At 51.0% G+C, this 57,133-nt stretch carries 57 protein-coding genes (2 of these 57 running past the window's edge); 29 read left to right on the top strand and 28 right to left on the bottom strand.

The genetic code is table 11. The features are described from left to right. Positions 1–320: the 5' portion of a guanylate kinase gene (gmk, locus tag OGX96_RS06680; protein ID WP_003024042.1), read on the bottom strand. The gene continues 304 nt to the left of window position 1, outside the view; 320 of the gene's 624 nt are visible here — the first part of the coding sequence; its start codon is at positions 318–320; the stop codon falls past the left edge of the window. Between the two features lie 261 nt (positions 321–581). Between gmk and ligB the strand changes: the two genes are divergently transcribed. After that, complete coding sequence (ligB, locus tag OGX96_RS06675) at positions 582–2,261, top strand: NAD-dependent DNA ligase LigB (RefSeq protein ID WP_198803013.1); 1,680 nt, start codon at positions 582–584, stop codon at positions 2,259–2,261. On the opposite strand, the gene OGX96_RS06670 is transcribed toward ligB, so the two are convergent. After that, positions 2,258–2,875: a trimeric intracellular cation channel family protein gene (locus OGX96_RS06670; RefSeq protein ID WP_003024049.1), complete on the bottom strand. Its 618-nt coding sequence runs from the start codon at positions 2,873–2,875 to the stop codon at positions 2,258–2,260. The two genes, ligB and OGX96_RS06670, sit on opposite strands and share 4 nt — an antisense overlap. Before the next feature lie 258 nt (positions 2,876–3,133). Then, positions 3,134–3,997: a YicC/YloC family endoribonuclease gene (locus tag OGX96_RS06665; protein WP_003024052.1), complete on the bottom strand. Its 864-nt coding sequence runs from the start codon at positions 3,995–3,997 to the stop codon at positions 3,134–3,136. Between the two features lie 125 nt (positions 3,998–4,122). On the opposite strand from OGX96_RS06665, the gene rph reads away from it, so the two are divergent. Both rph and pyrE read left to right on the top strand, forming a co-directional pair. Next, entirely contained in the window at positions 4,123–4,839 is a 717-nt protein-coding gene (gene rph, locus OGX96_RS06660) for a ribonuclease PH (protein ID WP_003024054.1), read from the top strand. Positions 4,840–4,904: 65 nt separating this feature from the next. Further along, the gene (gene pyrE / locus OGX96_RS06655; RefSeq protein ID WP_071444574.1) at positions 4,905–5,546 is read left to right on the top strand and encodes an orotate phosphoribosyltransferase; all 642 of its coding nucleotides are present in this window, start codon (positions 4,905–4,907) and stop codon (positions 5,544–5,546) included. A 66-nt stretch (positions 5,547–5,612) separates the two neighbouring features. Here the strand turns inward: pyrE and slmA are convergent, their stop codons facing one another. The 3 genes from slmA to coaBC all read right to left on the bottom strand — a co-directional run bounded on the left by slmA (position 5,613) and on the right by coaBC (position 7,982). Beyond that, positions 5,613–6,209: a nucleoid occlusion factor SlmA gene (gene slmA, locus OGX96_RS06650; RefSeq protein WP_003827257.1), complete on the bottom strand. Its 597-nt coding sequence runs from the start codon at positions 6,207–6,209 to the stop codon at positions 5,613–5,615. Between the two features lie 116 nt (positions 6,210–6,325). Further along, entirely contained in the window at positions 6,326–6,784 is a 459-nt protein-coding gene (gene dut / locus OGX96_RS06645) for a dUTP diphosphatase (RefSeq protein WP_003827259.1), read from the bottom strand. Next, positions 6,762–7,982 (bottom strand): bifunctional phosphopantothenoylcysteine decarboxylase/phosphopantothenate--cysteine ligase CoaBC, encoded by a 1,221-nt coding sequence (gene coaBC / locus OGX96_RS06640; RefSeq protein WP_108912454.1) that lies wholly within the window; start codon positions 7,980–7,982, stop codon positions 6,762–6,764. Before coaBC ends, dut begins: the two co-directional genes overlap by 23 nt. Positions 7,983–8,153: 171 nt before the next feature. On the opposite strand from coaBC, the gene radC reads away from it, so the two are divergent. The 4 genes from radC (at position 8,154) to mutM (ending at position 10,428) form a co-directional block, all read left to right on the top strand. Further along, positions 8,154–8,819 carry a RadC family protein gene (gene radC / locus OGX96_RS06635; RefSeq protein WP_032945377.1) on the top strand — a complete coding sequence of 222 codons (666 nt, stop codon included), beginning with the start codon at positions 8,154–8,156 and terminating at the stop codon, positions 8,817–8,819. Between the two features lie 276 nt (positions 8,820–9,095). Further along, a complete protein-coding gene (rpmB, locus tag OGX96_RS06630) occupies positions 9,096–9,332 on the top strand; it encodes a 50S ribosomal protein L28 (protein WP_003024071.1) in 237 nt (78 codons plus the stop codon). Between the two features lie 20 nt (positions 9,333–9,352). Then, positions 9,353–9,520: a 50S ribosomal protein L33 gene (gene rpmG, locus OGX96_RS06625; protein ID WP_003024094.1), complete on the top strand. Its 168-nt coding sequence runs from the start codon at positions 9,353–9,355 to the stop codon at positions 9,518–9,520. A gap of 98 nt (positions 9,521–9,618) precedes the next feature. Beyond that, positions 9,619–10,428 carry a bifunctional DNA-formamidopyrimidine glycosylase/DNA-(apurinic or apyrimidinic site) lyase gene (gene mutM / locus OGX96_RS06620; RefSeq protein WP_198803015.1) on the top strand — a complete coding sequence of 270 codons (810 nt, stop codon included), beginning with the start codon at positions 9,619–9,621 and terminating at the stop codon, positions 10,426–10,428. A 38-nt stretch (positions 10,429–10,466) separates the two neighbouring features. Here the strand turns inward: mutM and coaD are convergent, their stop codons facing one another. Both coaD and waaA read right to left on the bottom strand, forming a co-directional pair. Next, complete coding sequence (coaD, locus tag OGX96_RS06615; RefSeq protein ID WP_003024099.1) at positions 10,467–10,946, bottom strand: pantetheine-phosphate adenylyltransferase; 480 nt, start codon at positions 10,944–10,946, stop codon at positions 10,467–10,469. Positions 10,947–10,954: 8 nt separating this feature from the next. Next, positions 10,955–12,232 (bottom strand): lipid IV(A) 3-deoxy-D-manno-octulosonic acid transferase, encoded by a 1,278-nt coding sequence (gene waaA, locus OGX96_RS06610; RefSeq protein ID WP_048237015.1) that lies wholly within the window; start codon positions 12,230–12,232, stop codon positions 10,955–10,957. Between the two features lie 425 nt (positions 12,233–12,657). On the opposite strand from waaA, the gene OGX96_RS06605 reads away from it, so the two are divergent. Genes OGX96_RS06605 through OGX96_RS06590 form a run of 4 tightly spaced genes read left to right on the top strand, consistent with a single transcriptional unit; the run spans position 12,658 to position 16,678 of the window. Next, a complete protein-coding gene (locus OGX96_RS06605) occupies positions 12,658–13,782 on the top strand; it encodes a glycosyltransferase family 4 protein (RefSeq protein WP_198803017.1) in 1,125 nt (374 codons plus the stop codon). After that, on the top strand, positions 13,775–14,572 hold the full coding sequence (rfaP, locus tag OGX96_RS06600; RefSeq protein ID WP_048215298.1) for a lipopolysaccharide core heptose(I) kinase RfaP: 798 nt from the start codon (positions 13,775–13,777) through the stop codon (positions 14,570–14,572). The genes OGX96_RS06605 and rfaP overlap by 8 nt, the downstream gene beginning before the upstream one ends. Positions 14,573–14,602: 30 nt before the next feature. Continuing rightward, positions 14,603–15,622 (top strand): glycosyltransferase family 8 protein, encoded by a 1,020-nt coding sequence (locus OGX96_RS06595; protein WP_079934348.1) that lies wholly within the window; start codon positions 14,603–14,605, stop codon positions 15,620–15,622. A 48-nt stretch (positions 15,623–15,670) separates the two neighbouring features. After that, complete coding sequence (locus tag OGX96_RS06590; protein WP_136391361.1) at positions 15,671–16,678, top strand: glycosyltransferase family 8 protein; 1,008 nt, start codon at positions 15,671–15,673, stop codon at positions 16,676–16,678. A 28-nt stretch (positions 16,679–16,706) separates the two neighbouring features. On the opposite strand, the gene OGX96_RS06585 is transcribed toward OGX96_RS06590, so the two are convergent. From OGX96_RS06585 to rfaD, 7 genes are all read right to left on the bottom strand, one after another. Beyond that, positions 16,707–17,651, bottom strand: coding sequence for a glycosyltransferase family 8 protein (locus OGX96_RS06585; protein ID WP_079934346.1), 945 nt, complete (start codon positions 17,649–17,651; stop codon positions 16,707–16,709). Beyond that, positions 17,652–18,707 carry a lipopolysaccharide core heptosyltransferase RfaQ gene (rfaQ, locus tag OGX96_RS06580; protein ID WP_286582495.1) on the bottom strand — a complete coding sequence of 352 codons (1,056 nt, stop codon included), beginning with the start codon at positions 18,705–18,707 and terminating at the stop codon, positions 17,652–17,654. A gap of 1 nt (position 18,708) precedes the next feature. Next, complete coding sequence (locus tag OGX96_RS06575) at positions 18,709–19,722, bottom strand: glycosyltransferase family 2 protein (protein ID WP_149607892.1); 1,014 nt, start codon at positions 19,720–19,722, stop codon at positions 18,709–18,711. After that, positions 19,715–20,998, bottom strand: a complete 1,284-nt coding sequence (locus tag OGX96_RS06570) for an O-antigen ligase family protein (protein ID WP_198803021.1) — start codon at positions 20,996–20,998, stop codon at positions 19,715–19,717. The genes OGX96_RS06575 and OGX96_RS06570 overlap by 8 nt, the downstream gene beginning before the upstream one ends. A 16-nt stretch (positions 20,999–21,014) precedes the next feature. Continuing rightward, positions 21,015–21,983: a lipopolysaccharide heptosyltransferase RfaC gene (gene rfaC / locus OGX96_RS06565; protein WP_286582491.1), complete on the bottom strand. Its 969-nt coding sequence runs from the start codon at positions 21,981–21,983 to the stop codon at positions 21,015–21,017. Positions 21,984–21,986: 3 nt separating this feature from the next. Next, the gene (rfaF, locus tag OGX96_RS06560; protein WP_286582489.1) at positions 21,987–23,033 is read right to left on the bottom strand and encodes an ADP-heptose--LPS heptosyltransferase RfaF; all 1,047 of its coding nucleotides are present in this window, start codon (positions 23,031–23,033) and stop codon (positions 21,987–21,989) included. 79 nt (positions 23,034–23,112) lie between these two features. Continuing rightward, positions 23,113–24,093 carry an ADP-glyceromanno-heptose 6-epimerase gene (gene rfaD / locus OGX96_RS06555; RefSeq protein ID WP_048227317.1) on the bottom strand — a complete coding sequence of 327 codons (981 nt, stop codon included), beginning with the start codon at positions 24,091–24,093 and terminating at the stop codon, positions 23,113–23,115. A gap of 214 nt (positions 24,094–24,307) precedes the next feature. On the opposite strand from rfaD, the gene kbl reads away from it, so the two are divergent. The 3 genes from kbl (at position 24,308) to OGX96_RS06540 (ending at position 27,759) form a co-directional block, all read left to right on the top strand. Next, positions 24,308–25,504, top strand: a complete 1,197-nt coding sequence (gene kbl / locus OGX96_RS06550; RefSeq protein ID WP_003827313.1) for a glycine C-acetyltransferase — start codon at positions 24,308–24,310, stop codon at positions 25,502–25,504. A 9-nt stretch (positions 25,505–25,513) separates the two neighbouring features. Further along, entirely contained in the window at positions 25,514–26,539 is a 1,026-nt protein-coding gene (gene tdh, locus OGX96_RS06545; RefSeq protein ID WP_003024132.1) for an L-threonine 3-dehydrogenase, read from the top strand. Between the two features lie 182 nt (positions 26,540–26,721). Next, positions 26,722–27,759 carry a glycosyltransferase gene (locus OGX96_RS06540; RefSeq protein ID WP_048215306.1) on the top strand — a complete coding sequence of 346 codons (1,038 nt, stop codon included), beginning with the start codon at positions 26,722–26,724 and terminating at the stop codon, positions 27,757–27,759. Here OGX96_RS06540 and OGX96_RS06535 read toward each other — a convergent pair whose 3' ends face one another. From OGX96_RS06535 to gpmM, 3 genes are read right to left on the bottom strand one after another with little or no spacing between them, the layout of a single operon-like run. Continuing rightward, complete coding sequence (locus OGX96_RS06535; RefSeq protein WP_003024138.1) at positions 27,760–28,695, bottom strand: divergent polysaccharide deacetylase family protein; 936 nt, start codon at positions 28,693–28,695, stop codon at positions 27,760–27,762. Positions 28,696–28,698: 3 nt separating this feature from the next. Continuing rightward, complete coding sequence (gene envC / locus OGX96_RS06530; protein WP_231587333.1) at positions 28,699–29,958, bottom strand: murein hydrolase activator EnvC; 1,260 nt, start codon at positions 29,956–29,958, stop codon at positions 28,699–28,701. Between the two features lie 33 nt (positions 29,959–29,991). Beyond that, complete coding sequence (gene gpmM, locus OGX96_RS06525; protein ID WP_003827325.1) at positions 29,992–31,536, bottom strand: 2,3-bisphosphoglycerate-independent phosphoglycerate mutase; 1,545 nt, start codon at positions 31,534–31,536, stop codon at positions 29,992–29,994. A gap of 249 nt (positions 31,537–31,785) precedes the next feature. Here gpmM and OGX96_RS06520 point away from each other — a divergent pair, with 249 nt between their 5' ends. From OGX96_RS06520 to cysE, 5 genes are all read left to right on the top strand, one after another. After that, complete coding sequence (locus OGX96_RS06520) at positions 31,786–32,217, top strand: rhodanese-like domain-containing protein (protein ID WP_003024148.1); 432 nt, start codon at positions 31,786–31,788, stop codon at positions 32,215–32,217. A 52-nt stretch (positions 32,218–32,269) separates the two neighbouring features. Beyond that, the gene (gene grxC, locus OGX96_RS06515) at positions 32,270–32,521 is read left to right on the top strand and encodes a glutaredoxin 3 (RefSeq protein ID WP_003024152.1); all 252 of its coding nucleotides are present in this window, start codon (positions 32,270–32,272) and stop codon (positions 32,519–32,521) included. Between the two features lie 46 nt (positions 32,522–32,567). Then, positions 32,568–33,035, top strand: a complete 468-nt coding sequence (gene secB / locus OGX96_RS06510; RefSeq protein WP_003024155.1) for a protein-export chaperone SecB — start codon at positions 32,568–32,570, stop codon at positions 33,033–33,035. Beyond that, positions 33,035–34,054 (top strand): NAD(P)H-dependent glycerol-3-phosphate dehydrogenase, encoded by a 1,020-nt coding sequence (gpsA, locus tag OGX96_RS06505; RefSeq protein WP_008786462.1) that lies wholly within the window; start codon positions 33,035–33,037, stop codon positions 34,052–34,054. Before secB ends, gpsA begins: the two co-directional genes overlap by 1 nt. A gap of 77 nt (positions 34,055–34,131) precedes the next feature. Continuing rightward, positions 34,132–34,953 carry a serine O-acetyltransferase gene (gene cysE, locus OGX96_RS06500; protein WP_003024160.1) on the top strand — a complete coding sequence of 274 codons (822 nt, stop codon included), beginning with the start codon at positions 34,132–34,134 and terminating at the stop codon, positions 34,951–34,953. Between the two features lie 181 nt (positions 34,954–35,134). Here the strand turns inward: cysE and trmL are convergent, their stop codons facing one another. From trmL to OGX96_RS06470, 6 genes are all read right to left on the bottom strand, one after another. Further along, a complete protein-coding gene (gene trmL, locus OGX96_RS06495) occupies positions 35,135–35,608 on the bottom strand; it encodes a tRNA (uridine(34)/cytosine(34)/5-carboxymethylaminomethyluridine(34)-2'-O)-methyltransferase TrmL (protein ID WP_003827329.1) in 474 nt (157 codons plus the stop codon). A gap of 46 nt (positions 35,609–35,654) precedes the next feature. Beyond that, complete coding sequence (locus OGX96_RS06490) at positions 35,655–36,995, bottom strand: MFS transporter (RefSeq protein WP_032945353.1); 1,341 nt, start codon at positions 36,993–36,995, stop codon at positions 35,655–35,657. Positions 36,996–37,192: 197 nt separating this feature from the next. Continuing rightward, entirely contained in the window at positions 37,193–38,383 is a 1,191-nt protein-coding gene (gene lldD / locus OGX96_RS06485) for an FMN-dependent L-lactate dehydrogenase LldD (RefSeq protein ID WP_032945351.1), read from the bottom strand. Beyond that, positions 38,380–39,156 (bottom strand): transcriptional regulator LldR, encoded by a 777-nt coding sequence (gene lldR, locus OGX96_RS06480; protein ID WP_003024170.1) that lies wholly within the window; start codon positions 39,154–39,156, stop codon positions 38,380–38,382. Before lldR ends, lldD begins: the two co-directional genes overlap by 4 nt. Next, a complete protein-coding gene (gene lldP, locus OGX96_RS06475; protein ID WP_003827332.1) occupies positions 39,153–40,808 on the bottom strand; it encodes an L-lactate permease in 1,656 nt (551 codons plus the stop codon). Before lldP ends, lldR begins: the two co-directional genes overlap by 4 nt. 262 nt (positions 40,809–41,070) lie before the next feature. Continuing rightward, positions 41,071–41,433, bottom strand: coding sequence for a YibL family ribosome-associated protein (locus OGX96_RS06470; RefSeq protein ID WP_008786458.1), 363 nt, complete (start codon positions 41,431–41,433; stop codon positions 41,071–41,073). A gap of 292 nt (positions 41,434–41,725) precedes the next feature. On the opposite strand from OGX96_RS06470, the gene OGX96_RS06465 reads away from it, so the two are divergent. Next, complete coding sequence (locus tag OGX96_RS06465) at positions 41,726–41,932, top strand: hypothetical protein (RefSeq protein ID WP_032945348.1); 207 nt, start codon at positions 41,726–41,728, stop codon at positions 41,930–41,932. 12 nt (positions 41,933–41,944) lie between these two features. On the opposite strand, the gene mtlR is transcribed toward OGX96_RS06465, so the two are convergent. From mtlR to mtlA, 3 genes are all read right to left on the bottom strand, one after another. Beyond that, positions 41,945–42,532 (bottom strand): mannitol operon repressor MtlR, encoded by a 588-nt coding sequence (gene mtlR / locus OGX96_RS06460; protein ID WP_003024179.1) that lies wholly within the window; start codon positions 42,530–42,532, stop codon positions 41,945–41,947. Beyond that, positions 42,532–43,680, bottom strand: a complete 1,149-nt coding sequence (mtlD, locus tag OGX96_RS06455; protein ID WP_020996057.1) for a mannitol-1-phosphate 5-dehydrogenase — start codon at positions 43,678–43,680, stop codon at positions 42,532–42,534. The genes mtlR and mtlD overlap by 1 nt, the downstream gene beginning before the upstream one ends. 128 nt (positions 43,681–43,808) lie before the next feature. Further along, positions 43,809–45,722, bottom strand: coding sequence for a PTS mannitol transporter subunit IICBA (gene mtlA, locus OGX96_RS06450; protein WP_008786455.1), 1,914 nt, complete (start codon positions 45,720–45,722; stop codon positions 43,809–43,811). Between the two features lie 531 nt (positions 45,723–46,253). Here mtlA and OGX96_RS06445 point away from each other — a divergent pair. The 9 genes from OGX96_RS06445 (at position 46,254) to OGX96_RS06405 (ending at position 56,479) form a co-directional block, all read left to right on the top strand. Beyond that, on the top strand, positions 46,254–46,616 hold the full coding sequence (locus tag OGX96_RS06445; RefSeq protein ID WP_003827338.1) for a DUF3302 domain-containing protein: 363 nt from the start codon (positions 46,254–46,256) through the stop codon (positions 46,614–46,616). A 2-nt stretch (positions 46,617–46,618) separates the two neighbouring features. Continuing rightward, a complete protein-coding gene (locus tag OGX96_RS06440) occupies positions 46,619–47,755 on the top strand; it encodes an HlyD family secretion protein (protein ID WP_003827339.1) in 1,137 nt (378 codons plus the stop codon). A 97-nt stretch (positions 47,756–47,852) separates the two neighbouring features. Continuing rightward, on the top strand, positions 47,853–48,461 hold the full coding sequence (locus OGX96_RS06435) for a glutathione S-transferase (protein ID WP_008786453.1): 609 nt from the start codon (positions 47,853–47,855) through the stop codon (positions 48,459–48,461). A 98-nt stretch (positions 48,462–48,559) separates the two neighbouring features. Then, complete coding sequence (selA, locus tag OGX96_RS06430; RefSeq protein WP_008786452.1) at positions 48,560–49,951, top strand: L-seryl-tRNA(Sec) selenium transferase; 1,392 nt, start codon at positions 48,560–48,562, stop codon at positions 49,949–49,951. Further along, a complete protein-coding gene (gene selB, locus OGX96_RS06425) occupies positions 49,948–51,792 on the top strand; it encodes a selenocysteine-specific translation elongation factor (RefSeq protein WP_286582481.1) in 1,845 nt (614 codons plus the stop codon). Before selA ends, selB begins: the two co-directional genes overlap by 4 nt. Before the next feature lie 188 nt (positions 51,793–51,980). Then, positions 51,981–53,132 carry an L-threonine dehydrogenase gene (yiaY, locus tag OGX96_RS06420; RefSeq protein WP_235126189.1) on the top strand — a complete coding sequence of 384 codons (1,152 nt, stop codon included), beginning with the start codon at positions 51,981–51,983 and terminating at the stop codon, positions 53,130–53,132. Between the two features lie 92 nt (positions 53,133–53,224). Then, positions 53,225–54,763, top strand: a complete 1,539-nt coding sequence (aldB, locus tag OGX96_RS06415; RefSeq protein ID WP_008786449.1) for an aldehyde dehydrogenase AldB — start codon at positions 53,225–53,227, stop codon at positions 54,761–54,763. A gap of 250 nt (positions 54,764–55,013) precedes the next feature. Further along, a complete protein-coding gene (locus tag OGX96_RS06410) occupies positions 55,014–55,337 on the top strand; it encodes a DUF3302 domain-containing protein (RefSeq protein ID WP_003024200.1) in 324 nt (107 codons plus the stop codon). Between the two features lie 5 nt (positions 55,338–55,342). Then, the gene (locus OGX96_RS06405; RefSeq protein WP_003827345.1) at positions 55,343–56,479 is read left to right on the top strand and encodes an HlyD family secretion protein; all 1,137 of its coding nucleotides are present in this window, start codon (positions 55,343–55,345) and stop codon (positions 56,477–56,479) included. Positions 56,480–56,494: 15 nt separating this feature from the next. On the opposite strand, the gene OGX96_RS06400 is transcribed toward OGX96_RS06405, so the two are convergent. Then, positions 56,495–57,133: the 3' portion of a LysR family transcriptional regulator gene (locus OGX96_RS06400; RefSeq protein WP_020996058.1), read on the bottom strand. 312 nt of this gene lie beyond the right edge of the window; only the last 639 of its 951 coding nucleotides appear in the window; its start codon lies beyond the right edge, outside the window; the stop codon is at positions 56,495–56,497.

Below are 57,133 nucleotides of genomic sequence, written 5' to 3'. Positions count from 1 at the left end.
CCTTGCCAGTCGATATCTAAAAAGACGTCTACGCCGGATGCTAATACTTGCTCAATGGTTTCACGCGAGGTGCCGTAGTAATTACCGAAAACCTCCGCGTGTTCCAGGAACGCGTCTCTGCCAATCATGGTTCTGAATTCATCATGGTTCACAAAGAAATAGTGTTCACCGTGCACTTCCCCCGGGCGCGGTGCGCGAGTGGTGTGCGAAACAGAAACCTGGGTGTCATACAACGGTTGGGTCTTTAATAAAGCCTGAATCAGGCTGGATTTACCCGCGCCACTGGGGGCAGAAACAATATAAAGCGTGCCTTGAGCCATGAGTATCTTAATGTATGTGATTGTCGAAAGAGAGCCTACATACGGGCTTATTATACACGTAGCCGCTATGTGACGTAGCCCTTGTCACACTTTTTGCGCATGTTTATTGCGTTTTGCGTACCAGTTTCCTGTTTTATCGGTGATTTGCAGCAATACATGCAAATGTCCGGAAAGCTGTTCACAGGATGAATTTTTGCCGCTCTGTTTCTATTTCACTTCGCGCTATACCTGCCGGGAAACGTATCGTTCAGCGGAGATAGCATGGGATTATGGAAATGCATAGGGCTGGTTTTACTGGTGTGGCATTTACCTGCGTGGGCGGTATGCCCCGTCTGGTCGCCTGCCAGGGCAAACGAGGAAATTTCACGACTACAGCAGCAGATTACACAGTGGAATGACAGTTACTGGAAACAAGGGGAAAGTGCCGTAGACGACGGCGTTTATGACCAGCTCAATGCGCAACTAATTCAATGGCAGCGCTGTTTTGGCGATGAAGTCCCACCAGATCTGTCTGTGCCCCCAATAAGTGGCACCGTCTCGCATCCAGTTCCCCACACGGGCGTTCGAAAACTTGCTGATAAGCAAGCGCTACAGCAATGGATGCTCGCTCGCAGCGATCTCTGGGTGCAACCGAAGGTGGATGGCGTGGCGGTGACGTTAGTCTATCGCAATGGCAATCTGGTACGGGCGATTAGCCGTGGTAATGGCCTGAAAGGCGAAGACTGGACGCAAAAGGTTCTGCAGATCCCTTCCGTACCACATTCCACCAAGGGGAAACTCGCTAACAGTACGTTGCAGGGTGAGATATTTTTGCAGCAAGAGGGGCATATTCAGAAGCAGAGAGGGGGAATGAACGCCCGCTCGAAGGTTGCTGGATTAATGATGCGCCAGGGCAATCCGGAAATGTTACGCTCGCTGGCAATTTTTATCTGGGCCTGGCCTGATGGTCCGGCGGTCATGCCTGAAAGACTGGAGCAGCTCACGGCTGCCGGGTTCAGTTACACGCAACGTTATACTCACGCCGTGAAGAATGCGGATGACGTCGAAAAGTTGCGCGCCAGGTGGTGGAGTTCAGCATTACCTTTTGTGACAGATGGTGTCGTGGTGCGAACGGCAAAAGAGCCACGGGCAAAGTATTGGCTACCCGGGCAGGGTGACTGGCTGGCGGCGTGGAAATATCCTCCCGTGACGAGGGTATCTGAGGTTACGGGTATTCAGTTCTCCGTTGGTAAAAGCGGGAAAATTGCGGTGGTTGCATTGCTGACTCCCGTCATGTTGGATGATAAACGCGTACAGCGCGTCAATATTGGCTCCGTCCGACGCTGGAATGAATGGGATATCGCGCCTGGCGATCAGATTCTGGTGAGCCTGGCCGGACAAGGGATACCCCGTATAGACGAGGTGGTCTGGCGCAGCACTCAGCGTACTAAGCCAATACCCCCCGAGGGGCGCTTCAATTCATTAACCTGTTTTTATGCTACAGCGGAGTGCCAGGAACAGTTTGTTGCCAGACTGGTCTGGCTGGGCGGCAAAGAGGTGCTGGGGCTGGAGGGGATCGGCGAGGCGGGATGGCGAGAGCTCAACCAGGTGTATCGCTTTGAACATATCTTTTCCTGGCTTGGGTTAACTCAGGAACAGTTAGAGTCTGCACTTGGTGTAATCAAAGGGGAGAAGCTGTGGCATCAGTTCAACCTGTCGCGCGATCTCCCGTTCACGCGCTGGGTGATTGCCATGGGAATACCGCTAACACAGGCAACGCTAAATGCCAGCCGGGATGGTTCGTGGCAGCAATTAAAAGAACGCGATGAACAAAGCTGGTGGCAGCTTCCTTTCATGGGTGAGCTGCGGGCACGGCAGGTTATTCAATGGCTGGAGGATCGAGAGGTCACTGCGCTGAGCAACTGGTTAGCTGCTCAGCGGATCGCGGGCTTTATGCCTTAATGGCCTTCGTGGCGATAGTAAAATACCGGCAGACCTAACTTCAGGCGCAGCGCCAGTAATCGGGCGGTAAAGCCGAAGAGCAGAGTAGAGATAACCACTACATCATGACTGGAGACATAATGCTGTAGCACGATGTACAACACAGCAGCGGCGAATGATACGCCAGCATACAGCTCTTTCTGGAACACTAACGGGATGCGTTTGCAGAACATGTCGCGTAATACGCCGCCGAAGACGCCGGTCGTGACCGCGGCGACCACGGCGATAATCGGTCCATGACCCATATCCAGTGCCACCTGAGCACCGATAATAGAAAAGACCACCAGGCCCAGCGCATCAAGTACGAGGAATATTTTGCGCAGATAGGGCATGACGGGAGCAATAATGGTGGTGAGTACTGCAGCGGTCGCCACGATAATGACGTATTCAGGGTGCTTTACCCAGCCAAGAGGATAGTGGCCGAGAAGAATATCGCGTACCGATCCGCCGCCAATGGCCGTTGCGGTGGCAATGATAATGACGCCAAATGTATCCATACGACGACGCCCAGCAGCAAGCGCACCGGTCATGGCTTCGGCAGTAATACCAATTAAATATAAAACGTGTAACAGCATGTATTCCCCCTGATTTGCTGGGGGCTAAGGTTAACGATTTGTGCGCCTTGTCACGATTGAGATTTTCTAAGGTGAAGTGATTTTAATAACTACAGCTAATGCGAATTCGCCGAGAATGCGTGGTGATATGCGCTTTGTGTTATGAGCTTCAATAAAGAATGATGAGAAAATATAATTCGAATTGAACAAGGGAGTACCAAAGAGTCGGGAATAATACGTAGCCTCGCCATTTATTGGCGGGCTACGTAGAATGGTTGCTTACTCGATATTCTGAATCTGCTCGCGCATTTGCTCGATCAGTACCTTCAGTTCAATCGCGGAATTCGTCACTTCGGCATTGATAGACTTCGATGCCAGAGTGTTCGACTCACGGTTGAATTCCTGCATCATGAAGTCCAGACGACGGCCAACCGCCTCTTTTTTCTTCAGAATGTTGTAGGTTTCTTTGACGTGGGCTTCCAGGCGATCTAATTCTTCCGCCACATCGATACGTTGCGCCATCAGCACCAGCTCTTGCTCAAGGCGGTTATTTTCCAACTGCACCTGGGCGTCTTCCAGTTTGGCTACCAGACGCTCGCGCTGCCATTGCAGGATTTCCGGCATATGAGCACGCACTTTTGTGACTTCAGCACTGACGCCTTCCAGACGCTGCTCGATCAGCGCCTTCAGCGCCTGACCTTCGGTTTCACGCGCAACGATGAAGTCATCCAGCGTACCGTCAAGCGCGGCGAGGATTTCGGCGGCAATGGCGTCCAGATCCTGCTCCTGGGCAGCCATTACGCCTGGCCAGCGCAGGATATCAACCGGGTTGATTTCACCTTCATCGCTCTGCATTTTGACCCAGTTAGCAGCGCTAACGAGCTGTTTAGCGAGTTTTTCATTCAGAATCAGCTCGCCTTGCGCGCTGGCATCAGGCTCAAAACGCAGCGTACATTCGACTTTACCGCGCGTCAGACGAGTGCGAATACGTTCGCGAACAACGGGTTCGAGACTACGGAACTGCTCCGGCAGGCGAAAATAAGTTTCCAGATAACGCTGGTTTACCGAGCGCATTTCCCAGGTGGCGCTACCCCATTCACCCTTGATTTCACGCCGGGCGTAGGCGGTCATGCTGCGGATCATAGACGTTCCTGTTTTTAAAGATGAGATGGGAGGATTATAGCCATCCGCGTCTTGTCAGGATAGGAATAACAGTCGGAAGTCCGTATAATGCGCAGCTACATTCGTTTCAAGCCGGAGATTTTATCATGCGTCCAGCAGGTCGTAGTGCCAATCAGGTGCGTCCCGTCACCCTGACCCGTAATTATACAAAACACGCTGAAGGCTCCGTGCTGGTCGAATTTGGTGATACCAAAGTGCTGTGTACCGCCTCTATTGATGAAGGCGTACCGCGTTTTCTGAAAGGTCAGGGCCAGGGCTGGATCACCGCAGAATATGGCATGCTGCCACGCGCTACGCACACCCGTAACGCCCGTGAAGCGGCAAAAGGTAAGCAGGGCGGTCGTACCATGGAAATCCAGCGTCTGATCGCCCGCGCGCTGCGCGCAGCTGTTGACCTGAAAACGCTCGGCGAATTCACAATTACGCTGGACTGCGATGTTATTCAGGCCGATGGCGGTACGCGCACCGCATCAATTACCGGCGCATGCGTTGCGTTGGCTGATGCGCTGAACAAGCTGGTGGCGAGCGGTAAGCTGAAAACTAACCCGATGAAAGGGATGGTCGCCGCGGTTTCCGTGGGCATTGTGAACGGTGAAGCACTCTGTGACCTTGAGTACGTTGAAGACTCTGCTGCTGAAACCGACATGAACGTAGTGATGACTGAGGACGGTCGCATTATAGAGGTTCAGGGTACGGCGGAAGGCGAACCGTTCAGCCATGAAGAACTTCTCACCCTACTGGCATTGGCCCGAGGGGGAATCGAATCCATTGTAGCGACGCAGAAGGCGGCGTTAGAAAATTGATTTTAAAGGCGACTGATGAGTCGCCTTTTTTTTGTCTGTAATAAAGTGAGATGAGGAGCGAATCCATGAAACCGTATCAGCGCCAGTTTATTGAGTTTGCGCTTAGCAAGCAGGTACTAAAGTTTGGCGAATTTACGCTGAAATCCGGGCGCAAAAGCCCCTATTTCTTCAACGCCGGGCTGTTTAATACCGGGCGCGACCTGGCACTGTTAGGCCGTTTTTATGCCGAAGCGCTGGTGGATTCCGGTATTGAGTTCGATTTGCTGTTTGGCCCTGCCTACAAAGGTATTCCGATTGCGACCACAACGGCCGTTGCGCTGGCGGAACACCACGATAAAGATTTGCCGTACTGCTTTAACCGTAAAGAGGCGAAGACCCACGGTGAAGGCGGGAATCTGGTCGGTAGCGCACTAGAGGGACGCGTGATGCTGGTGGATGATGTTATCACCGCAGGTACGGCGATTCGTGAGTCGATGGAAATTATCCAGGCGAATGGCGCCACTCTGGCGGGGGTACTGATTTCTCTCGATCGTCAGGAACGCGGTCGCGGCGAGGTTTCCGCGATTCAGGAAGTGGAACGCGATTATGGCTGCAAGGTGATTTCTATCATTACCCTGAAAGATCTGATTGCGTATCTGGAAGAGAAACCAGAGATGGCGGAGCATCTGGTGGCAGTACGGGCCTATCGCGAAGCGTACGGAGTTTAAGAACTGCCGGATGGCGCTGCGCTTGTCCGGCCTACGTAACCCCGTAGGCCGGACAAGACGAAATCGCTACTGCAATTGAGCGGCAACCAACGGCCAGCGGGTGTCAAAATCATCCGTTGGGCGGTATTTAAATTCGCTACGCACAAACCGGGACAGCATACCTTCGCAGAAAGCCAGTAACTGGCTGGCCAGCAGCGTTTCATCCACGGTGTAGCCTTCACCTTCACGCATTCTTTTTTCTCGCAGAACCTGGCGCAACTGCGCTTCAATGCGCTCAAAAAGTTGGTTAATGCGACCTTGCAGACGGTCTTGCTCGAACATCAACGCGTGTCCGGTCAGAATTCGTGTCAGGCCTGGATTACGCTCACCAAACCCTAAAATCAGCAGAACGATCAGACGCAGACGCGCGTTGGTGTCTTTTTCATCTTTCAAAATCAGATTGATACGCGTAATCAGACTATCTTCGATAAACTCAATCAGGCTATCGAACATACGGGTCTTGCTGGGGAAATGGCGATACAATGCCGCTTCGGATACGCCAACTGAGGCTGCCAGCTTTGCTGTGGTGATGCGTTGGCTACCATCGCTGGACTCAAGCATCAGTGCCAGAGACTGAAGTATTTCTTCGCGACGATTCCTTTTCGCAGTTTGCTTTTCTACCATGTTACAAAATACCCCTGAAAATAAGCTCTTGCCAGGCAGGCATCCACACAGCGACCGCAAACTGTTGTTTGCGGTGTGTTATTGCGTTATTACGCTATGGGATGCTTTTCTGCGGGTTACTTGCGCCCGGAATGGCCGAAGCCACCTTCGCCACGATCGGTGGCTTCAAACTCTTCCACCAGATTAAATTCAGCCTGCACGACCGGTACAAATACCATCTGCGCGATACGTTCGCCCGGCTCAATAGTGAAGCTGTCCTGACCACGGTTCCAGACGGACACCATCAGTTGGCCCTGGTAGTCGGAATCAATCAAACCAACCAGATTGCCCAGCACGATACCGTGCTTATGGCCCAGCCCGGAGCGAGGGAGCATTACCGCTGCCAGAGAAGGATCGGCAATGTGGATAGCTAACCCGGTTGGCACCAGCGTTGTTGCGCCCGGCGCCAGCTCTACGGCGTCATCAAGACAAGCACGCAGGTCAAGTCCGGCAGAACCAGAAGTGGCGTACGTCGGGAGCGGAAATTGTTGCCCTACGCGCGGGTCCAGAATCTTAACGTCGATTTTTTTCATCATAACGGGTCACGATCTCGTCGAGTAATAATTGGCCCAGGAGTTCTTTACGCTCAAGCGGTAAGACTTTGTCTCCATCCTGCCAAAAAAGGTGTAATGCGTTGCTATCGCTGTTAAACCCTTGAGTTGACAGCGAAACGTCGTTCGCACAGATCACATCAAGGTTTTTGCGGATGCGTTTTTGCCGGGCATATTCTTCCACATTATTTGTTTCGGCGGCAAACCCAACGACAAAAGGACGGTTAACATCCAGTGCGGCAACACCGGCGATAATGTCCGGATTTTTGACCATTTTTACTGTTAATTCATCGCCCTGCGTCGCTTGTTTTTTTATTTTTTCGTGGGCGACAGTTTCAGCGCGATAATCAGCGACTGCAGCGCAGCCGATAAAAATATGCTGTTGTTGCACCGTAGACTGCACAGCGGCTTCCATTTCCAGCGCGGTCATCACATCAACCCGTTGAACAAATGGTGGTGTGGATAACGAAACCGGACCCGATACCAGTGTGACGTTTGCCCCGCGCTTTGCGGCAGCGGCCGCGATCGCAAACCCCATCTTCCCGGAACTGTGGTTGGAAATATAACGCACGGGATCAAGCGGTTCACGCGTCGGACCCGCCGTAATCATGATGTTGAGATGTTGCAGATCGTTGACAGGTGAAAAATGTTCTGCCGCCATATCCACAATCGTTAACGGATCCAGCATACGTCCAGGGCCGATATCACCACATGCCTGACTACCGCTGTCAGGACCCCAAATGAGCAAACCGCGTGAGGCAAGAATACCCAGATTGTGCTGGGTCGCGGCAGCGCGGTACATCTGCTGGTTCATGGCTGGCAGTACAGCAACAGGAGCAGGCGTTGCCAGACAAATCGTTGACACCAGGTCGTTGGCCATACCTGCGGCGACACGAGCAATCAGGTCTGCTGTAGCGGGTGCCAGGATGACCAAATCGGCCCATTTTCCCAGCTCAATGTGGCCCATCGCGGCTTCGGCTGCGGGGTCAAGCAGGCTGTCGGAAACGGGATAACCTGAAACCGCCTGTAAACTCAGGGGAGTAATAAATGCTTTTGCCGCTTCGGTCATCGCCACGCGGACGTCAGCGCCGCGTTCCCGTAAACGACGCACCAACTCAGGGGTCTTGTACGCAGCAATACCGCCACTGACGCCAAGTACGATTTTTTTACCGGCCAGGCTCATCATGATCTTTCCTGTTGGGTTTCACCAGAAGGCGGATATTTTATCACAATCCGCAATTTGTCGTGCTTTTGACCGTGCTCCACTTTGCGAGGCGCTACGAAGAAGTGAAAACAACGCGTCGAATCACCGTCGGTGTTATGCCACTATGCGGACGCGAGAGGAGGGAGAAGCATGGAAAATACAGGAAGTATGATGCCCCGGGAAAAGCTATTGGCGCAGGGGGCCAGTTCTCTGACCGATGTTGAGCTTTTGGCTCTTTTTTTACGTACCGGCATGCAGGGTAAAGATGTGCTTACGCTGGCGAAAGAGATGCTTCAGCATTTTGAGTCGCTGTATGGCCTGTTGTCTGCTGATTACATGGATTTTAGCTATGTTCAGGGAATCGGTATCGCGAAGTACGCGCAGTTGAAGGGGATTGCGGAGCTGGCAAGACGCTACTACAACGTGCGAGTGATAGAGGAGCGTGCTCTACTTAGTCCGGAAATGGCGCGTGAATTTCTGCAAAGTCAGCTTTCGCAAGAGGAACGCGAGATCTTTCTGGTGATCTTTATGGATTCTCAACATCGCGTGATTAAACACAGCAAACTTTTTTCCGGTACGCTTAGCCATGTCGAGGTGCATCCGAGAGAAATTGTCCGTGAAGCGATAAAAATGAATGCTTCTGCGGTGATCCTTGCGCATAATCACCCTTCGGGGTGTGCAGAGCCGAGTAAAGCAGATAAACTCATCACCGAGCGTGTTGTGAAATGCTGTCAGTTCATGGATATCCGGGTGCTTGATCATCTGGTCATTGGGCGCGGAGAGTACGTTTCTTTTGCGGAACGCGGTTGGATTTAACGCACTTTACGCGATCCATCGGGATCTTTGTCTGTTCGGGACTTGAGCACATCGCTGACTCAGCGTATACTACGCCACCTTTGAGAATCTCGGGTTTGGCATTTGGGCCTGGCAATCGAGAGTTCGCAAATACGCAAAATCATTCTTGTTGCGTCCAATGACGAGGCAACATTGAAAGATTAAGTGTATTGAACTGCGATAACCGGGCTGAGAAGCCTGACGAGGCGCCAATACCCCATACGAAGCTCGAGCTAATTTGATTTTTGGAGAATAGACATGTCCCGAGTCTGCCAAGTTACTGGCAAGCGTCCGGTGACCGGTAACAACCGTTCCCACGCACTGAACGCGACTAAACGCCGTTTCCTGCCTAACCTGCACTCTCACCGTTTTTGGGTTGAGAGCGAGAAGCGTTTTGTCACCCTGCGTGTATCTGCTAAAGGTATGCGTGTTATTGATAAGAAAGGCATCGAAACAGTTCTGTCTGAACTGCGTGCCCGTGGCGAAAAGTACTAAGTACTAAGAGGAAATAAATCATGGCTAAAGGTATTCGTGAGAAAATCAAGCTGGTTTCTTCTGCTGGTACTGGTCACTTCTATACCACTACGAAGAACAAACGTACTAAGCCGGAAAAACTGGAACTGAAAAAGTTCGATCCAGTTGTTCGTCAGCACGTTTTATACAAAGAAGCGAAAATCAAATAATTTTCGTTTTGATGTAAAGAAAAACCCTGCCTCGGCGGGGTTTTTTGTTTTCTGGCCGTCCCCATATTAATGAGACCTGACATACCGCCGGAGATACTATGCCTGAATTACCTGAAGTCGAAACCAGCCGCCGTGGTATTGAGCCGCATCTGGTGGGGGCAACGATTATGCACGCGACGGTGCGTAACGGTCGTTTGCGTTGGCCAGTATCTGAGGAAATCTATCGTCTGAGTGATCAACCTGTCCTCAGCGTACAGCGGCGCGCGAAATACCTGCTGCTAGAACTGGCGGATGGCTGGATAATCATTCATCTGGGGATGTCGGGTAGCTTGCGTATCCTTCCTGAAGAGCTTCCGGCAGACAAGCACGACCACGTTGACTTAGTGATGAGCAACGGCAAAGTTCTGCGTTATACCGATCCCCGCCGCTTTGGCGCTTGGCTGTGGACTAAAGAACTGGATGGACATAATGTCCTCGCTCATCTTGGCCCTGAGCCGCTGAGCGATGATTTCAACGCCAATTATCTACAGCAGAAATGTGCGAAGAAGAAAACGGCGATTAAACCCTGGCTGATGGATAACAAACTGGTGGTGGGTGTGGGTAATATCTACGCCAGCGAGTCGCTATTTGCGGCTGGGATTCATCCTGACCGTCTTGCGTCATCACTGTCGAAAGATGAGTGTGAATTGCTGGTACGCGTTATCAAGGCGGTGTTGCTGCGTTCTATCGAGCAGGGTGGGACGACGCTGAAGGACTTTCTGCAAAGTGACGGTAAGCCTGGCTATTTTGCCCAGGAGCTGCAGGTCTATGGGAGAGAAGGTGAACCGTGTCGTGCATGCGGCGCACCGATTGTTGCGAAAAAACACGCCCAGCGTACAACGTTCTATTGCCGTCGCTGTCAGAAATAGTGTCATTGCTGGCCGGATGCTGCATCCGGCCTGGTGCATTACTTCAGTTTACTCATTAACGCCTGATGGACGTTTTCCGGCAAAAAGTGCGTCACGTCACCCTGGTGGCGGGCAACTTCTTTCACCAGTGACGATGAGATAAATGACCACTCTTTAGATGGCATCAGAAAAACGCTTTCCAGCTGTGGCATGAGGTGGCGGTTCATATGAGCCAGCTGCATTTCATACTCAAAATCGGCTACCGCGCGCAGGCCACGGATCAGAATGTTCGCCTGATTATCACGGGCAAAGTTTGCCATCAGATCGCTGAATCCCAGCACTTCCACATTGCCAAGATGCGCCGTTGCCTGTTGTGCCAGCTCAACGCGCTCTTCCAGAGTAAACATCGGCTTTTTACTGGGGCTTGCGGCAATCGCCAGAATCACGTGATCAAACATGCTTGTCGCACGCGTCACGATATCGAGGTGGCCGTTAGTAATAGGATCAAAGGTTCCTGGATAAATCGCCCGTTTTTGCATGACTTGCCTCAATGCGTTTTGGGTGGCAGGTAAGGTTCCAGCAGTTGCAGCAGACGCTGTAGCGCGCCCTGATTTTGATACAGAACTTCAACTGCGTGACGGCCATAAAAATTACGATAATCTGCATCGGTCAGTAAGGAAGAGACCTCTTTCACCAGCGTAGTTGCGTCGGTGACGGTGATCAATCCGCTTGCCTGTTCGAGACGGGCGCAAATATCTTTAAAATTAAACGTATGTGGTCCCATCAACACCGGAATAGCATGCGCTGCCGCTTCCAGCGGGTTGTGTCCACCACGTTCAACCAGTGAACCGCCGACAAAAGCAAGGTCGGCAATGCCATACAGCAACATCAGCTCACCCATGGTATCGCCGATCACAACCTGAGTACCTGATGACGGAACTTCACCCGAAGAACGAGTGGTATAGCTTAGTCCAGCCTGGCGTACGAGGTTAATGGCATCCGGGAACCGTTCTGGATGTCTGGGAACCAGAATCAATAAAAGATTCGGGAACTGATTTAATAACGCCTGATGAGCGGCAATGATGATGCTTTCTTCACCGTCGTGGGTGCTGGTTGCAATCCATACCGGGCGGTGAGGCGCCCATTGACGACGTAATGTCACCGCTTTTGCGGCCAGTTGCGGTGTGACGGATATATCAAACTTCAGGCTGCCAGTAACGGTGACTTGATTGCTTCTGGCGCCAAGCGTAATAAAACGTGCGCCATCTTCTTCGTTTTGTGCGGCAATCAACGTAATTCGACGCAGTAGTCTGCCAACAAATTTACCTAATTTCGCATAACCAGCGGCTGAACGAGCAGAAAGACGTGCGTTGGCAATGACCAGAGGAATGTGGCGCTTATGGAGTGCCGCGATCAGATTTGGCCACAGCTCGGTTTCCATAATTAACACCAGTTTGGGGTCAACTTTATTCAGAAAACGGTTCAGGGCATCCGGTAAATCGTATGGTAAATAAATGTGCTGAACGTCAGTGCCAAAAGCAGATTGTACGCGCTCGGAACCGGTTGGCGTCATGGTGGTTACCGTGATCGGCAAGTCGGGATAACGATGTCGCAGAGCGCGAACTAATGGGATTGCAGCCAGCGTTTCGCCCACAGAAACCGAATGAAGCATGATGCCGCCAGGTTTTAGCGGGCGGCGATAAAAGCCGTAGCGTTCGCCCCAGCGTTTACGGTAGGCCGGAGCCTTACGTCCGCGCACCCAAAGCCGTATCCAGATCAAAGGCTGAATAAGGTAGAAAAGGGCGGTGTAAAGCAATTCGAGCATAATGGTAGCTGACTTATGAATGTGCTGGGGATTCTATGTATTTAACTATGGCTTTACCATCATTTTTATCCAGGTTGTATCAAAACGATGGAATTGATGAGGGACCGATTTCGCTGATGGCTATTTCAAAAATGCACATGGCCGCATTTATATGTCTTAACCTCTTGTGCGGTGTACGTTTTCTGATGAACTGGTTTCTTTTTTTATCTATATGTTTTTCATGGCTTATTTTGTATTTTGTTCAAAAAATATTCATTTCGGAATGCGTGATAATAAATGATATACTACTGCGCAATTTCAGGTAGCTAGCGGGCAGAAACGTTTCGAAAGCTCAGAAAGTCATCTTTGGATGCTTTAGGCAAGGATTACACGATTCTGATGCTTCAAACCTGACATGCCTGGCGACGCGATGCGGATATTAATGCATGAATATTGCTTTTTGTTTGTACAAGTATTTTCCCTATGGTGGGTTACAACGTGATTTCTTGCGGGTAGCGCTGACGGTTGCTTCTCGTGGCCATCATGTTCAGGTATTTACCCAGTCATGGCAGGGCGAGCGTCCGAAAGGGCTGGAGATTATACTCGTCCCCGTCACATCCAGAACGAATCATGGGAAAAACGAGCAATATTATCAGTGGGTTCAGAATTATTTAACTCAACATCCCGTCGATCGTGTCGTTGGTTTTAATAAAATGCCTGGGTTGGATGTGTATTACGCTGCGGACGTTTGCTATGCAGAAAAGGTCGCCCGCGAGAAAGGCTTTTTCTACAAATTGACTCGCAGGTACCGACACTATTCTGCATTTGAAAAAGCCGTATTTCAGCAGGGTGCCGGCACTACGCTTTTGATGTTAACCGATAAGCAAATTGGTGACTTCAAACATCATTACCAAACTGAGAGCCAGCATTTTTGTATCCTGCCACCAGGAATTTATCCTGACCGAAAGTACAGCCAACAACCTGAAAACAGCCGGCAGGTTGTCAGAGAAAAAAACGGTATTGGTCTCGATCAGTACTTACTCTTACAGGTAGGTTCCGATTTCAAACGCAAAGGTGTGCCAAGAACATTACAGGCGTTGGCTTCTTTGCCTGATGTCATCCGCCACCGCACGCGATTGATGGTTGTTGGTCAGGATAAGGCCGATCGCTATCGCGCTCAGGCTCGTCAATTGGGGGTTGAAGAACAAGTGCAGTTCTTCTCGGGGCGAGACGATGTCGCAGAATTGATGTCTGCTGCTGATTTATTACTTCACCCCGCTGTACAGGAAGCTGCCGGTATTGTCTTACTAGAAGCTGTAGTTGCCGGGCTACCGGTATTAACTACCGAAGTTTGCGGCTATGCGGGTTATATCAACGCCGCACAATGTGGGGTGGTGATTCCTGAACCTTTTGAGCAGGAAAATCTGAATACAGCACTTTTCGATGCGCTGCAAAATAATGAGCAGAGAAGTCGTTGGGCCGGGAACGCGCGGCATTTTGCTGATACAGAAGATCTCTACAGCCTGGCAGATAAAGCTGCAGATATCATTTTAGGTCCTAAGAATGATTGAATTAAAAGAACCATTTGCCACGCAGTGGCAAGGAAAAGACCCGTTTACTGAAGTCACTAAGCTGGATGGTGAGGTTTTTCGCGCTCTGGAAACACGGCGTACCCTACGTTTTGAGATGATGGGAAAGGGTTATTTTCTTAAATATCATCATGGAACCACGCTTAAAGAAGTGGTGAAGAACCTTATATCTCTGCGTATGCCTGTACTGGGTGCCGACCGTGAGTGGCTGGCGATTCACCGCTTAAAAGAACTGAATGTTGATACTATGACAGGGGTTGCATTTGGTCAAAAAGGTCTGAATCCGTTAGAGCGAACCTCGTTTATCATCACTGAGGACCTTTCTCCCGCCATCAGCCTTGAAGATTTTTGTGCCGGGTGGGGAGTTGAGCGTCCTGATTTTGTATTAAAACGGACCATTATTACCCGTGTGGCAGAAATGGTGGGTAAAATGCATCGGGGTGGAGTAAATCATCGGGATTGCTATATTTGCCATTTTTTACTCCAACAACCGATGCCAGAAAATATTGCGGATATCAAACTTTCCGTAATCGATCTGCATCGTGCACAAATTCGTCAACATGTACCGCGCCGCTGGCGAGACAAGGACTTGATCGGACTCTATTTCTCTTCACTTGAGATCGGTCTGACGTCCAGAGATATCTACCGTTTTTTACGTGTCTATTTTTCGATGCCACTACGTGAAATCTTTCGTCAGGAAGTCAGGTTGTTTGAACAGGCTGTCACAAAAGCGCAAAAAATAAGACGAAGAACAATAAGAAAAGCGCTATAAATCACATATAAAGTTTGAGGCCATTTTATTATGAACATTGATTTCCAGAAGCTAGTTATTCAAAAACACGTCATAGACAGCTCTACGCATGAGAAGAGTAAAAAACTAAGTGTTGCGTATGGTGTCGACCGTAATTTTTTATTTGGTTCTGGCATTTCAATGACCTCAGTATTAGTGAATAACCCTGATATTGATATTCACTTTTATATAGCAACAGACTATATAGATGACGATTATCTGGAGAGTGTAAAACGCCTGACCCAAATGTATAGTACGACTGTGACGGTTCTTGTGTTCGATAACGCGGTATTTCGTGAACTACCGAGTACGAAATCATGGACTTATGCGATGTACTATCGTTATCTTGCATTTGAATATTTAAGTACGGAGCTAAGCTCTGTACTGTATCTTGATGCCGATGTTATCTGTAAAGGTTCATTGCAAGAGCTTACGGAGATTAATTTCTGTGGGGAATATGCGGCTGTCATCAATGATATCGATGATGTGCGTATTAAATCCGGCAACAGGCTCGGCATTCCTGAACTGAGTAACGGTTACTTTAACTCTGGCGTGGTATTTGCCAATCTCGAAGTGTGGCGTGAACAGCAGTTGTTGACTAAAGCATTTTCCATTTTAGACAAACGTCAAAAAGAGCTTCTTTATTTTGATCAGGATGTGCTGAACATCTTGTTTGTCGGTAATGTTATTTTCCTGAGAAGAGATTTTAACTGTATTTATGGTGTTGATCAGGAATTGAAAAATAAGAATGATAAACTATATCAGAATTTCATCACCGATAATACGGTATTAATACACTATGTCGGTGTTACTAAGCCATGGCATTCATGGGCCAAATACCCGGTAGCCAAGTTTTTTATAGATGCCTATAAAAAATCAGCATGGGCGGAAAAATCTTTATTAAATGCAAATACGGCAAAACTATATAAACGCAAGTCACGGCATGAAAGGGCACAACGTAAATATATCCGTTCGGTGCTTAGTCATGTAATGTATATAAAAAATAAACTACATAACGTACGGTCACACTAGTTAGTTGTGCATATAATTGTCAGATAGCATATTGAAAAGGTGTAGTACATGAATTTTGATTGTCATCAGTCTATCAAGGATACCATTGAGTTCTTTGGTGCTCCAAAAGAACAAAAACCACAGCTCAATATCGCCTGGGGGGTTGATCAGAACTTTATGTTTGGCGCGGCGGTTTCGATGTCGTCCGTTTTACTACATAATCAAGATATCAATATTCATTTTCATCTTTTTACTGATTATATTGACTCAGACTATCAGCAAAAATTAGAAATATTAGCAAAGCAGTATTCAACGAATATAACTGTTTATGTGATGAATGCTGAAGGATTAAAGGTTTTGCCATGCGGGAATGCGTGGTCTTATGCGACCTATTTTAGGTTTATTGCATTTGAGTATCTTAGTGAAAAAATTGATAATTTATTATATATAGATGCCGATGTGGTATGTAAAGGGTCGTTGATTGAATTAACAAAAATTCAGTTTGAGCATCATGTGGCTGCAGTTATTCAAGATATTGATGACAGTCGTTCATATGCTGCCACTCGACTTAACGTTCCGGAATTTGTTGAGCAATATTTTAATGCTGGTGTTATTTTTGCTAATTTAAAGAAGTGGAAGGAACAACAGTTTTTCGCTAAAGCATTTTCTATTCTGTTGGACAAAACCAAGAAATTTGCGTTTCTTGATCAGGATGTTTTGAATATTATGTTTTTAGGGAAAACCATTTTTCTACCTAGAATCTACGATGCAATATATGGCATTAAACAAGAGTTAAAGAGTAAAGACACTTCTCGATATAAAGAATACATCACCAATGACACTATTCTTATTCATTATGTTGGTGTAACTAAACCCTGGAATTCATGGGCTAACTATCCTTCAGCACAGTACTTTGTTGAAGCCTGGAAGGCTTCTCCGTGGGCGACAGTTCCACTGCTACCTGCCAGAACGCCAAAACAGTACAAAAAGAAGTCACGCCATGAAAGGTTACAAGGGAAGTATTTCGCCTCAGTAATCAGTTATATTGGTTATTTGCGTGAAAAATTAAAAAAATAATAAAAAACTCCCGTAAGGGAGTTTTTTATTAACGTAATTTAGTCTTAAGGTATTTCATATACCATTTGAGAGAGGCATAGTAATTTCCCTTTTGGGCTTCCTGACGTGAGTAAACACGATAATCAGTAGGCCTCATACGTGGAGCATAAGACCGTAGTTCAGTATTTCGCCATGGCGTGAAATGATGGTAGAAAAGATAAAGTTGCTGTGAAAGCCCAGTGTGTTCTTTATACCAGGGTTTCCTTCCACCGGTGAAATGGATAATACGTGGTAGAGTATCTTTTTGAAAAAAGAAGGTCTCTTTCTGTTGTTCAGTAAACCAGTTAAATAAAAAATTCCATTTGTTATCAATAAATTTAACATTGCCATTAATAGCAATGTTCAGAGCATCTTGATCCGGATAAGGGAGATTTTTGACCCGATCGAACAATATTTGGTTGGCTTTTATTTCAATATTATGTTCAGTCCATTTTTTGATATTAATATACATAAATCCGGAGTTGAAATAAAAATCTGTCGTTAAATTTAATCGTTTCGCATTTTTGTTGCTACTATTATCAAGCGAATCATGACTGACGGCACAAATAACTTCACTAATGTCGATGTTATTAATTTCATGAATGCTGTCGAAGCACAGTGTGTCTGCATCTAAATAGATAAAAGACTCTACCTTATCCCTAAGCAGTCGTGGGACCGCTAATCGCATATAGATTGAACGGTTCAGGTGTTTGATTGCAAAGTCATTGTTATACTTTTCAATCTCTTCCTTATCGATATTGATAACCTGAATTTTATCACTGGTAGAACGCAGTTTATTGATTTCTTCATCTGTAACGTCATAGACAAAGACGAAGAATGACAGATCTTGCCCCGGGTTGTTCATTATGACAGACATAATGGACACTGCTACATATTCCAGATAATTGGCATCTGTACAGTAAGCAATGTTAATAACGTTTTTTTTGCTGTCCATTTATGCTTTCTCATTACCTTTTATATTGTCACTATCATGAAGTACCTTATCGATAGCGTCAATCACAGCTTGCTCCGGTATCCATGTTAGATATTTTTTAGATCTGTCGAGTTTATCTCGAGAAGGCATTGGATGATAATCGCCAGCCCAAATCAATAAAGCTTTATCTGACCATGGCTTCCACTGTTGATAATTGGTGGCGCCAAACAGGCAGACCTGCGGTGTCTTTAGCGCCGCTGCCATATGCATAGGAGCAGAATCGACGCCAATGTACAGAACTGCATGATCGATCAATGCAGCCAACTGCAAAAAGGTGGTTTTACCTGCCAGCGTCAGATCAGGGGTGGATTGACACAGTTCAGCAATGCGCTGAACCTGCTGCTGCTCACTTAGCGCTGGCCCACAGGTAAGATAAACATGCAGACCACACCGATGAAGGTGGTCTATAACATGCGCGAATTTTTCATCGTCCCAGCATTTAAACTCTTGTCTGGCAGTGGGTTGAATAACGACATATTTTTGTGAAGGCAATTCCGGGAGTAGGGTAACTAAATGTTGATAGTCGTCAGGGCGATAACAAAGAGACATCTCTTTCTTCAGTTCTGTTTCGCTAAACCCGATACCTTTTAGAATAGATAAATTTTGTTCAACAATATGTTTTCCAATGGATGGCGTTACTCGCGTAAAAAGTCGGTTCCACTGATCTTTTTCGCGCTCAAAAGCAATTGAAGGGCAACGCAAAGACGCTATAAGAGCGCCGATCGGCCATTGTTCGGTGAGGTTAACGATCAGGTCGTAGTGATTTTTCTTCAGTTGTTTACGTACTGAAAGGTAATTTTTCACTGTTGACAGCAGGCCTTGCTTTTTCTCAATCAGATAAAAATTATTGATATCTTTATGGGCAGCTAAGATTGCTTTGGTATCTTTATAGAGCAACAGATCGATCTTAGCTTGTGGATAACGTGCCCGAATGCTGGCAATGACAGGCGTAGTTAGCAGAACATCCCCATAAAACTTGAGCTTGCAAATAAGAATCCGGTCAACTTTTTCAAACATGTTAAAATCCCTTTCGCAAGAATAAGCTTTTGCAAGCAGATATTATCTTATATCTTGTTTCAGAAATAGAACGATCGATATGGGGATATTTCATCTTCAGAATTATTTTCTTCTTAACGATTTTCGTATCGCAGCATGCAAGTGCATTCTGAATGTCATTTAGCATACTCTCGCTATAGCGATAATAGCCTTTTTTCTTGCGTAAAAGTTTACGTCCTTCGAGAAAGCAATTGATAATCATAAATGTCGCAACAGTACGCTTGGACCTATTTTCATTAATATAGTTATACATTTTTCGCATAGCAAAGAAGATGCTGTCAGCGTCACTATCAATAATGTTCTCGGTAATACTTTTATCGTTTACTCGGTAGTAATATAACTTATTCTCGATTTTTAGAATCTTATGGCATTTAAAATACTGGAATGGGCAAAAAATCATGTCTTCGTAGCGGCGATGTTCCTCGAACTTATCGCTACCAATGATATTGCGGTGAAAGATTTTTGTCATCAGATGCCATTGCCCTGCCTTGAATGTTGGTAATAGAGGGGCGTAATTGTCATCTGATAAGATTATTTCGCGCTGGGTAATGTTGTTTTCCATTTTCGGCGCGTTCTTATACAAATTGTTTATATCTCGAGTTAAGTTAAATTCGATGATGTCATATTTTTCGTCTCTTAACTTAGGCAAGAGAATTGTAAAATAATTCTGGCAGACAATATCATCACTGTCTACAAAACCAATATACTTCCCTGTCGCATGAGCAAGACCAACATTACGGGTGATTGCAACACCCTGATTTTTTTGACTTATATATTTAACATTATGACAATCTTTTTCACGGTAAAACGCATTTATACGCTCTTCGGTTAAATCCGTAGAGCCATCATTAACAATTATTATCTCCACATCATCAGTGATGCTCTGATGTATAGACGCCAACGTCGCTGTGATGAGTTCAGCGTTGTTGTATGTAGGTATAATAATGCTCAGTAAATAACCGGAAGCGTTAACCATGGCATCGTTCTCTTGTTGGACTCGAGCTCAGTACTGCTGCTACACATAACGCCAGCACGCTGCTCAGGGCTTCACCTTTGGCATATAATAATAAATCACTCAAGCCATAGACTGCGATAGCGCCTGAGACGACGAACAACAGAGGACTACGTTGCCAGTAAGCTATTAAAAACATGGCAGTATAGAGCAAGAGTAGCACAACAACACCAGGGATGCCTTTTAGTGAGAAGGTATCAACTATTTCGTTATGCAGGTGGACGTTAATGAACTCAAGTGCCCCTTGCAGCGAGGTGTCCTGCACCGCAAGTCGCTGAATTTCTGCTCCGCGTTGTTCGAGTGACTGTCCCCAGTGGTGCACTTTCCCGGCTTCAATACCTGCCCGTTGCATCGCCAGTCTCGCGCCGATAGAAGTATTACTATTGTTTTGATTATAAGAGTGCAGATCAACCAGGAAGTTCTGATAGCGGCTTTCAATGATTGGTTTTAAGGGGATTGCAGCAGCCCCCACCAGTATTACAAAACCCAGCAGTGCCCTTAATAGCATAGTGCGGTTGTGACGATAGTACATCAGGAATAGGCCGACACTCAGGATCGGGTATACCAAAATAGCAGCTCGAGTTTGCGTTGTGATGATGACTGCCAGCGATATCAAAAAATGTAACAGATAGAGTGCAACGGTGTGTTTTAGACGCAGATTAATAATGGCCTGAGAGGCTAATAATGCAATTAGCGTCAGAGCGTAGGCTGTGCCGGTTTGGTGTTCAAAGCCCAGCGCAACACGGTAGGTCATAATATCTGGTGCCCCGGCGACCTCGTAGCCTGCGAAAAGATACAGGCCTATTGCTGTAAGAATCGTCCAGATACTGGTGATGCGAGTTTTGTTGGCACATGGCTCTCGCGATGCCAAAGCGGTCATAACCAGTGCGGCAAAAATCATCACTTTGCCACCGTTCTGGTATGACCTATAGGCTCCGGTAAAAGCAGATCCTGGCTGTTTAAATATTTCTACCCAAATAATCTGGAGTAAACCGAAGAGCAACAACATAACAGGTAAAACCAGGTTTTGTTTGTTACTGCACACATGTTTTATATTTTTTCCTATAAGCGGTAGAGATAGCGCCGTGGAGAAAATAAATACCTTCATCGCTTCATCTGGATTGACCAACACCATCGCAAGCGTTGCCAGGATCCCAGCGTAAAATAAGAAGTATATAAAATCGAATGGATTATTTTTTATACTATAAATAAAGCGAGAAAACATGTGTTGGCGAAGCATGGTTCATCTCTTAAAGTTAGAGCAAATTATTATCAACTAGCGATATGTTGACTAAGTTAGCATCCAGATCCTGCAATTTTCCGGAATGGCTTTGCTGTGTGTATTGATTCTTCCCATATCCCCCAATCAGTCCGGGATCCGTTGGGCCATACAACGTAATATTAGGGCGATCCAACGCGGCGGTTAAATGGCTCAATCCTGTATCAACCGACACCACAAACTTTGCCCCTGCCAGAATGCGAGCCACATCTTCCAGACTCATTCGCGGCAGGACATCAACGTAGGGAAACCCTTCTGCCAGCCTTTTGGCGCGCTCTTCTTCATGAGGAGCACCCCAGGGCAGTTTAATACGGATGCCCGTATTATTTAACAGGCCAATCAGCCCCCGCCAGTTGGCTTCTGGCCAGTGCTTATCATCACGTGTCGTGGCGTGCAGAAATACAGCATACTGGCCTGCATCAGCCTTATGTTCATTCATAAAATGCTGCGCAATCGCGTAATCACCCTGCAACTGCGGTTTAGCATACCCCAGACTTTTGGCGAACAATTCACGCGTACGTTCTACCGCGTGCTGCTGTTTGGCTATGTGATGTTTGCGATTATAAAACAGACTCGCCAGAGGTTCGCGGGCTGTGCTCCAGTCCATACCATGCTTGATGCCACGTGCCAGACGTGTCACCAACGCCGCGCTTTTAACCAAACCCTGCGCATCAATTATCGCGTCATACTTCTGTAAACGCACCGCATCACGAAACGCTTTACGCTCGGCTTTAATCGGCGCTGAAAACCAGGCTTTACGCCAGCGACGGATCGCCACTGGAATAACCCGGTCAACGGCTGAATGCCAGGAGGGGATTTGAGCGAACCCTTCTTCCACCACCCAATCAAATTGAATACCCGGAATAGCCTGCTGCGCATCGGTTAATGCGGGCAACGTATGCAGTACATCGCCCATAGACGACGTTTTAACGATCAGAACCCGCATCCGTCAGGCTTCCTCTTGTAACAACAGGTCGTTGAGTTCTTCCAGCACGCGCTGGGGTGTGATGTCAATCAGGCTCTGGTGATAGCCTTCTGCCGCATCGCCCTTACGCACTTTGTGATACCCCGTAATCAGGCGAATGACACGTGCCTTGTGGGAAAGCGGGGGCGTAAAATCCGGGCTGCTTGGACCATACAATGCGACCAGTGGACGGCTCAGTGCTGCGGCCACGTGCATTAATCCAGAATCGTTGGTGACGACCGCTTTGCAGGCGGCGAGCAGAATGACGGCCTGTTCCAACTGTGTTTCGCCCGCCAGATTACGGCACCAGGCTTGCTGTTCAGTGCTCAGCGTTGCCAGGATCTCATTGCCAGCTTCATGGTCTTTTGCTGAGCCAAACAGCACAATCTGATGGCCTTCATCGATCAACTGCTTCGCCAACTCTGCGTAGTGATAATGTGGCCAGCGTTTCGCTGGACCAAATTCCGCACCAGGGCAAAAACCGATGATGGGGCGTTCGGCTGAAAGGGAGAACTGGCTACAGGTTAGCGATTTTTCACCCTCGCTGACCTGCAACTGTGGCCATAGCAGAGGCTGCGGCAAATCTTTGGCCGTCAGCATCACACCTTTATCATAAGCCAGAGCCACATAGCGCTCGACCATCAGTGGCCATGCGTCTTTATCCAGTACGCGCGCATCGTTCAGCAGACCGTAGCGCATCTCGCCACGCCAACCGGTACGATGGGGAATACCCGCAAAGAATGGCACCAGAGCGGATTTAAACGAGTTAGGCAGCACATAAGCGCGGTCATAGCGCTTCTCACGCAGACTGTGGCCGAGTTTACGGCGCTCGCCGATCTCCAGCGCGCCGTGCCCCAACGGCATGGCGATAGCTTCGTTGACTTCTGGCATGCGCGACAATAACGGACGGCACCATGCAGGTGCCATCACGTCGATTATCGCCTGGGGATAGCGCGCCTTGAGCGTGCGATAGAGACTTTGCGACATCATCATGTCGCCCACCCAAGACGGGCCAACCACCAAAATCTTCATTCACTTCATCCTTCAAGCTGTCTCTGTGTTGGCTGCCTGCGTTCACTACGGTCACTTACTTTTGTAAGCTCCCGGAGGTTCACTTAGTTGCCGCCTTGATACCGCTCGAATGATTTTGTGAATTTGTAGCGTTGTCGCGGTTCAGCCAGGCCATATATTCCGTGACGCCTTCGGCGACGGTTTTAAACGGCTTGTCATAGCCCGCTGCGCGCAGGTTCGTCAGATCTGCCTGGGTAAATGCCTGGTAGCGGCCTTTCAGTTTTTCCGGGAATGGAATGTACTCAATGCTGCCTTTTTTGTGGTACGCCAGCGTAGCATCGGCAACGGCCTGGAAAGATTCCGCACGACCTGTACCGAGGTTAAAGATGCCGGAAACTCCGTTTTCCAGGAACCACAGGTTTACCGCAGCCACGTCGCCTACGTAAACGAAATCACGTTTGAAGTTTTCGCTGCCTTCGAACAGTTTTGGTGTTTCGCCATTGTTAAGCTGGGTGTTGAGGTGGAAAGCAACGCTTGCCATGCTGCCTTTGTGGCCTTCACGCGGTCCGTAGACGTTGAAATAGCGGAAGCCAACAATCTGTGAATTGGCTTCTGGCAGGATCTGACGCACGTACTCGTCGAACAGGAATTTTGAGTAGCCGTAGACGTTCAGCGGTTTCTCATATTCACGGGATTCGATGAAATCAGAAGTGCGACCGCCGTAGGTGGCGGCAGAGGACGCGTACAGGAACGGGATTTCACGCTCCAGGCAGTAGTGCAGTAGCTCTTTGGAGTATTGATAGTTGTTATCCATCATATACTTGCCGTCCCACTCGGTGGTGGAAGAGCATGCGCCTTCGTGGAAAATCGCTTCGATATCGCCGAAATCTTCCCCGGCCATAATCTGGATCAGGAAGTCTTCCTTGTCCATGTAGTCAGCAATATTCAGATCCACCAGGTTAACAAACTTGGTGCCGTCTTTCAGGTTGTCCACCACCAGGATGTCGGTGATGCCTTTATCATTCAGGGACTTAACGATATTGCTGCCGATAAAGCCCGCGCCGCCGGTAACGATGATCATAAATGTAACCTTCGAATTATGGAGTCAGAGACAATCTCAGACACGAATACTTCTATCATATCACTACATGGCTTAGGCTTCAGCCATTCACCGATAAGCCGTGCGGGTACACGTGATTTATGCTTCATTTTGAAGAAGTGATGATGCGTCATCTCGTATCAACGTATAGCTTTGGGTAATATGTGCTGAAATTTGCCCAGTCTGGAGAATTGAAATGCGTGGGGATTTTTACAAACAGTTAACGAACGATCTCGAAACCGCACGTGCGGAAGGATTGTTTAAAGAAGAACGCATTATTACATCTGCCCAGCAGGCGGATATTACCGTGGCGGATGGAAGCCACGTTATTAACTTTTGTGCGAACAACTATCTGGGACTGGCTAACCATCCGGAACTGATTGCAGCGGCAAAAGCGGGTATGGATTCTCACGGATTTGGTATGGCTTCGGTTCGCTTTATTTGCGGTACCCAGGACAGCCATAAACAACTGGAGCAAAAACTGGCGGCATTCCTCGGTATGGAAGATGCCATCCTTTACTCTTCCTGCTTCGACGCCAACGGCGGCCTGTTTGAAACGCTGTTGGGCGCAGAAGACGCAATTATTTCCGATGCCCTGAACCACGCTTCTATCATTGATGGTGTGCGTCTGTGTAAAGCAAAACGTTTCCGTTACGCCAACAACGATATGGTGGAACTGGAAGCTCGCCTGAAAGAAGCGCGTGAAGCGGGCGCTCGTCATATCCTGATCGCCACTGATGGCGTGTTCTCTATGGATGGGGTAATCGCTAACCTGAAAGGCGTTTGCGATCTGGCGGATAAATACGACGCGCTGGTCATGGTTGATGATTCCCATGCCGTCGGTTTTGTCGGCGAAAATGGTCGTGGCTCCCATGAATACTGTGACGTGATGGGTCGCGTGGACATCATCACCGGTACGCTGGGTAAAGCACTCGGCGGCGCATCCGGTGGTTACACCGCAGCGCGCAAAGAAGTTGTTGAGTGGCTGCGTCAGCGTTCCCGCCCTTATTTGTTCTCCAACTCACTGGCACCGGCGATTGTTGCGGCTTCCATTAAAGTGCTGGAAATGGTTGAAGCTGGCAGCGACCTGCGCGATCGCCTGTGGGCGAATGCACGTCAGTTCCGCGAGCAAATGTCTGCCGCAGGCTTTACGTTAGCCGGTGCGGATCACGCGATCATCCCGGTTATGCTGGGTGATGCAGTAGTGGCGCAGGCATTCGCCCGCGAGCTGCAAAAAGAGGGGATTTACGTTACCGGATTCTTCTATCCGGTGGTTCCAAAAGGCCAGGCGCGTATCCGTACCCAGATGTCTGCGGCGCATACCCCTGAGCAGATTACGCGTGCTGTTGAGGCGTTCACACGCATTGGTAAACAACTGGGCGTTATTGCCTGAGGATGTGAAATGAAAGCGTTATCCAAACTGAAAGCGGAAGAGGGCATTTGGATGACCGACGTTCCTGAACCGGAAGTCGGTCATAACGATTTGCTGATTAAAATCCGTAAAACAGCCATCTGCGGGACTGACGTTCACATTTATAACTGGGATGAATGGTCGCAAAAAACCATCCCGGTACCGATGGTCGTTGGGCATGAATATGTCGGCGAAGTTGTTGGCATCGGTCAGGAAGTTAAAGGCTTTAAAATCGGCGATCGCGTTTCAGGCGAAGGTCATATCACCTGCGGGCATTGCCGTAACTGCCGTGGTGGACGTACTCACCTGTGCCGCAATACGACCGGTGTCGGTGTAAACCGCCCTGGCTGCTTTGCGGAGTACCTGGTGATCCCGGCATTTAACGCATTTAAAATCCCGGACAATATCTCCGACGACCTGGCGTCTATCTTCGATCCGTTCGGTAATGCAGTGCACACGGCGCTGTCGTTCGATCTGGTTGGGGAAGATGTGCTGGTTTCCGGTGCGGGTCCAATCGGTATTATGGCGGCAGCGGTCGCGAAGCACGTTGGCGCACGCCACGTGGTGATCACCGACGTTAATGAGTATCGCCTTGAGCTGGCGCGCAAAATGGGTATCACCCGCGCGGTCAACGTGTCGAAAGAGAATCTGACCGACGTGATGGCTGAACTGGGTATGACCGAAGGGTTTGATGTGGGCCTGGAGATGTCCGGGGCGCCGCCAGCGTTTCGCGCCATGTTGGACACCATGAACCACGGTGGCCGTATTGCTATGCTGGGTATTCCGCCATCTGATATGTCAATCGACTGGACCAAAGTTATCTTTAAGGGGCTGTTTATTAAAGGTATCTACGGTCGTGAGATGTTTGAAACCTGGTACAAAATGGCTGCACTGATCCAGTCTGGTCTGGATTTGTCGCCGATCATCACCCATCGATTCTCTATCGATGAATTCCAGCAGGGCTTTGACGCGATGCGTTCAGGCCAGTCAGGGAAAGTGATCCTGAGCTGGGATTAACCGTATCCACCCTGTGGATTCTGTGTGTTGTCCCCGGATGTTGATTATCATTACCGTCCGGGGCTTTTTTGCTTCCTCCTGCCCGGCGCATTTTCCGCTAAAGAATTAATATTTTTTTCTGAAAATCTACCGCTTAATATGCTAAAAAGTGCCGATAACTCTACTGTTTGGCAGGATTTGATATGACCTATACCCCTGGTCTCCTGAGCGTCATTATGCCGCTTTACAACACGGGTGAGCCGTTCATTGCGTGTATGGATTCACTGATTGCGCAAACCTGGAAGAACCTGGAGATCATTATTGTTAATGATGGCTCTACGGATAACTCTGCGGAGCTTGCTCAGTCTTATGCGGATCGTTATCCGCACGTTCATCTGCTGCACCAGCGCAATGGGGGCGTTTCTGCGGCGCGCAATACCGGTATGAAAGTTGCCAGGGGGGAGTACATCGCGTACGTAGACGGCGATGATATTGCCTATCCGGAAATGTATGAAACGCTGATGAATATGGCGCTGAAAGACAACCTGGATGTTGCGCAGTGCAACGCTGACTGGTGTATTGCCGAGACGGGCCACACCTGGGCATCCATTCCTACCGATCGTATTCGTTCTACCGGCGTGATGACCGGGCCAGACTGGTTACGCAAAGCGTTAGCCAGCCGCCGTTGGCGGCACGTTGTCTGGATGGGCGTTTATCGTCATCAGACTATCCGCGACGCGGGGCTGACCTTCCTGTCTGGCCTGCACCACCAGGATATTATCTGGACAACGGAGTTTATGTTTAATGCGAAGCGCGCGCGTTACACGGAAGTCCCGCTGTACAAATACTTCCTGCACGGCGCATCTGTTAGCCGTCTGCCGCGCACCGGGCTGAAAAACCTCGCTTACCAGCGCCACTACATCAAAATTACCCGTCTGCTGGATAAGATGAATCACGACTACGCCGGACGCATTCCAATTTACCCGGAATTCAAACAGCAGGTGATTTACGAAGCGCTACGCGTTTGTCATTGCATACGTAAAGAGCCGGACGAGAAAATCCGCCAGCGCATGATTGCTGAAGTATTTGTATCGGGTATGTTCAAGCGTATGGTGAGTAATATCTGCAGCGTTAAGCTGGGTTATCAGGTGCTGTTGTGGGCTATCCGTTTTAGCCAGTGGCGCGATAAATCATTGACGCCGCGCCGCCTGGCCCATTTAACGCTGGATAGTAAAGACTGATTATTGCCAGCCCTGCCACTGCAGGCGCATATACTGCACCAGCGTGCTTTGGGTGATGCTTTCGCCGAGCACGCTGAAGAAGCGGCTGGCGTACACCGGCTCTAACGGCTGTTTCGGTTTGCATAATTTCACCCCGCGGAAAGGATTACGCGGCGCATCAGGCGTACCGTTCTTCGGTGGTGTGAGGTTTGGTCTGGAGGTATCCACCTGTGGTTCATTGAGCAAACTGCTTGGGCGAACCAGCGTGATGTCGGCTGGCAGGCTATACAGCATCTGCTGCAGGACGCGAACCGTAGACGGGTGAGGGTGGCCAATGGCGATTGCGGAACCGTTGCGGCGCGCAAGCTCGACGGCACGATTAAACTGACGGCGAATATCGGCTTCGTTTTGCGTGTCATCCAGGAAGACTTTGCGTTTGATGACCTTCACACCGGTTCCTGACGCTGCGCGCATTGCCTGGCTGTTACCAATGGTCATGCTGTCCAGGAAGTAGAGGTCGTAGCGTTCCAGCGCCTGCATCACCTTCTGCATGCCGAACAGGCTGGAGGTCATCGCGCTGCCCATATGGTTGTTCAGACCGACCGCATTCGGTACTTTGCTTACCGCGTCGCGAATAATCCGCTCAATCTCTTCGCTGCTCATTTCAGGGCGTAACGTGTCTTTCTCTAACGGCTGCTTGCTCAGCGGCGCCATTGGCAGATGGATTAAGACTTCATGCCCGCTGTTATGCGCTTTGATTGCCATTTCACGCGCATGTGGGGCGTTAGGCAGAACGGCAACGGAGATGGTAGAAGGCATCGCCAGTACCTGGTTTTCAGTGTGTGGGCGATAGCCGAAATCATCAATGACGATGGCGAGTTTGCCAGCAAATACAGGTGTTGCGAAGGCCAGCAGACTGGCGAGAGAGAGTAGTAGACGACGAAATTGTTGTGGCAAAACTTATCTTCCCAACCACGGCTGTGGATTGACCGCCTGACCCTGGCGACGAATTTCGAAATAGAGTGCCGGCCTGCCCTGACCGCCGCTGCTACCCACAAGTGCTATAGGCTGCCCGGCGCGAACCTGCGTACCGACGCTGACCAGTGCGCTCTGGTTATAACCGTACAGGCTCATATCGCCTTTACCGTGTTCAACGACGACCACCAGGCCATAGCCCTGCAGCCAGTCCGCCAGAATGACGCGACCATCGGCAATGGCTTTAACTTCGGTGCCCTCGGATGCACCAATAACCATACCCTTCCAACGTAGCTCACCCTGCAGCTGTTCGCCATAACGATGTAACGTTGGACCACGAACGGGCCAGAATGCCTGACCGCGTGGCGAACCTAAACCGCCGGTACGCGACATCAGTGATTTTTCACTTTCGGTCGGTTTATAGGTTGAGCCTTTTCGTGACGCATCCTTCTGCTTATCACGTACGGCCTGCGCCTCGCGCGCTTCACGTTCCGCGCGCGCTTTGGCCGCGGCTTCGGCGCGAGCAATGCTGTTGCGCAGACGGGATTCGTTGGCGCGCATTTCGCCCAGTTGCTGTTGACCCTGTTGAATCGATGATTCCAGACTCGAAAGTGTTTTCTGGCGTTCGTTACGTGCCTGTTCCAGCTTAGCCTGCTGAGCGCGCTGTTCGTACAGTAGCGTCTGCTGTTCGCTCTGCTTATCTTCCAGCTCGGCTTTTTGCGAGTCGACCTCTTCGCGGGTTTGTTTCAGCTGCGCGATGGTTTCCTGTCGCGCCTGGTTCAGATAGCCGAAATAGGCCTGCAGGCGTTGCCCACGCTGGCTTTCTTCACCGCTAAGAATGAGCTGAATGCCGGTGTGTTCGCCCTGGCGAAAAGCTGCGTCGAGTTGGGCTGCCAGGCTGCGTTCTTGCGCGGCCCGCTGTTTTTCCAGCTTCGCGAGTGCTGCGTTCATCTCTGCGATTTGCGCATTCAGCTGCGCCAGTGAGTTTTGCGTTTCGCGCAACTGCCTTGCGGCAACGGCGATGGCCTGTTCCTGCGCTTTAAGCTGAGCGAGGAGGGTGGCGCGTTGTTGTTGCTGTTGGCGTACCGCGCGTTCTTTTGCCGCGATATCAGCCTGAATAGATTTGAGCTGGTCGCGTTCGTCCGCGTGGGCGGAAAAGGCGCACAGCAATACGCCAGCGCTAAGCGCGCTGGCGTAGAACAAGGGCCTGACTGAAAACTTACGCGGTTTCACGGCCCGAGTGATGGTATTAATCGCCTTTCCCCTCATGGGGAGGGATTATTCCACGATGAACAGCGGCTTACCAGTCATCTCTTGCGGGATTTCCATACCCATCAGCGTCAGCATCGTCGGGGCGATATCAGAAAGTTTGCCGCCTTCGACTGCTTTAACGTTCTTGCCACCGACATAAATCAGCGGAACGGGCAGGTTGGTGTGCGCAGTGTGCGCCTGACCGGTGGACGGATCGCGCATCTGCTCTGCGTTACCGTGGTCCGCGGTGATCAGCAACTGGCCACCAACGGATTCAACCGCTTTCGCGACCTGTTCAACGCAGTGATCCAGCGCTTCAACAGCTTTAACTGCTGCTTCCATCACTCCGGTATGACCAACCATGTCGCCGTTCGGGTAGTTACAAATGATGGTGTCGTATTTTCCGCTCTCAATCGCCGCAACCAGTTTTTCGGTCAGCTCAGCAGAGCTCATCTCCGGCTGCAGATCGTAGGTCGCAACTTTCGGCGAGTTGATCAGGATGCGGTCTTCGCCTTTGAACGGCTCTTCTACGCCGCCGTTGAAGAAGAAGGTCACGTGCGCATATTTTTCGGTTTCGGAAATACGCAACTGCGTTTTGTCGTGCTTCGCCATCCACTCGCCAAGGGTGTTAGCCAGAGATGCTGGTGGGTAAGCAACCGCAGTTTTGATGTCGGCCGCGTATTCGGTCAGCATCACAAAGTTGAGGTTAACGACTTTCTTACGGGCGAAGCCGTCGAAGTCAGCGTTAACAAACGCACGAGTGATTTCACGCGCACGGTCAGCACGGAAGTTCATGAAAATCAGCGTATCGCCGTCTTCCATGGCGGCTTCAGCCTGGCCTTCAGCACGGATCACGGTCGCTTTCACGAATTCGTCGTTTTCGTCGCGGGCATAAGCAGCCTGCAGGCCTTCAACCGCCGTAGCGAACTGGAACTCGCCTTTGGCCAACGTCATCAGGTCATAAGCCTGTTCAACGCGATCCCAACGGTTGTCACGGTCCATCGCGTAGTAACGACCGATGATGGACGCTACGCGGCCTTTGCCCAGTGCGGCAAATTTCTCTTCGAATTTCTGCAGTGAATGTTCAGCGCTGCGCGGCGGGGTATCGCGGCCATCAAGGAAAGCGTGCAGATAGATTTTCTCAGCCCCGCGTTCAGCAGCCATTTCTACCATCGCCATGATGTGATCTTCGTGGCTGTGAACACCGCCCGCAGAGAGCAGACCCATGATGTGAACCGCTTTGCCGCTATTTTTTGCCTGGTCGACCGCATTGGTCAGTACCGGGTTAGCGAAGAAAGTACGCTCTTTAATTTCTACATCCAGACGGGTCAGGTCCTGATACACGATGCGGCCCGCGCCCAGGTTGACGTGACCGACTTCGGAGTTGCCCATCTGGCGATCGGGCAGGCCAACTTCCAGGCCAGACGCATCAATCAGGGTATGCGGACGTTTTGCCCACAGGGCATCCATTACCGGGGTTTTGGCATTAAAGATGGCGTTATCCTGGCTGTCTTCGCGATAGCCATAGCCATCCAGAATCACCAGTACCATAGGTTTTTTAGAAACCGACATTGCGACAACCTCACACTTAATAGATAAAAAATAATTGCGTAATTTTACTACAGCTGAATCGATAAAGTAGCCCCGGAAGATCAAATAATCGACCAGAGCGCGCCACAGAGGGCGTGGTTTTAGGTTTTTTTTTCCGTAGCGCCCCGCAAAAATGCAATCCAATGCACGCTCTGGCTGTATTTGCGCCAACGCGCAGGTATACTCCTTTCCTGGTTTTTTTAATCACTGAGTCGGGAGTTGTTACCCCCCATGCAAGAAATTATGCAATTTGTTAGTCGCCACCCTGTATTGAGTATCGCCTGGATTGCGTTACTGGCGGCTGTATTATTTACCACGTTTAAGAGCCTGACTTCCAAAGTGAAGGTGATTACGCGCGGAGAAGCCACACGTCTCATCAATAAAGAAGACGCCGTTGTCGTGGATTTACGTCAGCGCGACGACTTCCGCAAAGGCCATATCGCAGGCTCCACTAACCTGCTGCCGAGCGAAATCAAAGCCAACAACTTTGGCGAACTGGAAAAACACAAAAACAAACCTGTGATTGTGGTTGATGGTTCAGGCATGCAGTGCCAGGATTCAGCAACTGCGCTGATCAAAGCCGGTTTTGAGCAGGTGTCTGTACTGAAAGATGGCGTAGCGGGCTGGAGTGGTGAGAATCTGCCACTGGTTCGCGGCAAGTAATTTACCCGTCTTCTTTCATGCCGCAGGGTAAAAAGAACACTGGAGATAAGTCATGGCCAATATTGAGATCTATACCAAAGCAACCTGCCCGTTTTGCCATCGCGCAAAGGCGCTCCTGAACAGCAAGGGTGTGAGTTTCCAGGAGCTTCCGATTGACGGCGATGCCGTGAAGCGTGAAGAAATGATCAAGCGCAGTGGCCGTACTACGGTTCCGCAGATTTTTATTGATGCACAGCACATTGGTGGTTGTGACGACTTGTATGCGTTGGATGCGCGTGGTGGACTGGATCCGCTGCTGCGTTAAGGCGTACCGAAGTATTTAAAGGACAACACTAAAGGGTTTTCTCAACATGTCAGAACAAAATAACACTGAAATGGCTTTCCAGATCCAACGTATTTATACCAAGGATGTGTCTTTCGAAGCGCCAAATGCACCGCATGTTTTCCAGAAAGATTGGCAGCCAGAGGTTAAACTGGATCTTGATACCGCATCTACCCAACTGGCAGATGACGTGTATGAAGTAGTGCTGCGTGTCACCGTAACGGCTTCCCTGGGTGAAGAAACTGCGTTCCTGTGCGAAGTTCAGCAGGGTGGTATTTTCTCCATCAGTGGTATCGAAGGGACTCAGATGGCGCATTGCCTGGGCGCATACTGCCCGAACATTCTGTTCCCGTATGCCCGCGAATGCATCACCAGCCTGGTTTCACGCGGTACGTTCCCGCAACTGAACCTTGCGCCGGTCAACTTTGATGCGCTGTTCATGAACTATTTACAGCAGCAGGCTGGCGAAGGTACTGAAGAACATCAGGATGCCTGATGAACCAAAGTAATGCTTCAATGACTGTGATTGGTGCCGGCTCGTACGGCACCGCTCTTGCCATCACCCTGGCAAGAAATGGCCATCAGGTTGTCCTGTGGGGCCATGATCCTAAACATATCGCGACTCTCGAGCACGATCGCTGCAACGTCGCGTTCCTTCCTGATGTGCCTTTTCCCGACACGCTGCGCCTGGAAAGTGATTTAGCCACTGCACTGGCCGCCAGTCGTAATATTCTGGTGGTGGTGCCGAGCCACGTCTTTGGCGAAGTGCTGCGTAACATCAAACCATTGATGCGTCCTGACGCACGACTGGTCTGGGCGACAAAAGGTCTGGAAGCGGAAACAGGGCGTCTGCTGCAGGACGTCGCGCGTGAAGCGCTGGGGGACTCAATTCCACTGGCGGTTATTTCCGGCCCGACGTTCGCCAAAGAGTTGGCTGCGGGCATGCCGACGGCGATTTCTCTGGCCTCGACGGACGACACCTTTGCTGACGATCTCCAGCAGTTGCTGCACTGCGGCAAAAGCTTCCGCGTATACAGCAATCCGGATTTCATTGGTGTACAGCTTGGCGGTGCGGTGAAAAACGTCATTGCCATTGGTGCGGGGATGTCTGACGGCATCGGTTTCGGTGCGAATGCACGAACCGCATTGATCACCCGTGGGCTGACCGAAATGTCTCGTCTTGGTGCGGCGCTGGGGGCCGATCCTGCCACCTTTATGGGGATGGCGGGTTTAGGCGATCTGGTGCTGACCTGTACCGACAACCAGTCGCGCAACCGTCGTTTTGGCATGATGCTCGGCCAGGGGATGGACGTGCAGGGTGCGCAGGACAAAATTGGCCAAGTGGTTGAAGGCTATCGCAATACGAAAGAAGTTCGTGAATTGGCGCACCGTTTTGGTGTTGAGATGCCAATAACCGAGGAAATTTATCAAGTATTGTATTGCGGAAAAAACGCGCGCGAGGCAGCATTGACGTTATTAGGCCGTGCACGCAAGGACGAGCTGAGTCGCCACTAGCTGTAAGGAACTGTTGAATATAACGACCCGATCCGCGAAGAACGGATCGGTCGTTTTGCTACCTTCTGGAGTACGCAATGCCGTGTGAAGAACTGGATATCGTCTGGAAAAACATTAAAGCGGAAGCCCGGGCACTGGCGGAATGTGAGCCAATGCTGGCCAGTTTTTACCACGCAACGCTGCTCAAGCATGAAAATCTCGGCAGTGCGCTAAGCTATATGCTGGCGAATAAACTCGCTTCTCCAATCATGCCCGCCATTGCGATTCGCGAAGTCGTAGAAGAGGCCTACGCGGCCGATCCTGAAATGATTGCCTCAGCGGCCTGCGATATTCAGGCAGTACGCACGCGTGACCCGGCTGTCGATAAATATTCCACTCCACTGCTGTATCTGAAGGGCTTTCATGCGCTTCAGGCCTACCGTATCGGTCACTGGCTGTGGCATCAGGGGCGTCAGGCACTGGCGATCTTCCTGCAAAATCAGGTGTCCGTTACCTTCCAGGTAGATATTCATCCGGCGGCAAAAATTGGCCGTGGGATTATGCTCGATCACGCCACCGGCATTGTGGTTGGTGAAACCGCGGTGATTGAAAACGATGTCTCTATTCTGCAATCCGTTACGCTTGGCGGGACCGGTAAAGCCGGCGGTGACCGCCACCCGAAAATTCGTGAAGGCGTGATGATCGGCGCGGGAGCAAAAATTCTCGGCAACATTGAAGTCGGACGCGGCGCGAAGATTGGCGCAGGTTCGGTCGTGCTACAGCCCGTACCGCCGCATACCACCGCCGCAGGCGTACCGGCGCGCATCGTCGGTAAGCCAGACAGCGATAAGCCGTCTATGGATATGGATCAGCATTTCAACGGGATTCATCATACTTTCGAATACGGCGATGGAATCTGATTTCGAGCTATCTTACTTGTCATCTTGAACCCGGGCTGTGCTCGCCATCCTCACGTACTACGTGTACGCGCAGGTCGGCAAGCGCAGTCCGTGTCCAACCTGACTACGCCGATAACGCTCGAAAAATAACGGTAAATTCTTTCGTAGGTCGGATAAGGCGTCAGCCGCCATCCGACAAAAATCAACTACGCAATACCGCGCCGGGATAACCTAACTGGCGCCAGGCCTCATACACCACCACCGACACCGCATTCGACAGGTTCATGCTGCGACTGTCCGGCATCATCGGAATACGAATTTTTTGTTCGGCAGGCAGCGCGTCGAGGATGCTGGCTGGCAGACCGCGAGTTTCCGGGCCAAACATCAGATAATCCCCATCCTGATAGCTTACCGCGCTATGCGCTGGAGTACCTTTGGTGGTCAGGGCAAACAGACGTTGCGGATTTTCTGCGGCGACGAAGGCGGCGTAATCAGGGTGGCGTAGCACAGCGGTAAATTCATGGTAATCCAGCCCCGCGCGACGCAGGCGCTTGTCGTCCCAGGTAAAGCCCATTGGCTCAATAATATGCAGACGAAAGCCGGTGTTGGCGCAAAGGCGAATAATATTGCCGGTATTTGGCGGGATTTCTGGTTCGAATAAAACGATGTTTAGCATGCTGCCCCCTTAAGTACGGGGGGCAGAATAGCAGAAAGAGCCGGTACTATGCGACGGTCAGCGCGTGCGGTTTATAGCGTTGCAGCTTGTAAATCGTCGCGGCAGCGGCGACCAAAGCCGGAAGGCTGAGGAACATTAAGATACTGTCTGCCTGCCATTGCAGGGAAAGCAACTGGGCGCTCATCATCGTTCCGGCTACGCCGCCGAAGCGGCCCACGCCCTGCATCCAGGCAATGCCCGTTGCGCGGCAGTGGGTTGGATAAAACGTTGCAGCCAGCGTCTGTAGCCCGGACTGCGCGCCGTTCATGGTAATCCCCATCAGGAAGATCAGTGCGCCGAACAGGATGATATGGTTGTGTTCAAACCCGAGAGCGAGGGCAAACAGCATCGTCAGCATAAAGCCGAGTGATACCACTTTATGCGCTTCCCAACGGTCCATTAACCAACCGGCCAGCAGGATCCCTGCGGTACCGCCGAAGGTAAACAGTGACGTCAGCCAGGCGGATTCAGCCAGCGGATAGCCCATGCCCAGCATCAGCGTTGGCATCCAGCTCAGCAGCACGTAATAGATAACCAGCCCCATAAAGTAGGTCGTCCAGAGCATCAGCGTGCCCGGCAGCCAGGGCATACTGAATAGCTGCGCCACGCTGCCTTTTTTGATCGTGACGCGGTCTTCATCCAGATAAAACTGAGTAACCTGTTCCAGATTTCCCGACATAAAACGTTGAGCAATGCGTTTAACCTGTGCCACCCCTTTACCGCGGTGAACCAGATACTTCACCGACTCCGGCAGGAACAGCACCAACAGTACGGTGAGGGCCAGCGGGGCGATCGCACCGGCAAGCAGAACACTGTGCCAGCCGTAATTGGGAATAAGCCAGGAGGAGATTACGCCGCCGCCCGCAGCGCCTAACGGAAAGCCGCAGTACATGGTGTTAATCGCCATTGAACGACAACGTTTCGGGGCGAATTCTGACACCAGGGTGATGGCGTTGGGCATTGCCGCGCCAAGTCCAAGTCCAGTGAGAAAACGCCAAAATGTGAGCATATTCAGGGTCTGGGCATAGGCGGTTCCCAGACTGGCGAGGCCAAAGAACAGACAGGAAAATACCAGGACACGCTTACGGCCCATACGATCGGAAATGGGTCCGGCGAGCAGGGCGCCAAATGACAGGCCTAATAGCGCGGCGCTTAACACCGGTCCGAGATCTTGCTTCTTGATGCCCCAGTCGGCTGAGAGCGTGGGAGCAATATAACCCATCGCCGCGGTATCGAAGCCGTCAATGGCTAAAACCAGAAATCCCAGGACAATAATGACCCAATGGAAGCGCGAAAAAGGACTGTCATCTATCGCCTGCTGGATATTCACTTTACCGGAATAAGCCATGTCACCCTCGCCCGTTATGATGGTTGTTATCTGTATAAATCGCTCTTGTATTAGCTTGTATATACATTTGGCAGGTGGATAAAAAGTTGTCAAATATATTGGTTGTAAATGTTAACTGGTCGTTATTTTTGCGTAAAAAATGGCCGGGCTGAGAACAGGCCGACCATGCAGAAAACGCGATTTTACGGGGGAGAGTGTTACGCAGCGCTACCCTGGGCCAGAGGCGCTAATGCAGCAGGCAGGTTCTGACCCAGTTCCTGTACCAGCGAATCACGGCTGATTTCGCTAATCGATTTCGCCCCGGTCAGGGTCATTGCCACCTTCATCTCTTTCTCGATTAGATTCAGCAGATTCGCCACCCCGGCCTGACCGTGGGTGGCCAGCGCGTACAGATAAGCACGTCCCAGCAGAACACTATCCGCGCCCAGCGCAATCATACGTACGACATCCAGACCGTTGCGGATCCCACTGTCTGCCAGAATGGTGATATCGCCTTTTACTGCATCGGCAATGGCGGGCAGCGCGCGAGCAGAAGACAGCACGCCGTCTAACTGGCGGCCACCGTGGTTAGAGACAACAATACCATCCGCGCCAAAGCGTACGGCGTCTCGGGCATCTTCGGGATCGAGGATCCCTTTGATCACCATCGGGCCATCCCAGAATTCGCGGATCCACTCGAGGTCTTTCCAGGAAATCGACGGATCGAAGTTATTCGCCAGCCAACCGATGTAATCCTCAAGACCGGTAGGTTTACCAAGATAAGTCGAGATATTACCTAAATCATGTGGGCGACCGTTCAGGCCAACGTCCCATGCCCACTGTGGATGGGTGACTGCCTGCCAGTAGCGGCGCAGTGCGGCATTTGGGCCGCTCATCCCGGAATGGGCGTCACGGTAGCGTGCACCCGGTGTTGGCATATCGACGGTAAAGACCAGCGTGGAGCAACCCGCCGCTTTGGCGCGCTCCAGCGCGTTGCGCATAAAGCCGCGATCGCGCAGAACATATAGCTGAAACCACATTGGACGCTTGATGGTTGGGGCGACTTCTTCAATCGGACATACGGATACCGTGGAAAGCGTAAATGGAATGCCTTTGGCATCAGCGGCGGCGGCGGCCTGAACTTCGCCCCGGCGCGCGTACATGCCGCACAGACCGACAGGTGCAAGGGCCACCGGCATGGAGAGCGTTTCGTTGAACAGCTTTGTCTCCAGGCTCAGGTCGGACATATTCTTCAGCACGCGCTGGCGCAGCGCCACCTCCGACAGGTCTGCCACGTTACGGCGCAGAGTGTGCTCTGCATACGCCCCACCGTCTATATAGTGGAACAAGAAGGGGGGTAGGATGCGCTGGGCTGCGGCGCGATAGTCGCTGGCTGCTGAAATAATCATGTGTTGTTCTCCCTGCTATTCTCACCAGGGTCACCGGGCAGGCGGGTGATTCGCGCCTGGCGGGCCTGATCTTCATCAAATCGTTTAATCGTGGTGTGGACAAAACTGAGGTGCGCCATCATTGCTTTACGCGCTCCGTCGGCATCTCCGGCAACAATCGCATCCAGGACGGCCTGATGCTGCGCCGTCAGTTGCGAAAATACGGGCGGCACAAGGTACATTCGCTGGCGGCTCTGTTTCACCGAAGACTGCAATACGTCGAAGAAACCGCGCATGGTCTGTAACAGCACCACGTTGTGCGAGGCCTCCGCAATGGCGAGATGAAAGCGAACGTCTGCCTGCGAGGCGAGATCTGGATCTTCGCTTTGTGTGGCCTCGAAACAGAGTCTGATCTTCTCTTTGTCGGCAGCAGTGGCACGCATAGCTGCATGCCAGGCGGTGCTGGCTTCGATGGCGTGGCGGGCTTCCAGAATATCGAAACTGTAATCAGGGTCGTCTGCCAGCAAAGTTTTCAGCGGCTGAACGATGTTTTGTTCAGACCATGCCTCATGCTGCCAGCGGATAAACGTCCCGCCGCCACGACGGCTAATCAACACGCCTTCGCTCACCAGTTTCGCCAGCGCCTCGCGCAGCGAGTTGCGCGATACGCCGAGCTGTACGGCCAGTTGGCGCTCAGCGGGCAACTTCATGCCCGCCTCCAGCTGTTGTTCTTCAATCAGCGCCCGCACACGAGATGCGACCTCGTCTGACAGGCGTCTGGGCATCACTATCATGGAATCATCCAGGTTAAGACATAGGCCTGCAGCGTGGTAATCACACCCACCATGCAGGTGAAAATCAGGCTGTGCTTCACGGTAAAGCGGAACAGATCAGACTCTTTCCCCACTAATCCCACTGCCGCACAGGCGATAGCGATAGATTGCGGAGAGATCATCTTGCCGGTCACGCCGCCGGTGGTATTTGCGGCCACCATCAGCACATCCGAAACGCCGATTTGCTGAGCGGCCGTGGCCTGCAGGGCGGCGAACAATGCGTTTGATGAGGTGTCGGACCCGGTCAGGAATACCCCCAGCCAGCCAAGGAACGGCGAGAAGAAGGTAAATGCGCTGCCGGTATGTGCCAGGGCCAGTGCCAGGGTGGATGAAAGCCCGGAGTAGTTAGAGATAAACGCGAACGCCAGCACCATCCCGATGGAGTAGATAGGCAGCGCCAGATCTTTCAGCGTGCTACCAAAGGTCTGCAGCGCAGCAGATGGCTTCATCTTCAGCCAGACGATAGACAGCAGGGCGGCAAACAGAATCGCAGTACCGGTCGCGGAGAACCAGTCAAATTTGTACACCGCCGCGTAGGCCGTGGCTTCGTGTACGACCGGCGGCATACGGGCAACCAGCTTGTCGAGGAACGGAACCGGAATATTGACCACCCAGTGGTACATCGCGCCGCCTGGCGCAAACAGCGCTTTAAACGGCGGTATGCTCCACAGCGTGACGGTAGCTGTCAGGAACAGGAACGGTGACCAGGCGCGTACCACCTGCCCAGCGGTGTAGCGGGTGCGCGACAGATCCATATCGACCTGCGAAGCGCCCATATCGCCAAAACGGAAGATACGTACCGGCTGCCAGCGTTTCAGGAACAGCGTCAGACACACTAGTGAGACCAGAGAAGAGATGATATCCGGCAGTTCCGGCCCGATAAAGTTAGAGCTGAGGTACTGTGCGATAGCAAACGAGCCGCCAGCGACCATCACCGCAGGCCAGGTTTCTTTGACACCACGCCAGCCATCCATAATCGCCATAATCCAGAACAGCACGATAATGGTCAGGAATGGCAGCTGACGCCCTACCATCTGGCCAATCTCGAAGCTGTCCAGTCCGGTAACCTGACCGGCGACCAGAATCGGAATGCCCATTGCGCCAAAAGCGACCGGCGCGGTATTTACGATCAGGCACAAACCTGCCGCATACAGCGGGTTAAAGCCAAGACCAACCAGCAGTGCGGCGGTAATCGCTACCGGAGCGCCAAAGCCTGCCGCTCCCTCGAGGAATGCCCCAAAGGAGAAACCAACAATCAGCATTTGCAGACGCTGGTCTGGGGTAATCGAGAGTATCGATGATCGGATAATGTCAAACTGCCCGGTCTTCACCGAGATTTTATAGACGAATACCGCGGCGATAATGATCCAGGCAATTGGCCACAGACCGTAGAAGAAACCGTACACTACGGATGCCAGCGCGTGATCGACCGGCATTTTGTAGAACAGCAGGGCGACCGATAAAGCGATCACCACCGTCCATGACGCCGCAACATAGCCTTTCAGCTTGAGCTTAATCAGGGCGAAGAAAAAGAACAGGATAGGGAGCGATGCGATCAGACTGGAAAGCCAGATGTTACCGGCCGGGTCGTAGTTCTGTTGCCAGAGATTCATTGCAGGTCTCCTGGGGGCCGCTGACATAATGGAATGAGTCTTTGCTCAAATCTTCGTCACATTATGTGTAAAAGTGGCCCTGCCAATATTGTTGTGTAGGGGTAATGACAATGAATGGTTAATCAAATGTTATTTATTGGCAACGGTATTGTACGCACATTTTAATGAAATGTGAGGTGTTGGTATGATCTGGCTAAAATTGGTAGGGCCAATTGCGAGGGGAAATGAAGGACCGGGCAAGCGGATGTTGCCCGGTGGGAGATTAGAACTCGCTCTTCGCGAAGCCCGTCATCTCTTTCAGGCCCATTTCACGGCCAAGCTCGGTCATCGGGTGGACGACGATCAGGCCGCGCACGCTTTTCTTCAGTTTGCCCATGTCAGCCTGCTCTTTTTTGGTGATGGCCCGACGGAACGGAAGTTTTGTCAGCTTTTGCGCTTCTTTGCTCAGCTTCTGGCCGTGAACTTCACGCAGGCGTGCGATCTCGGCTTCCAGAGTTTCTTTCTCTTTTTCCAGCTCGGCGTATTTGTCGGCGGCTTCAACCAGGGACAGGTCTGCCTGCTGGTGGCGAATAGCGTCCAGACGATCGCTCAGGCGTTTAATTTCGTTTTTTTCGACTTCTTTCATAGGATAGCTTCTGATAAAAATAGGATGAATATCCTATAGTATGCGCGCAGAGCGGGATTATTCACAACTGCTCGAAGATAAATAATCAAATACCGTAAGTATTAATTAGCTAATGATAATGTTACTGCATTGATTAACAAGGAATTTTAAGCGATAAGATCGGCCGTGGTGCTTTTTATTGGCGTGTTCGTGGTGAAGCACGTTTTCCTCAATATAAACACCCAACTGATCCTAAACTTAAATGATCAACCGCACAGGCTGAGCGCGGTTAATACATGGAGGAGGGAAGATTATGGCGAAAATAGGTGAGAACGTTTCAATCCTGATTGATAAAACTGTCGATTTTATGGCTTCAAGCCAGGCTTTTCGCGAATATTTGAATAAAACACCGCCGCGCAACGTTGTCCCTTCAGAAATACCGCAGGAAAACGCGCAGCTATATCTGCAACGTCTGGCGTACTATCGGCAGCTGTATCGACCGCAGCAGGAAGAGAAATAAGCAAGCATCGTCTTATTTTTGAAAGGCTTTTTTTAAGCTGATTTTAGAAATCAGCTCGGTCAGGGAAAGGACCATGGTGGATCGTACCATCTGCTGGTAACGCTGGATCTGCATGGCATGCAAACCAGAGTCTGAGGTATCAAACTGGGGTGGCGGCGGGAGTGCCGTCACGCAGTGAAGTTCACCAAACGGTCCAAGAATTTCGTCGTCGGTGAATGCGTATTCATTGCCGTCGTGATTCAGCTCCTCCCGCAGCGCCATCAGCAGCTCCGCATCTTCGTACTCCGGGCGACTGAGTACGCCCAGGCCGTAGATTAACTTCAGACGAACGGAAAGATCGCCCAACGGACCATCGCCGTCGAGCAGCGGTTCTACGGCGTATTTCACCGCATAGTCGTCTTTGCGAAATACCTGAAGCACAAGGATATTCACCGCCTCGGTGAGCAGTTCTACGGCGGTGATGAGGAAGCTGCGTACGGTTTTGCCAGCATTCAGACGCTCAAGCACACGATTTTCAAAGGCCTGCGTTTGTTCCATTATTGCCTGCATATCTGACAATCTATTATTCAGGCGCAGGATATCCTGCGCCAGGTCCTGCATCATTTCTTTGCGTTATACGCGTTAACAGCCTCAAGCACGACATCACTATTGGCATCCAGCCCGGAAACTTGCGCCAGCGCGGCCTGTGGACCTTTTTCGTCAATCAGCGCGGCCAGTTCCTGTGCCTGCGGATCTTCTTCGCTGCGATAGTGCATCGCTGCCGCAATACCGGTAACCAGATTCGCATGCGGCAAACCATATTCCAGCGTACCCAGCAGCGGTTTAATCAGGCGGTCGCCTGCGCTCAGCTTACGCAGCGGCTGACGACCCACGCGCTCAACGTCATCTTTCAGATACGGGTTTTCAAAACGACCGAGGATTTTCTGAATGTATGCCGCATGTTTTGCTGCATCAAAGCCATAGCGTTTGATCAGTACCGCGCCGCTCTCTTCCATCGCACCTTTTACCACTGCGCGGATTTTCTCGTCGAGAATCGCGTCACGGATGGTCTGATGACCGGTCAATTTTCCGAGGTACGCGGTTATAGCATGCCCGGTGTTCAGCGTGAAGAGTTTACGTTCGACAAATGCCATCAGGTTATCAGTTAATTCCATTCCTGGGATATTTGGCAGTTCACCTTTGAACTGTGTTTTGTCGACAATCCACTCACTGAAGGTTTCGACGGTAACTTCCAGCGGATCGTTGGTTGCTGAAGCTGAAGGCGGAACAATGCGGTCCACGGCAGAATCGACAAAGCCAACATGTTCTTCAACCCAGGCTTTATCTTCATCTGCTAACGCGTTCATTACATGGCCTTTCAACTGGGTCGTTCCGCGCACCATGTTTTCACAAGCGATGATATTTAGTGGAGTAGCGATGCCCTGCGCCTTGCGTTTAACCAGTCCTTTGGCGATGGCTGGAGCGATACGCTCAAGTACAACCGGACCGACGGCGGTAGTGACTAAATCTACGTGGGCAATCAGTTCAACAACATCATCGCCGATGCTGCTTACAGCGTTGACGCCGGAGACGGTATCAACCTGCTCATTTTCACCCACGACATGAACCTGATAGCTATGACGGGCATTCAGGGCATCGAGCACGACCTGATTTACATCCGCGAACGTCAGCTGTATCCCCGCGTCCGCCAGCAGTTTGCCGATAAAGCCACGACCGATATTACCTGCGCCAAAATGTAATGCTTTCATAGTATTAACCTTCATTAATGTTTTTACCCAAGAGGGCTGGGGTGAGGCTTTTCCCTCAACCTAACCCTCTCCACAAGGGAGAGGATTTTGTAGGCCCGGTAAGCGTGAGCGCCACCGGGCAATAACGCTTACTTACGACCTGCCAGCAGTTCCAGAACTTCATCCACGCTGGTGGTATGGGCCAGACGTTCGATCACGGATTCATCATCCAGAGCGTTGGTCAGGCTGGTAATCACCTGGATGTGCTCGTTGTTACGCGCTGCGATACCAATAACCAGACGGGCAATATCGTCTTCTTCTTCACCGAAGCGAACGCCTTCCGGGTACTGGCAGAACACCACACCGGTTTTCAGCACGCGGTCTTTGGCTTCAACCGTACCGTGCGGTACTGCGATGGACTCACCCAGGTAAGTCGGGGTCAGTTTTTCGCGGTCCAGCATCGCCTCGACGTATTCTGGCTCAACGTAACCACCTTTCACCAGTTGCTCACCAGCAAAGCGAATCGCTTCTTCTTTGTTAGCCGCTTTACGGCCAAGGAAGATGTTCTCCGCACCCAGTTTGAACAGGTGGGTATCACCCTCTTCAAAGCTGTCTTTCAGGTGGTCGCGAACTTTCTCCTCGTTCACGTTGTGGCGCTGCGCAGCGACCAGACGTTCGGTCAGGTTGGAGTACAGACCGCTGTCGAGGAAGTTGGTCAGCGAAATGTGCTGTGCCTGAGGCACCTGGCGCATCGCGCGTTCGGTCAGGTCACGGTGGGTAATGACCAGATCCACATCCGGCGGCAGATTATTAATCGCGCTGTTAGTGACGGAAATCTGAGACAGCCCTGCATCCTGTACTTTCTTACGCAGTACGCCCGCACCCATGGCACTGGAACCCATTCCGGCATCGCAGGCAACGATGATTTTACGCACATGGCTCAGGTCGTTGGTGACGTCGCCAGCCGCCAGCGGGGATGCGCCTTTGGATTCCGCTTTCATGTCGTGCATACGACGGGTTGCGGCATCAATGTCATCATCTTCTTTCACTTTGCTGGTTTTCAGCAGAATGGCTGAGACCACAAAGGAGACTGCCATAGCCGCACAGATAGCAGCGATGTTAGCGAAGTAAGCTCCCTTAGGTGTCATTGCCAGCACGGCCAGGATAGAACCCGGAGACGCCGGAGAAACCAGACCGCCGTTCAGGATAGTCAGGGTAAATACGCCAGTCATACCGCCGAGAATAACGGCCAGGATCAGGCGCGGGTTCATCAGCACGTACGGGAAGTAAATTTCGTGGATACCACCCAGGAAGTGGATGATAGCCGCGCCGCCTGCAGACTGCTTAGCGCTGCCGCGACCGAAGAACATGTACGCCAGCAGGACGCCCATACCCGGACCCGGGTTTGCTTCAATCAGGAAGAAGATGGATTTGCCCATCTCATGGGACTGCTGAATACCCAGCGGTGAGAAAATACCGTGGTTAATGGCGTTGTTGAGGAACAGGATTTTCGCCGGTTCAACGAAGATAGACGCCAGCGGCAGCATGTCATGGACAACCATGAAGTTAACGCCTGCCGCCAGAATTTTGGACAGTGCTTCAACCAATGGACCAATGCCAAGGAATGCCAGAATGGCGAGGATCATACCGATGATGCCAGCGGAGAAGTTATTCACCAGCATCTCAAAACCGGATTTGATCTTACCGTCTACCCAGTTGTCGAAGTGTTTGATCGCCCAGCCGCCCAGTGGACCTGCAATCATCGCGCCGAGGAACATTGGCATGTCCGCACCGACGATAACGCCCATGGTGGTGATTGCACCAACTACGCCGCCACGCTCGCCGCCAACCAGTTTACCACCGGTATAACCGATCAGTAGCGGCAGCAGATAGGTGATCATCGGGCCGACCAGCTTCGCCAGCGTTTCGTTCGGCAACCACCCTGTCGGAATGAATAATGCGGTGATAATACCCCACGCGATAAACGCGCCGATATTTGGCATCACCATGTTGCTGAGGAATCGACCAAAGCTTTGCACCTTGATCTTAATATCGGATGACATAAAAACACCCCTTCTTATGTTTGCTATCACGCAGGCTGAAAGCCCGAGGTTTGTTAATGTAGCGGCAGGAGGTAGCCGGACCCTGTAGATACTGCGAAATCTGGCACTGAATCGTTCAACTGTCCAGTCGACGGCCTTTTATGTGACATTCGTCACGTAAATATAGGGTGTATGGCGTTAGTTAATGTGATTTTCATCACAAAATACCGGTACAAAAAAACATCGCAGTGCAATAATTCGCTGAAAATGAGGATTAAATGTGAAGTAATTCACATTTTTGCTTTCCTTGTTTGTTGGATTTTTGTGATGTGAATCGCAAAGTATTTTCATCTGAAATTTATCAGATGTGATCTGCGGCAGGTTCTACCCCCGACATTTTTTATTGCAAAACAAAGCAATTTCTCACCAGAAAAAATATTTATTTTGTGGTATGGCAAAAACCCTTAACTCCAGTTATGTTCAAAACATCAGCCAGGGTGCATACGGCTGCCGGCATAAAAAAACTCTAATTAGCGTGAATTCGAGGCAGGTATGTTTCTAAATTATTTCGCGTTGGGCGTGCTGATTTTCGTATTTCTGGTTCTGTTTTATGGAATCATCGCCATCCACGATATCCCCTATAACATGGCTAAGAAGCGCAACCATCCCCATGCCGATGCCATCCATACTGCAGGATGGGTGAGCTTGTTCACTCTTCATGTTATTTGGCCGTTCCTGTGGATCTGGGCCACGCTCTACCAGCCTGAAAAGGGATGGGGAATGCAGTCACACATCACACCGACCGGAAAGGAGTCAGACCCTGAGATTGCCGCGCTGGCAGCGCGAATCACCCAGTTGGAAAAAAGACTGGATGGGGAGAAAAAAACCGATAACTCCACCTTTCCGGAGATTTAATCATGGATTTGTTGATAGTCCTGACCTATGTGGCCTTTGCCTGGGCCATCTTTAAAATATTCCGTATTCCGGTAAACCAATGGACGCTTGCTACCGCTGCATTAGGTGGGGTGTTCATTGTTGCGGGATTGATTTTATTAATGAACTATAACCACCCATATACCTTTACGGCGCAAAAAGCGGTTATTTCAATTCCGGTCACTCCGCAAGTCACAGGAATTGTTAGTGAGGTAACGGATAAAAATAATCAGCTAATTAAAAAAGGCGATGTGCTGTTTAAGCTCGATCCGGTACGGTATCAGGCGCGTGTCGACAGGCTGCAGGCTGATCTGGTTACCGCTACGCACAACATCGACAACCTGAAAGCACAGTTGTCGGAAGCGGTCGCCAATACCACCCGTGTATCTGCTGAACGTGACCGTCTGTATAAAGATTATCAACGCTATTTGAAAGGCAGTCAGGCGAAGGTTAACCCGTTCTCTGAAAGCGATATCGATAACGCCCGGCAAAACTATCTGGCACAAGATGCGCTGGTCAAAGGCTCGGTTGCAGAACAGACGCAGATTCAGAGCCAATTAGACAGTATGGTCAACGGTGAGCAATCTCAGGTTGCGTCCCTACGTGCCCAGCTTGCCGAGGCTAAATACAATCTTGAACAGACGGTAGTTCGTGCCCCCAGCAACGGTTATGCCACGCAGATTTTAATTCGTCCGGGGACTTACGCAGCAGCATTACCTTTGCGTCCGGTAATGGTGTTTATTCCTGAGCAAAAACGGCAAATCGTGGCGCAATTCCGCCAGAACTCGCTGCTGCGCCTTAAACCGGGCGATGAAGCGGAAGTGGTGTTTAATGCGCTGCCTGGCCAGGTTTTCACCGGCAAGCTGACCAGTATTCTTCCGGTCGTTCCGGGCGGTTCTTATCAGGCGCAGGGCGCATTACAGTCCTTAACGGTGGTGCCGGGTACCGATGGGGTGCTGGCCACGATTGAGCTGGATCCGAATGCCGATGTGGATGCGCTGCCGGACGGTATCTATGCTCAGGTTGCAGTCTATTCCGACCATTTCGCCCACGTGTCGGTAATGCGTAAAGTACTGCTGCGCATGACCAGTTGGATGCATTACCTTTATTTGGATCATTGAGACTGCCATCACCTGCCATTTTCAGTGACCTGAGCCATACTAAGCGGTGTCCCACTATCGTTGGGCACCGCTTTTTTGTTGGCAAAAAGGACCCGGCATGAAACTCATTGGCAGCTATACCAGCCCTTTTGTGCGTAAAATTTCTATTCTGTTACTGGAAAAGGGCATCACCTTCGAATTTGTGAATGAACTCCCCTATAACGCGGATAGCGGCGTGGCGCGCTATAACCCGTTAGGTAAAGTACCCGCGTTGGTCACCGATGCGGGCGAGTATTGGTTTGATTCTCCTATCATTGCGGAATATATAGAGCTACTGGATATTGCACCAGCCATGCTGCCGCGTGATCCGCTGGCTGCGCTGAAGGTACGCCAGTTGGAAGCGTTGGCAGACGGCATTATGGATGCCGGTTTAGTTTCGGTGCGCGAACAGGCTCGCCCTGCCGCGCAGCAGTCAGAAACTGAATTGTTACGTCAGCGTGAGAAGATCACCCGTAGTCTGGATGTGCTGGAAGGCTATCTGGCGGATGGTACGCTGAAAACGGATACGGTTAACCTGGCAACCATTGCGATTGCCTGCGCCGTCGGTTATCTCAATTTCCGTCGGGTTGCGCCTGGCTGGTGTGTTGATCGCCCCCGTCTGGTCAAACTGGTGGAAACGCTCTTTCAACGCGAGAGTTTTGCCCGTACAGAACCGCCAAAGGCTTGATGCGTATTATGTCCGCCTGAGCAAAGTCACGGTACAATCCTTCCTATATCGATATCCCTCTCCACGGTGGAGAGGGCCACCAACAGCCAGGCCCTTTCATGACAACCGACATGCGTTCACTCTACAGCCAGCTTCCTGCTATCGATCGTTTATTGCGCGATAGCGCCTTCCCAGCCTTACGTGAATCTCACGGCCATACCCGGGTGGTTGACCTGCTGCGTCACATGCTCGATGAAGCCAGAGAAGCTATTCGCGACACGCACGCGCTCCCGGCATGGTGTGAGGACTGGGCACAAGAAGCCAGCGCCCGGCTGGAACGAGAATCGCAAAGCGCGCTACGCCCGGTGATTAACCTGACCGGAACGGTGCTGCATACTAACCTTGGGCGCGCGTCGCAGGCTGAAGAAGCAATTGAAGCGGTGGTACAGGCGATGCGCACGCCGGTGACGCTGGAATATAGTCTGGATGATGCCGGGCGAGGACATCGGGATCGGGCCCTGGCGGATTTACTCTGCCGTCTGACGGGGGCGGAAGACGCCTGTATCGTCAATAACAATGCGGCAGCTGTTCTACTGATGCTGGCCGCCACGGCGAACGGCAAAGAGGTGGTTGTTTCTCGCGGCGAGCTGGTGGAAATTGGCGGCGCGTTTCGTATTCCGGACGTCATGTGTCAGGCCGGATGCATTTTGCGTGAGGTGGGGACCACCAACCGGACCCATGCGAAAGATTACCGCCAGGCGGTGAATGAAAACACCGGTCTGCTGATGAAAGTGCATACCAGTAATTACAGCATTGAAGGCTTCACAAAGTCGGTGGATGAGGCGGAGCTGGCCGTAATTGGCCAGGAACTGGATGTACCGGTGGTGGCGGATCTGGGCAGTGGTTCGCTGGTCGATCTCAGCCAGTATGGTTTGCCGCAGGAGCCGATGCCGCAGCAACTGATTGCCGCTGGCGTCAGTCTGGTGAGTTTCTCCGGCGATAAACTGCTGGGCGGGCCGCAGGCTGGGATAATTGTCGGTAAAAAAGAGATGATCGCTCGTTTGCAGAGCCATCCGCTGAAACGCGCATTACGGGCAGATAAAATGACACTGGCTGCGCTGGAAGCGACGCTACGGCTCTATCTGCACCCGGAAGCACTGGCGGAGAAGTTGCCGACGTTGCGCCAGCTCACCCGCTCACAAGAAGCGATCCACGCGCAGGCACAGCAATTACAGGCACAGCTTGCAGAGCATTACGGTGATGAGTTCGCCCTGAATGTGATGCCTTGCCTGTCGCAGATTGGCAGCGGCTCACTACCTGTTGATAGGCTGCCCAGCGCGGCGCTAACCTTTACCCCACATGACGGGCGCGGGAGCCGCCTCGAAGCGTTGGCAGCCCGTTGGCGTACGCTGCCCGTGCCGGTTATTGGGCGAATTTATGATGGCCGCTTATGGCTGGATCTGCGCTGCCTTGAAGACGAGACCCGGTTTATGGAGATGATGCTGAAATGATTATTGCAACCGCCGGACACGTTGACCACGGAAAAACAACGTTATTACAGGCGATTACCGGTGTGAATGCCGACCGTCTGCCGGAAGAAAAAAAGCGCGGCATGACCATCGATCTCGGCTATGCCTACTGGCCGCAGCCGGATGGGCGGGTGCTGGGGTTTATCGACGTTCCCGGACACGAAAAGTTTCTGTCCAACATGCTGGCGGGGGTCGGCGGCATCGATCACGCGTTGCTGGTGGTGGCGTGTGATGATGGCGTAATGGCGCAAACCCGTGAGCATTTGCAAATTCTGCAGCTGACGGGCAATCCGCAGATCACCGTGGCACTCACGAAAGCCGACCGCGTAGACGAAGCAAGAATTGAAGAGGTGCGTGCGGAGATTCAGTCCACGCTGGGGAATTATGGTTTCGCGGAGTCGGTGCTTTTCGTCACTGCGGCCAGTGAAGGCCGTGGTATCGAGGAACTGCGTGACCATTTGTTGCAATTAACGTCGCGCGAGCATGCCCGCGATCACAGCTTCCGCCTGGCGATTGACCGTGCCTTTACGGTCAAAGGCGCAGGGCTGGTGGTGACCGGGACGGCGCTCAGCGGTGAAGTGAATGTCGGTGACACGCTGTGGCTCACGGGCGTCAACAAACCGATGCGCGTACGTAGCCTGCATGCACAAAACCAGGCCACCGACCGCGCGCAAGCGGGACAACGTATTGCGCTGAATATTGCCGGCGATGCGCAAAAAGAAGAACTAAACCGCGGCGACTGGCTGCTTTCCGATGCGCCGCCAGAGGCTTTTACCCGCGTGATTGTTTCTTTAGAACATGCCGCGCCGCTGATGCAGTGGCAACCGTTGCATATTCACCACGCGGCCAGCCATGTCACCGGGCGTATCTCTCTGCTTGAAGGGACACTAGCTGAGCTGGTGTTTGATACACCACTCTGGCTTGCCGATAACGACCGTCTGGTGCTGCGTGATATTTCTGCCCGTACAACGCTGGCAGGTGCACGTGTTGTGACGCTTAATCCGCCGCGACGCGGAAAGCGTAAGCCGGAATATTTGCAGTGGCTGTCGGCGCTGGAAAACGCGCAGACTGACGGTGACGCCCTGGCGCTGCATTTGACGCGTGGGGCGGTGAATATTCCTGATTTCGCATGGGCGCGTCAGCTCAATGGCAATGGTATGCGTCCGTTGATTGAGCAACATGGTTTTATTCAGGCGGGATACAGCCTGTTGAATGCCCCCGTTGCCGCGCGCTGGCAGCGGAAAGTTCTCGATACGCTGGCGACCTACCATGAGCAGCACCGTGATGAACCAGGGCCCGGGCGCGAGCGCCTGCGCCGTATGGCTTTGCCGATGGAAGACGAAGCGCTGGTATTGCTGCTAATTGAAAAGATGCGCGAGAGTGGCGCGATCCATAGCCATCATGGCTGGTTACATTTGCCGGAACATAAGGCGGGTTTCAGCGATGAGCAGTTGGCAATCTGGCAAAAAGTAGAACCGCTTTTTGGCGATGAGCCGTGGTGGGTGCGCGATTTGGCAAAACAGACGGGAACGGATGAACAGATGATGCGTGTGGCGTTACGACAAGCGGCACAGCAAGGCATCATTACCGCGATCGTGAAAGATCGTTATTACCGTAACGATCGGATTGTGGCCTTTGCCAATATGATCCGCGAACTGGATCAGGAAAGGGGATCGACATGTGCCGCCGATTTTCGCGACAGGCTTAACGTTGGGCGCAAATTGGCTATCCAAATTCTGGAATATTTTGACCGCATTGGTTTTACTCGCCGTCGGGGAAATGATCATTTATTACGCGATGCCTTGCTGTTCCCTGAAAAATAATGAAACAATTAATTCATGGATTAAATGAATTAATACAAAATAGATGTTGATTGAAATAAGCACATTAGATTATGAACCTAATGTGCTTTTTAATTGTAAGTGTTATTAAAATAACAACCACGATCATATTTTGTTGGAAATTTCACTCGTATGCTTCCTACCTCTTTAGAGTAATTAAGGATCGTACAATGGCTGCTTCAACATTTTTTATTCCTTCCGTGAATGTAATCGGCGCTGACGCATTAAAAGACGCAATGAATACAATGGCGGAATATGGTTTTCGCCGTACGCTGATTGTTACGGATGCCATGCTGACGAAATTAGGTATGGCTGGCGATATTCAAAAAGCGCTACAGGAACATGATATTTCCAGCGTAATTTACGATGGTACGCATCCTAACCCCACGACCAGTAACGTTGCCGCTGGCCTGAAAATGCTGAAAGAAAATGACTGTGATAGCGTTATTTCTCTCGGTGGCGGCTCTCCTCATGATTGTGCGAAGGGCATTGCGCTGGTGGCGGCTAATGGTGGCGATATTCGTGACTACGAAGGTGTAGACCGCTCTGCAAAACCGCAGCTGCCGATGATCGCCATCAACACCACGGCGGGTACGGCATCTGAAATGACCCGCTTCTGCATCATCACTGATGAAGTACGCCACATTAAAATGGCGATTGTGGATAAGCATGTTACACCGCTGCTGTCCGTCAATGACTCCTCGCTGATGGTCGGTATGCCGAAGTCTCTGACGGCGGCTACCGGTATGGATGCGCTGACTCACGCTATCGAAGCCTATGTTTCTATTGCTGCGACCCCCATTACCGATGCGTGCGCGCTTAAAGCCGTCACCATGATTGCGGAAAACCTGCCGGTCGCCGTGGAAGAGGGCGGCAATGCTCAGGCGCGCGAAGCCATGGCCTATGCGCAGTTCCTCGCAGGTATGGCCTTTAACAATGCCTCCCTTGGCTACGTGCATGCGATGGCGCACCAGCTGGGTGGCTTCTACGATCTGCCACACGGAGTATGTAATGCCGTACTGCTGCCGCATGTACAGGTATTTAATAGCAAAGTTGCTGCCGCCCGCCTGCGCGATTGCGCGGCTGCGATGGGCGTTAACGTGGCTGGACTGAGCGAAGAGCAAGGGGCGGAAGCCTGCATCGCGGCGATCCGCGAACTGGCGCAGAAAGTGAATATTCCGGCTGGGCTGCGTGAGCTGAACGTGAAAGAAGAAGATTTTGCCGTTCTGGCGACTAATGCCCTGAAAGATGCCTGTGGTTTCACTAACCCGATTCAGGCGACACATGAAGAAATCATGGCGATTTATCGTGCTGCCATGTAATTCGTGATACCTGTCGTAAAGCAGTAAAAGGCTGGCGAATAATTCGCCAGTCCCGTCTACCCTTGTAGTACCCCTACAGCAAGGAGACGGTCATGACCAATAACCCCCCTTCAACGCGTATTTATCCCGGCGAGTATGGTTACCCTCTGAAGTTAAAAGCCCGATACGATAACTTTATCGGCGGTGACTGGATCGCACCGGTGGACGGTGAGTATTACCAAAACCTGACGCCGGTCACCGGGCAATTACTGTGCGAAGTGGCCTCTTCCGGCAAAAAGGACATCGATTTGGCACTGGATGCCGCGCACAAAGCAAAAGACAAATGGGCGCAGACTTCCGTGCAGGACAGGGCGGCGATTTTGTTCAAAATTGCCGATCGTATGGAGCAAAATCTGGAGCTGCTGGCGACGGCTGAAACCTGGGATAACGGTAAACCCATCCGTGAAACCAGCGCGGCAGATGTGCCGCTGGCAATTGACCATTTCCGCTATTTCGCGTCCTGTATTCGTGCACAGGAAGGGGGAATAAGCGAAGTTGATAGCGATACCGTGGCGTATCACTTCCATGAACCTCTTGGCGTGGTGGGGCAAATTATCCCGTGGAACTTCCCGCTGTTGATGGCCAGCTGGAAGATGGCGCCTGCCCTGGCTGCCGGTAACTGTGTCGTGCTTAAACCTGCGCGCCTGACGCCGCTGTCCGTGTTGTTGCTGATGGAAGTTGTCGGCGATCTGCTCCCGCCTGGCGTGGTGAACGTGGTAAACGGCGCGGGTGGGGAAATCGGTGAGTATCTGGCGACGTCAAAACGCATTGCAAAAGTGGCGTTTACCGGCTCAACGGAAGTTGGGCAGCAGATCATGCAGTACGCCACGCAGAACATTATCCCTGTTACGCTGGAGCTGGGCGGGAAATCCCCCAATATCTTCTTCGCGGACGTGATGGATGAAGAAGATGCGTTCTTTGACAAAGCGCTGGAAGGTTTTGCATTGTTTGCCTTCAACCAGGGCGAAGTATGTACCTGCCCGAGTCGGGCGCTGGTACAAGAATCCATTTACGAACGTTTTATGGAAAGAGCCATACGTCGGGTGGAAAGTATCCGTAGCGGCAACCCGTTAGACAGCGTGACGCAAATGGGCGCGCAGGTGTCGCATGGTCAACTGGAAACCATTCTGAATTACATCGACATTGGTAAAAAAGAAGGGGCAGATGTTCTCACCGGCGGGCGGCGCAAGCAGCTGGATGGCGAGTTAAAAGAGGGGTACTACCTCGAACCGACTATTCTGTTTGGTAAGAACAACATGCGGGTTTTCCAGGAGGAGATCTTCGGACCGGTGCTGGCCGTCACGACCTTCAAAACTATGGAGGAAGCGTTGGAAATCGCTAATGATACCCAATATGGGCTTGGCGCTGGCGTCTGGAGTCGTAACGGAAATCTGGCGTACAAAATGGGACGTGGGATTCAGGCGGGGCGAGTTTGGACCAACTGTTACCATGCTTACCCGGCACATGCGGCGTTCGGCGGCTACAAGCAGTCGGGTATCGGGCGCGAGACGCATAAGATGATGCTTGAGCATTATCAGCAAACCAAATGCCTGTTAGTGAGCTACTCTGATAAACCACTGGGGCTGTTTTAATTTCACGTCACCTACTGCCCGGTCGCGTTTAGCGTACCGGGCATCAAGTTATGTCCTCAGGTAAGTGGCTGGGGTGAACGAACGCAGCCAACAAAGAAGCAGCTCAAAAGACGACGGGTATATAGAAACCCATATATCGTTATATAAATAAGATAATTGCATCCAATCTGGTCATTCCAATACTATTATCAACTCTATTGTTTAAATCAAATTGCATCCGAATTCCTTAATTTAAATCCCTGAGGCAAATATGTTCCTTAATTATTTTGCATTAGGAGTGCTTATTTTTGTATTCCTGGTCATTTTTTACGGGATTATTATTCTGCATGATATTCCCTATCTAATTGCAAAGAAACGTAACCATCCTCATGCCGACGCAATACATGTTGCGGGTTGGGTTAGTTTGTTTACCTTACATGTTATTTGGCCCTTTTTATGGATCTGGGCAACGCTTTATCGCCCGGAACGCGGGTGGGGCATGCAGAGCGCGGATTCTTCCCTGATCCAGCTTCAGGCAAGGGTTGCGGATCTGGAAAAGAAACTGGGTGAGGCCAAGACCTCTCCGGCGGAGTAATATCGATGGATTTACTGATTGTTCTGACCTATGTGGCGTGTGCATGGTCAATATTTAAAATTTTTAAAATTCCTGTAAATAAATGGACAGTTCCTACCGCGGCATTAGGCGGTATATTCATTGTTTGCGGACTTATATTACTGATGAATTATAACCATCCGTATACATTTAAGGCACAAAAAGCGGTAATTTCTATTCCCGTGGTGCCGCAGGTAACGGGTGTAGTGACAGAAGTGACGGATAAGAAGAATACGCTAATCAAAAAAGGCGAGGTTCTGTTTAAGCTTAATCCAGGGCGTTATCAGGCGCGGGTCGATCGCCTGAAGGCTGATATTGTTACCGCACAGCATAAAGAGCAGGCTCTGGTTGCGCAGTTAGACGAAATGAAAGCCAACACGCAGCGGGCAAAGGCCACGCGTGACAAACTGGCAAAAGATTACCAGCGCTATGCGCAGGGGAGTCAGGCGAAGGTGAATCCTTTTTCTGAACGCGATATCGACGCGGCGCGCCAAAACTACCTGGCGCAGGAAGCTTCGGTGAAATCCTCCGTTGCAGAACAACAGCAAATTCAGAGCCAGTTGGACAGCCTGGTACTGGGTGAGAATTCGCAAATTGCCAGCCTGAAAGCACAGCTAGCGGAAGCAGAGTTCAACCTGGACCAGACCGTGGTTCGCGCGCCCAGCGATGGTTACGTCACTCAGGTGCTGATGCGCCCAGGAACCTATGCCGCCGCGCTGCCGATGCGCCCGGTCATGGTATTCATCCCGGATCAGAAACGACAAATTATCGCCCAGTTCCGTCAAAACTCGCTGTTGCGACTGGAGCCAGGCGATGAAGCGGAAGTGGTGTTTAATGCCCTGCCGGGTAAGGTGTTTAGCGGTAAACTGGCCGCCATTAGTCCGGCAGTACCGGGTGGTACATACCAGTCGAACGGGGCACTGCAATCTTTAAACTCTACGCCTGGTTCGGAAGGGGTAATCGCCACGATTGAGCTGAACGACAATGCGGATGTGAATGCGTTGCCTGATGGGATCTACGCGCAGGTCGCCGTTTACTCTGATCACTTCGAACATGTGTCGGTCATGCGCAAGGTGTTGCTGCGGATGACCAGTTGGGTTCATTACCTGTATCTCGACCACTAAGCGCAGGCTATTCGCTTACTCAGGCTGTCGTATCGCCTGAGCAAGCTGCTGACGTATCTCCGCGAGCATTGCATCGAGAATATACTGCACTCGCCAGGGCTGGTATTCACGCTTGCGGAAAATCGCCACTAAATCCAGCCACCATTCATGTTGTTCTGAGAAACACGGGACCAGCATCTCGGAACGACAATCTTTTTGCACACTTTCATTTGGCGCAAAAACAATCCCCAAATGGTTACGCGCCAGCGCCAGTGCCGATTGTGTATTGTCGCAGATGTAATTTCCCGTCACACGATAGTCGCGCATCTTTTTGTCTTCAGCAGAATTGAATCGCCAAATGTTGGCATCATCAATCATCATAGAATCAATTAGAATGCAGGAATGGTTAACTAATTCATCAGGACTACTAATAGGATTCTTGGTGAGATATTCCCGACTGGCAAAAGCAATAACCGCATATTTAGTGATAAAACTGGCGACCAGTGATTCATCTTTAGGATGAGCATAGGAAAGTAAAATATCACAATCGTCAGGAAAGTCGACGCCTTCATAAAATGCTTTGCGATCCAGGTTATAGGTTTTTAGCACCAGACTGATATCGCCAATATCCATAATTTTTGCAATAACATGTTGCGATAAGTAAGCAATAATTCC

Origin of the sequence: Citrobacter sp. Cpo100, assembly GCF_030332595.1 — a bacterium.
Taxonomy (GTDB): Bacteria; Pseudomonadota; Gammaproteobacteria; order Enterobacterales; family Enterobacteriaceae; genus Citrobacter; species Citrobacter portucalensis.
Note: the sequence above shows the minus strand (reverse complement) of the source record. Positions and strands in the feature narration are given on the sequence as shown.

Coding starts and splice junctions, on each gene's coding strand:
- yiaY (WP_235126189.1), top strand. CDS start 51,981: ATGGCTGCTTCAACATTTTTTATTCCTTCCGTGAATGTAATCGGCGCT.
- coaBC (WP_108912454.1), bottom strand. CDS start 7,982: ATGAGCCTGGCCGGTAAAAAAATCGTACTTGGCGTCAGTGGCGGTATT.
- OGX96_RS06490 (WP_032945353.1), bottom strand. CDS start 36,995: ATGGCTTATTCCGGTAAAGTGAATATCCAGCAGGCGATAGATGACAGT.
- OGX96_RS06470 (WP_008786458.1), bottom strand. CDS start 41,433: ATGAAAGAAGTCGAAAAAAACGAAATTAAACGCCTGAGCGATCGTCTG.
- lldD (WP_032945351.1), bottom strand. CDS start 38,383: ATGATTATTTCAGCAGCCAGCGACTATCGCGCCGCAGCCCAGCGCATC.
- rph (WP_003024054.1), top strand. CDS start 4,123: ATGCGTCCAGCAGGTCGTAGTGCCAATCAGGTGCGTCCCGTCACCCTG.
- OGX96_RS06595 (WP_079934348.1), top strand. CDS start 14,603: ATGAACATTGATTTCCAGAAGCTAGTTATTCAAAAACACGTCATAGAC.
- OGX96_RS06585 (WP_079934346.1), bottom strand. CDS start 17,651: ATGGACAGCAAAAAAAACGTTATTAACATTGCTTACTGTACAGATGCC.
- rpmG (WP_003024094.1), top strand. CDS start 9,353: ATGGCTAAAGGTATTCGTGAGAAAATCAAGCTGGTTTCTTCTGCTGGT.
- rfaC (WP_286582491.1), bottom strand. CDS start 21,983: ATGCGGGTTCTGATCGTTAAAACGTCGTCTATGGGCGATGTACTGCAT.
- OGX96_RS06440 (WP_003827339.1), top strand. CDS start 46,619: ATGGATTTGTTGATAGTCCTGACCTATGTGGCCTTTGCCTGGGCCATC.
- mtlR (WP_003024179.1), bottom strand. CDS start 42,532: ATGCAGGACCTGGCGCAGGATATCCTGCGCCTGAATAATAGATTGTCA.
- lldR (WP_003024170.1), bottom strand. CDS start 39,156: ATGATAGTGATGCCCAGACGCCTGTCAGACGAGGTCGCATCTCGTGTG.
- kbl (WP_003827313.1), top strand. CDS start 24,308: ATGCGTGGGGATTTTTACAAACAGTTAACGAACGATCTCGAAACCGCA.
- mutM (WP_198803015.1), top strand. CDS start 9,619: ATGCCTGAATTACCTGAAGTCGAAACCAGCCGCCGTGGTATTGAGCCG.
- OGX96_RS06540 (WP_048215306.1), top strand. CDS start 26,722: ATGACCTATACCCCTGGTCTCCTGAGCGTCATTATGCCGCTTTACAAC.
- tdh (WP_003024132.1), top strand. CDS start 25,514: ATGAAAGCGTTATCCAAACTGAAAGCGGAAGAGGGCATTTGGATGACC.
- OGX96_RS06465 (WP_032945348.1), top strand. CDS start 41,726: ATGGCGAAAATAGGTGAGAACGTTTCAATCCTGATTGATAAAACTGTC.
- radC (WP_032945377.1), top strand. CDS start 8,154: ATGGAAAATACAGGAAGTATGATGCCCCGGGAAAAGCTATTGGCGCAG.
- mtlA (WP_008786455.1), bottom strand. CDS start 45,722: ATGTCATCCGATATTAAGATCAAGGTGCAAAGCTTTGGTCGATTCCTC.
- OGX96_RS06405 (WP_003827345.1), top strand. CDS start 55,343: ATGGATTTACTGATTGTTCTGACCTATGTGGCGTGTGCATGGTCAATA.
- OGX96_RS06575 (WP_149607892.1), bottom strand. CDS start 19,722: ATGGTTAACGCTTCCGGTTATTTACTGAGCATTATTATACCTACATAC.
- pyrE (WP_071444574.1), top strand. CDS start 4,905: ATGAAACCGTATCAGCGCCAGTTTATTGAGTTTGCGCTTAGCAAGCAG.
- lldP (WP_003827332.1), bottom strand. CDS start 40,808: ATGAATCTCTGGCAACAGAACTACGACCCGGCCGGTAACATCTGGCTT.
- OGX96_RS06445 (WP_003827338.1), top strand. CDS start 46,254: ATGTTTCTAAATTATTTCGCGTTGGGCGTGCTGATTTTCGTATTTCTG.
- rfaF (WP_286582489.1), bottom strand. CDS start 23,033: ATGAAGATTTTGGTGGTTGGCCCGTCTTGGGTGGGCGACATGATGATG.
- OGX96_RS06410 (WP_003024200.1), top strand. CDS start 55,014: ATGTTCCTTAATTATTTTGCATTAGGAGTGCTTATTTTTGTATTCCTG.
- waaA (WP_048237015.1), bottom strand. CDS start 12,232: ATGCTCGAATTGCTTTACACCGCCCTTTTCTACCTTATTCAGCCTTTG.
- cysE (WP_003024160.1), top strand. CDS start 34,132: ATGCCGTGTGAAGAACTGGATATCGTCTGGAAAAACATTAAAGCGGAA.
- selA (WP_008786452.1), top strand. CDS start 48,560: ATGACAACCGACATGCGTTCACTCTACAGCCAGCTTCCTGCTATCGAT.
- rfaP (WP_048215298.1), top strand. CDS start 13,775: ATGATTGAATTAAAAGAACCATTTGCCACGCAGTGGCAAGGAAAAGAC.
- OGX96_RS06570 (WP_198803021.1), bottom strand. CDS start 20,998: ATGCTTCGCCAACACATGTTTTCTCGCTTTATTTATAGTATAAAAAAT.
- aldB (WP_008786449.1), top strand. CDS start 53,225: ATGACCAATAACCCCCCTTCAACGCGTATTTATCCCGGCGAGTATGGT.
- OGX96_RS06590 (WP_136391361.1), top strand. CDS start 15,671: ATGAATTTTGATTGTCATCAGTCTATCAAGGATACCATTGAGTTCTTT.
- coaD (WP_003024099.1), bottom strand. CDS start 10,946: ATGCAAAAACGGGCGATTTATCCAGGAACCTTTGATCCTATTACTAAC.
- OGX96_RS06670 (WP_003024049.1), bottom strand. CDS start 2,875: ATGCTGTTACACGTTTTATATTTAATTGGTATTACTGCCGAAGCCATG.
- dut (WP_003827259.1), bottom strand. CDS start 6,784: ATGATGAAAAAAATCGACGTTAAGATTCTGGACCCGCGCGTAGGGCAA.
- rpmB (WP_003024071.1), top strand. CDS start 9,096: ATGTCCCGAGTCTGCCAAGTTACTGGCAAGCGTCCGGTGACCGGTAAC.
- rfaD (WP_048227317.1), bottom strand. CDS start 24,093: ATGATCATCGTTACCGGCGGCGCGGGCTTTATCGGCAGCAATATCGTT.
- OGX96_RS06520 (WP_003024148.1), top strand. CDS start 31,786: ATGCAAGAAATTATGCAATTTGTTAGTCGCCACCCTGTATTGAGTATC.
- slmA (WP_003827257.1), bottom strand. CDS start 6,209: ATGGTAGAAAAGCAAACTGCGAAAAGGAATCGTCGCGAAGAAATACTT.
- selB (WP_286582481.1), top strand. CDS start 49,948: ATGATTATTGCAACCGCCGGACACGTTGACCACGGAAAAACAACGTTA.
- OGX96_RS06605 (WP_198803017.1), top strand. CDS start 12,658: ATGAATATTGCTTTTTGTTTGTACAAGTATTTTCCCTATGGTGGGTTA.
- rfaQ (WP_286582495.1), bottom strand. CDS start 18,707: ATGTTTGAAAAAGTTGACCGGATTCTTATTTGCAAGCTCAAGTTTTAT.
- gpmM (WP_003827325.1), bottom strand. CDS start 31,536: ATGTCGGTTTCTAAAAAACCTATGGTACTGGTGATTCTGGATGGCTAT.
- trmL (WP_003827329.1), bottom strand. CDS start 35,608: ATGCTAAACATCGTTTTATTCGAACCAGAAATCCCGCCAAATACCGGC.
- gpsA (WP_008786462.1), top strand. CDS start 33,035: ATGAACCAAAGTAATGCTTCAATGACTGTGATTGGTGCCGGCTCGTAC.
- ligB (WP_198803013.1), top strand. CDS start 582: ATGGGATTATGGAAATGCATAGGGCTGGTTTTACTGGTGTGGCATTTA.
- OGX96_RS06435 (WP_008786453.1), top strand. CDS start 47,853: ATGAAACTCATTGGCAGCTATACCAGCCCTTTTGTGCGTAAAATTTCT.
- secB (WP_003024155.1), top strand. CDS start 32,568: ATGTCAGAACAAAATAACACTGAAATGGCTTTCCAGATCCAACGTATT.
- mtlD (WP_020996057.1), bottom strand. CDS start 43,680: ATGAAAGCATTACATTTTGGCGCAGGTAATATCGGTCGTGGCTTTATC.
- OGX96_RS06665 (WP_003024052.1), bottom strand. CDS start 3,997: ATGATCCGCAGCATGACCGCCTACGCCCGGCGTGAAATCAAGGGTGAA.
- grxC (WP_003024152.1), top strand. CDS start 32,270: ATGGCCAATATTGAGATCTATACCAAAGCAACCTGCCCGTTTTGCCAT.